This window comes from Cognatishimia sp. 1_MG-2023, from assembly GCF_030548175.1.
Lineage (GTDB): Bacteria > Pseudomonadota > Alphaproteobacteria > Rhodobacterales > Rhodobacteraceae > Cognatishimia.
The window spans coordinates 1-57671 of sequence record NZ_JAUORX010000013.1 but is presented as its reverse complement, the minus strand read 5'-3'; the positions used below and the strand labels follow the sequence as shown (position 1 = coordinate 57671).

At 54.7% G+C, this 57671-nt stretch carries 52 protein-coding genes and 1 tRNA gene; 25 read left to right on the top strand and 28 right to left on the bottom strand.

Annotation, left to right across the window (positions count from 1 at the left end; genetic code table 11):
- Window positions 1-98: 98 nt before the first annotated feature.
- Window positions 99-326 (bottom strand): hypothetical protein, encoded by a 228-nt coding sequence (locus tag Q4544_RS15420; RefSeq protein ID WP_303507759.1) that lies wholly within the window; start codon window positions 324-326, stop codon window positions 99-101.
- Between the two features lie 106 nt (window positions 327-432).
- A complete protein-coding gene (locus Q4544_RS15415) occupies window positions 433-876 on the bottom strand; it encodes an NUDIX hydrolase (protein WP_303507757.1) in 444 nt (147 codons plus the stop codon).
- 13 nt (window positions 877-889) lie between these two features.
- Here Q4544_RS15415 and Q4544_RS15410 point away from each other — a divergent pair, with 13 nt between their 5' ends.
- The 3 genes from Q4544_RS15410 (at window position 890) to Q4544_RS15400 (ending at window position 3215) form a co-directional block, all read left to right on the top strand.
- On the top strand, window positions 890-2143 hold the full coding sequence (locus tag Q4544_RS15410) for a DNA polymerase IV (protein ID WP_303507785.1): 1254 nt from the start codon (window positions 890-892) through the stop codon (window positions 2141-2143).
- A gap of 91 nt (window positions 2144-2234) precedes the next feature.
- Window positions 2235-2735 (top strand): Rrf2 family transcriptional regulator, encoded by a 501-nt coding sequence (locus Q4544_RS15405; protein WP_303507755.1) that lies wholly within the window; start codon window positions 2235-2237, stop codon window positions 2733-2735.
- Between the two features lie 21 nt (window positions 2736-2756).
- Complete coding sequence (locus Q4544_RS15400) at window positions 2757-3215, top strand: carboxymuconolactone decarboxylase family protein (protein WP_303507753.1); 459 nt, start codon at window positions 2757-2759, stop codon at window positions 3213-3215.
- A 22-nt stretch (window positions 3216-3237) separates the two neighbouring features.
- Here Q4544_RS15400 and Q4544_RS15395 read toward each other — a convergent pair whose 3' ends face one another.
- A complete protein-coding gene (locus Q4544_RS15395; protein WP_303507751.1) occupies window positions 3238-4098 on the bottom strand; it encodes an N-formylglutamate amidohydrolase in 861 nt (286 codons plus the stop codon).
- A gap of 150 nt (window positions 4099-4248) precedes the next feature.
- Between Q4544_RS15395 and Q4544_RS15390 the strand changes: the two genes are divergently transcribed.
- A tRNA-Val gene (locus tag Q4544_RS15390) sits at window positions 4249-4323 on the top strand.
- Window positions 4324-4393: 70 nt separating this feature from the next.
- The gene (gene ykgO, locus Q4544_RS15385) at window positions 4394-4519 is read left to right on the top strand and encodes a type B 50S ribosomal protein L36 (RefSeq protein WP_303507749.1); all 126 of its coding nucleotides are present in this window, start codon (window positions 4394-4396) and stop codon (window positions 4517-4519) included.
- Between the two features lie 79 nt (window positions 4520-4598).
- On the opposite strand, the gene Q4544_RS15380 is transcribed toward ykgO, so the two are convergent.
- From Q4544_RS15380 to Q4544_RS15340, 9 genes are all read right to left on the bottom strand, one after another.
- Window positions 4599-5576: a Hint domain-containing protein gene (locus Q4544_RS15380; RefSeq protein ID WP_303507748.1), complete on the bottom strand. Its 978-nt coding sequence runs from the start codon at window positions 5574-5576 to the stop codon at window positions 4599-4601.
- 117 nt (window positions 5577-5693) lie between these two features.
- Complete coding sequence (locus tag Q4544_RS15375; protein WP_303507746.1) at window positions 5694-7334, bottom strand: peptidoglycan-binding domain-containing protein; 1641 nt, start codon at window positions 7332-7334, stop codon at window positions 5694-5696.
- A 159-nt stretch (window positions 7335-7493) separates the two neighbouring features.
- The gene (locus Q4544_RS15370; protein WP_303507745.1) at window positions 7494-8714 is read right to left on the bottom strand and encodes a phenylacetate--CoA ligase family protein; all 1221 of its coding nucleotides are present in this window, start codon (window positions 8712-8714) and stop codon (window positions 7494-7496) included.
- A gap of 105 nt (window positions 8715-8819) precedes the next feature.
- Entirely contained in the window at window positions 8820-9644 is an 825-nt protein-coding gene (locus Q4544_RS15365; protein WP_303507743.1) for an ABC transporter ATP-binding protein, read from the bottom strand.
- A 60-nt stretch (window positions 9645-9704) separates the two neighbouring features.
- Window positions 9705-10988 (bottom strand): ABC transporter substrate-binding protein, encoded by a 1284-nt coding sequence (locus tag Q4544_RS15360; RefSeq protein ID WP_303507742.1) that lies wholly within the window; start codon window positions 10986-10988, stop codon window positions 9705-9707.
- A gap of 82 nt (window positions 10989-11070) precedes the next feature.
- Window positions 11071-12147, bottom strand: coding sequence for a branched-chain amino acid ABC transporter permease (locus tag Q4544_RS15355; RefSeq protein WP_303507741.1), 1077 nt, complete (start codon window positions 12145-12147; stop codon window positions 11071-11073).
- Between the two features lie 40 nt (window positions 12148-12187).
- Window positions 12188-13174 carry a branched-chain amino acid ABC transporter permease gene (locus Q4544_RS15350; RefSeq protein ID WP_303507740.1) on the bottom strand — a complete coding sequence of 329 codons (987 nt, stop codon included), beginning with the start codon at window positions 13172-13174 and terminating at the stop codon, window positions 12188-12190.
- Between the two features lie 32 nt (window positions 13175-13206).
- Window positions 13207-14028 (bottom strand): ABC transporter ATP-binding protein, encoded by an 822-nt coding sequence (locus Q4544_RS15345; protein ID WP_303507739.1) that lies wholly within the window; start codon window positions 14026-14028, stop codon window positions 13207-13209.
- Window positions 14025-15998 carry an AMP-binding protein gene (locus tag Q4544_RS15340; RefSeq protein ID WP_303507738.1) on the bottom strand — a complete coding sequence of 658 codons (1974 nt, stop codon included), beginning with the start codon at window positions 15996-15998 and terminating at the stop codon, window positions 14025-14027. Before Q4544_RS15340 ends, Q4544_RS15345 begins: the two co-directional genes overlap by 4 nt.
- A gap of 196 nt (window positions 15999-16194) precedes the next feature.
- On the opposite strand from Q4544_RS15340, the gene Q4544_RS15335 reads away from it, so the two are divergent.
- Window positions 16195-18111, top strand: a complete 1917-nt coding sequence (locus Q4544_RS15335) for a PAS-domain containing protein (protein ID WP_303507736.1) — start codon at window positions 16195-16197, stop codon at window positions 18109-18111.
- Window positions 18108-18812, top strand: coding sequence for a response regulator transcription factor (locus Q4544_RS15330; protein WP_303507734.1), 705 nt, complete (start codon window positions 18108-18110; stop codon window positions 18810-18812). Before Q4544_RS15335 ends, Q4544_RS15330 begins: the two co-directional genes overlap by 4 nt.
- A gap of 226 nt (window positions 18813-19038) precedes the next feature.
- Here Q4544_RS15330 and Q4544_RS15325 read toward each other — a convergent pair whose 3' ends face one another.
- A complete protein-coding gene (locus Q4544_RS15325) occupies window positions 19039-19911 on the bottom strand; it encodes a LysR family transcriptional regulator (protein ID WP_303507732.1) in 873 nt (290 codons plus the stop codon).
- Window positions 19912-20164: 253 nt separating this feature from the next.
- Here Q4544_RS15325 and Q4544_RS15320 point away from each other — a divergent pair, with 253 nt between their 5' ends.
- Window positions 20165-20383 (top strand): WGR domain-containing protein, encoded by a 219-nt coding sequence (locus Q4544_RS15320; protein ID WP_407063056.1) that lies wholly within the window; start codon window positions 20165-20167, stop codon window positions 20381-20383.
- Between the two features lie 4 nt (window positions 20384-20387).
- Here Q4544_RS15320 and fdhF read toward each other — a convergent pair whose 3' ends face one another.
- The gene (gene fdhF / locus Q4544_RS15315) at window positions 20388-23162 is read right to left on the bottom strand and encodes a formate dehydrogenase subunit alpha (protein ID WP_303507730.1); all 2775 of its coding nucleotides are present in this window, start codon (window positions 23160-23162) and stop codon (window positions 20388-20390) included.
- Between the two features lie 202 nt (window positions 23163-23364).
- On the opposite strand from fdhF, the gene Q4544_RS15310 reads away from it, so the two are divergent.
- The gene (locus Q4544_RS15310) at window positions 23365-24024 is read left to right on the top strand and encodes a histidine phosphatase family protein (RefSeq protein WP_303507729.1); all 660 of its coding nucleotides are present in this window, start codon (window positions 23365-23367) and stop codon (window positions 24022-24024) included.
- A gap of 110 nt (window positions 24025-24134) precedes the next feature.
- Here the strand turns inward: Q4544_RS15310 and Q4544_RS15305 are convergent, their stop codons facing one another.
- Window positions 24135-24317, bottom strand: coding sequence for a zinc-finger domain-containing protein (locus Q4544_RS15305; protein ID WP_303507727.1), 183 nt, complete (start codon window positions 24315-24317; stop codon window positions 24135-24137).
- Between the two features lie 84 nt (window positions 24318-24401).
- On the opposite strand from Q4544_RS15305, the gene Q4544_RS15300 reads away from it, so the two are divergent.
- Window positions 24402-25334 (top strand): ABC transporter ATP-binding protein, encoded by a 933-nt coding sequence (locus tag Q4544_RS15300; RefSeq protein WP_303507725.1) that lies wholly within the window; start codon window positions 24402-24404, stop codon window positions 25332-25334.
- Here Q4544_RS15300 and Q4544_RS15295 read toward each other — a convergent pair.
- On the bottom strand, window positions 25331-26908 hold the full coding sequence (locus tag Q4544_RS15295) for a DUF5928 domain-containing protein (RefSeq protein ID WP_303507723.1): 1578 nt from the start codon (window positions 26906-26908) through the stop codon (window positions 25331-25333). The two genes, Q4544_RS15300 and Q4544_RS15295, sit on opposite strands and share 4 nt — an antisense overlap.
- Before the next feature lie 149 nt (window positions 26909-27057).
- Here Q4544_RS15295 and Q4544_RS15290 point away from each other — a divergent pair, with 149 nt between their 5' ends.
- Window positions 27058-27876 carry a sulfotransferase family protein gene (locus tag Q4544_RS15290; RefSeq protein WP_303507722.1) on the top strand — a complete coding sequence of 273 codons (819 nt, stop codon included), beginning with the start codon at window positions 27058-27060 and terminating at the stop codon, window positions 27874-27876.
- A gap of 257 nt (window positions 27877-28133) precedes the next feature.
- On the opposite strand, the gene Q4544_RS15285 is transcribed toward Q4544_RS15290, so the two are convergent.
- Entirely contained in the window at window positions 28134-29120 is a 987-nt protein-coding gene (locus tag Q4544_RS15285; RefSeq protein ID WP_303507720.1) for an adenosine kinase, read from the bottom strand.
- Window positions 29117-29761 carry an endonuclease III gene (gene nth / locus Q4544_RS15280; RefSeq protein WP_303507783.1) on the bottom strand — a complete coding sequence of 215 codons (645 nt, stop codon included), beginning with the start codon at window positions 29759-29761 and terminating at the stop codon, window positions 29117-29119. Before nth ends, Q4544_RS15285 begins: the two co-directional genes overlap by 4 nt.
- A gap of 142 nt (window positions 29762-29903) precedes the next feature.
- Here nth and Q4544_RS15275 point away from each other — a divergent pair, with 142 nt between their 5' ends.
- The 3 genes from Q4544_RS15275 (at window position 29904) to Q4544_RS15265 (ending at window position 32250) form a co-directional block, all read left to right on the top strand.
- Complete coding sequence (locus Q4544_RS15275; RefSeq protein ID WP_303507718.1) at window positions 29904-30755, top strand: bifunctional helix-turn-helix domain-containing protein/methylated-DNA--[protein]-cysteine S-methyltransferase; 852 nt, start codon at window positions 29904-29906, stop codon at window positions 30753-30755.
- A 127-nt stretch (window positions 30756-30882) separates the two neighbouring features.
- Entirely contained in the window at window positions 30883-31539 is a 657-nt protein-coding gene (locus Q4544_RS15270) for an OmpA family protein (protein WP_303507716.1), read from the top strand.
- A 168-nt stretch (window positions 31540-31707) separates the two neighbouring features.
- Entirely contained in the window at window positions 31708-32250 is a 543-nt protein-coding gene (locus Q4544_RS15265; RefSeq protein WP_303507714.1) for an NADPH-dependent FMN reductase, read from the top strand.
- Between the two features lie 3 nt (window positions 32251-32253).
- On the opposite strand, the gene Q4544_RS15260 is transcribed toward Q4544_RS15265, so the two are convergent.
- Window positions 32254-33288, bottom strand: coding sequence for an FAD-binding oxidoreductase (locus Q4544_RS15260; protein ID WP_303507712.1), 1035 nt, complete (start codon window positions 33286-33288; stop codon window positions 32254-32256).
- A gap of 71 nt (window positions 33289-33359) precedes the next feature.
- On the opposite strand from Q4544_RS15260, the gene mnmD reads away from it, so the two are divergent.
- Genes mnmD through Q4544_RS15245 form a run of 3 tightly spaced genes read left to right on the top strand, consistent with a single transcriptional unit; the run spans window position 33360 to window position 35653 of the window.
- Complete coding sequence (mnmD, locus tag Q4544_RS15255; RefSeq protein WP_303507710.1) at window positions 33360-34037, top strand: tRNA (5-methylaminomethyl-2-thiouridine)(34)-methyltransferase MnmD; 678 nt, start codon at window positions 33360-33362, stop codon at window positions 34035-34037.
- Window positions 34034-34900 (top strand): DMT family transporter, encoded by an 867-nt coding sequence (locus Q4544_RS15250; RefSeq protein ID WP_303507708.1) that lies wholly within the window; start codon window positions 34034-34036, stop codon window positions 34898-34900. The genes mnmD and Q4544_RS15250 overlap by 4 nt, the downstream gene beginning before the upstream one ends.
- Before the next feature lie 12 nt (window positions 34901-34912).
- Window positions 34913-35653: a sulfite exporter TauE/SafE family protein gene (locus Q4544_RS15245; RefSeq protein WP_303507706.1), complete on the top strand. Its 741-nt coding sequence runs from the start codon at window positions 34913-34915 to the stop codon at window positions 35651-35653.
- Here Q4544_RS15245 and Q4544_RS15240 read toward each other — a convergent pair.
- Window positions 35650-37587, bottom strand: coding sequence for a lytic transglycosylase domain-containing protein (locus Q4544_RS15240; RefSeq protein ID WP_303507704.1), 1938 nt, complete (start codon window positions 37585-37587; stop codon window positions 35650-35652). The two genes, Q4544_RS15245 and Q4544_RS15240, sit on opposite strands and share 4 nt — an antisense overlap.
- A gap of 155 nt (window positions 37588-37742) precedes the next feature.
- Between Q4544_RS15240 and dapA the strand changes: the two genes are divergently transcribed.
- Window positions 37743-38618: a 4-hydroxy-tetrahydrodipicolinate synthase gene (dapA, locus tag Q4544_RS15235; RefSeq protein ID WP_303507703.1), complete on the top strand. Its 876-nt coding sequence runs from the start codon at window positions 37743-37745 to the stop codon at window positions 38616-38618.
- A gap of 163 nt (window positions 38619-38781) precedes the next feature.
- Here dapA and ubiB read toward each other — a convergent pair whose 3' ends face one another.
- On the bottom strand, window positions 38782-40314 hold the full coding sequence (gene ubiB / locus Q4544_RS15230; RefSeq protein WP_303507702.1) for a 2-polyprenylphenol 6-hydroxylase: 1533 nt from the start codon (window positions 40312-40314) through the stop codon (window positions 38782-38784).
- Between the two features lies 1 nt (window position 40315).
- Entirely contained in the window at window positions 40316-41068 is a 753-nt protein-coding gene (gene ubiE, locus Q4544_RS15225; protein ID WP_303507701.1) for a bifunctional demethylmenaquinone methyltransferase/2-methoxy-6-polyprenyl-1,4-benzoquinol methylase UbiE, read from the bottom strand.
- 141 nt (window positions 41069-41209) lie between these two features.
- On the opposite strand from ubiE, the gene mutM reads away from it, so the two are divergent.
- The 7 genes from mutM to gyrB all read left to right on the top strand — a co-directional run bounded on the left by mutM (window position 41210) and on the right by gyrB (window position 50459).
- Window positions 41210-42061 (top strand): bifunctional DNA-formamidopyrimidine glycosylase/DNA-(apurinic or apyrimidinic site) lyase, encoded by an 852-nt coding sequence (mutM, locus tag Q4544_RS15220; protein WP_303507700.1) that lies wholly within the window; start codon window positions 41210-41212, stop codon window positions 42059-42061.
- A 63-nt stretch (window positions 42062-42124) separates the two neighbouring features.
- Window positions 42125-42901 carry an enoyl-CoA hydratase gene (locus Q4544_RS15215; RefSeq protein ID WP_303507699.1) on the top strand — a complete coding sequence of 259 codons (777 nt, stop codon included), beginning with the start codon at window positions 42125-42127 and terminating at the stop codon, window positions 42899-42901.
- 314 nt (window positions 42902-43215) lie between these two features.
- Complete coding sequence (gene rpsT, locus Q4544_RS15210; protein ID WP_303507698.1) at window positions 43216-43479, top strand: 30S ribosomal protein S20; 264 nt, start codon at window positions 43216-43218, stop codon at window positions 43477-43479.
- Window positions 43480-43969: 490 nt separating this feature from the next.
- Window positions 43970-45346 carry a chromosomal replication initiator protein DnaA gene (dnaA, locus tag Q4544_RS15205; RefSeq protein ID WP_303507697.1) on the top strand — a complete coding sequence of 459 codons (1377 nt, stop codon included), beginning with the start codon at window positions 43970-43972 and terminating at the stop codon, window positions 45344-45346.
- 170 nt (window positions 45347-45516) lie between these two features.
- Complete coding sequence (dnaN, locus tag Q4544_RS15200; RefSeq protein ID WP_303507695.1) at window positions 45517-46635, top strand: DNA polymerase III subunit beta; 1119 nt, start codon at window positions 45517-45519, stop codon at window positions 46633-46635.
- Window positions 46636-46693: 58 nt separating this feature from the next.
- A complete protein-coding gene (recF, locus tag Q4544_RS15195) occupies window positions 46694-47791 on the top strand; it encodes a DNA replication/repair protein RecF (protein ID WP_303507693.1) in 1098 nt (365 codons plus the stop codon).
- Between the two features lie 250 nt (window positions 47792-48041).
- Window positions 48042-50459: a DNA topoisomerase (ATP-hydrolyzing) subunit B gene (gyrB, locus tag Q4544_RS15190; protein ID WP_303507691.1), complete on the top strand. Its 2418-nt coding sequence runs from the start codon at window positions 48042-48044 to the stop codon at window positions 50457-50459.
- 66 nt (window positions 50460-50525) lie between these two features.
- Here the strand turns inward: gyrB and Q4544_RS15185 are convergent, their stop codons facing one another.
- The 6 genes from Q4544_RS15185 to Q4544_RS15160 form a co-directional block, all read right to left on the bottom strand.
- Window positions 50526-51989 (bottom strand): NAD-dependent succinate-semialdehyde dehydrogenase, encoded by a 1464-nt coding sequence (locus tag Q4544_RS15185; RefSeq protein ID WP_303507689.1) that lies wholly within the window; start codon window positions 51987-51989, stop codon window positions 50526-50528.
- A gap of 115 nt (window positions 51990-52104) precedes the next feature.
- On the bottom strand, window positions 52105-52431 hold the full coding sequence (locus tag Q4544_RS15180; protein ID WP_303507687.1) for a DUF3775 domain-containing protein: 327 nt from the start codon (window positions 52429-52431) through the stop codon (window positions 52105-52107).
- Window positions 52432-52521: 90 nt separating this feature from the next.
- Entirely contained in the window at window positions 52522-53823 is a 1302-nt protein-coding gene (locus Q4544_RS15175) for a DNA recombination protein RmuC (RefSeq protein ID WP_407063055.1), read from the bottom strand.
- On the bottom strand, window positions 53820-55697 hold the full coding sequence (gene mutL, locus Q4544_RS15170; protein ID WP_303507683.1) for a DNA mismatch repair endonuclease MutL: 1878 nt from the start codon (window positions 55695-55697) through the stop codon (window positions 53820-53822). Before mutL ends, Q4544_RS15175 begins: the two co-directional genes overlap by 4 nt.
- 114 nt (window positions 55698-55811) lie before the next feature.
- Entirely contained in the window at window positions 55812-57368 is a 1557-nt protein-coding gene (locus Q4544_RS15165) for an alanine/glycine:cation symporter family protein (RefSeq protein WP_407063054.1), read from the bottom strand.
- A 23-nt stretch (window positions 57369-57391) separates the two neighbouring features.
- Window positions 57392-57671, bottom strand: a 280-nt coding sequence (locus Q4544_RS15160) for a universal stress protein (protein WP_303507680.1), incomplete at its 5' end; no start/stop codon positions are given.

Below are 57671 nucleotides of genomic sequence, written 5' to 3'. Positions count from 1 at the left end.
GCTCCCTGTGATCTCGTATTTCGAAAGAGTTTCCCAATTACGTCAGCAGCAATATTTACGAAAAAGGGCACCGATTGCGGTGCCCTTTTTTGTGGCTCTTAGGCCAGTTGTTCTTTGATCTTTTCGATCACGTCCTCGACGGACAGGCCGAAGCCTTCGAGCATGGACAAGTCGATGCCCTTTTCCGCTAGCAGGGATGTGACGGCCTCTGCATCGAGGTTCACAAGCGAAGACAGGTCAACACCGCTGTCGCTGATTTTAGAGACGATTTCATCGACCCCGCCCATGGCACCCACGGCTTTTCCAAGCATGTCACCTAAACCCATACCGATACTCCTTATTCGTAAAATCGTAGGTTGTTTCGCGGGCAAACTGACATCAAATGCAGCGGAATAAAAGTGCGCATTCTGGGTTCTTAACAGGCATTCGCGCCTATAGACCCGCCACCCAATCCGCCAAGCGCTTTTGGAAATGCGGGACGGCTTTGGGATGGTGTAGGTATTCATCGACGGTAATTAATTTGATCTGCTGTCCCTCTTCGCCAAGCTGTAATTCGGTGGCGCGGTGGGAAGGGACCTTGGCAACAAAAAACCAGTTATCGACATCGTCCGTTTTGTAGGGCCGTGCCCACAAAATATCAGTTTTGGCCAGTGTTAGAGACACTTCTTCAAAACATTCGCGTGCGGCACATGCCCATGGGCTTTCGGCATTTTCGCGGCCACCACCGGGAAAATCCCAGTGATCGGGCAATGGAATGGACGGGATATCATCGCGCAAAATCGCCACAATTTTACTGCCGACAAAAACTGTCACTTTGGCCCCCTGAAAGCGGATGTTGTCGCCGGATTGGAATGCTATGCTGTCGATATCTGCCACTATGGAAATTCCAATGTCTGCCCTGTGCCGCGATTGCCTAACTGAACTACAAGACGAACGCCGTTGCCCAAAATGTGGTGGCATGCGGATCGTGCGGCATGATGAATTGTTTGATCTATCCATAGCACATATGGATTGTGATGCCTTTTACGCAAGCGTGGAAAAACGTGACAATCCGGAATTGGCCGATAAGCCGGTGGTGATCGGCGGAGGGCGGCGCGGGGTTGTTTCAACGGCCTGCTATATCGCGCGCATTCGTGGGGTGCGCTCGGCGATGCCGATGTTTCAGGCGCTCAAGCTGTGCCCAGATGCTGTGGTCGTGAAACCGCGGATGAGTGTTTATGTCGAAACCAGCAAACGCATTCGCGCGCTTATGGATGAGCTGACGCCAGCGGTTGAACCCCTATCGCTGGACGAGGCATTTATGGATCTGACCGGCACCGCAAAATTGCATGGCGCGCCGCCTGCGGTGATGCTCGCGCGGCTGGTGAAACGCATGAAGGAAGAGATCGGCGTAACGGGATCGATTGGATTAAGCCACAATAAGTTCTTGGCCAAGGTCGCCAGTGATTTAGATAAACCGCAAGGGTTTGCCGTGATTGGTGCGGCTGAAACGGACGACTTTTTGCGCGACAAGTCGGTGCGGATGATTTGGGGTGTTGGGCCGGCAGCGCAAGAATCGCTGGATCGCGCGGGCATTCATACCTTTGCGGACCTACTGCGTTGGGACCAACGTGAACTAAGCGATCGCTTTGGGTCGATGGGGTATCGGTTGTGGCATCTGGCGCGGGGGCAGGACAAGCGCAAGGTTTCTGCCCGAAACCCGGTAAAAAGCATCAGCAAAGAGACCACGTTTTTCGAAGACACCAGCAGCTTGGATTTACTGGACGGGCATTTGTGGCGGCTGAGTGAACAGGTTGCAGACCGGGCGAAAGCAACGGGCAAGGCGGGGCGTGTGGTGACGCTGAAGCTGAAACGCGCGAACTTTTCGTTGATCTCGCGGCGATTGAGTTTGCGGGATGCAACGCAGATGGCGGATTCGATCTATTCCACTGCGCGAGGCCTGTTCGATCAGGTAGGTGATCAAGGCCCCTATCGCCTGATTGGTGTTGGGCTGTCTGACATTGTTGACGAATCCCATGCGGACCTTAGCGCCGACTTGCTAGACCCAGATGCCGCCAAACGCCGTAAAGCAGAACGCGCCACGGACAAGATTCGCGCGCGCTTTGGCTCAGATGCGATTCTCAAAGGGCGCTCTATGCGCTGAATTGGAAGCCCAATTCGCCAGGCAATCGATTATCAGTATTGCAGATAATCTTTATCCTAGATAAATTATATCCACGAATCAGGAGGAATAAATGAAACTTGGTGACGGGGTGGAAACGGCCATTCATTGTGTTGCGGTGTTAGCAGGGCTGACCGATGGCGCGGTCATGCCCACGGCAGCATTGGCGGAGCATTATGATGTCTCGCCCAGTTACTTGGCAAAACATCTTAAGGCGCTTGTTGCGGGCAATGTACTGATTTCCGTACCAGGCCCGACCGGAGGCTATCAATTGGCCAAAGGTCCCGCTGAGATTTCGTTGCTGGACGTCGTCTTAGCAATCGAAGGACGCGACCCGGCCTTTCGCTGCAAAGACATTCGGCGGAACGGGCCTTGTGTCCCCGATGATTCAGCATTTCCCAAGCCTTGTGGGATCAAGAAGGCGATGTTGAAGGCCGAGCAAACCTATCGCGCCGAACTGGCTGCCGTTTCGATCCAAGATTTGGTGACTGATTTTCAGGAGACCAGCGACACACGTGTGATTGCACGTGGTGAAAACTTTATCGCCGAAAACGAAAGACCCAAAAAACTGTAATTTAGAAAAATGGAGACGACCATGGAACCACGCCTAAACTACTGGGCCGCGGCCCCTACACTTATGCAAAATTTCCTGACGCTGAACACAGTGATCGAGGAAACTGGACTAGAGCACAGCCTGCTTCATCTGATCAAATTGCGAGCATCCCAGATCAATGGCTGCGCCTTTTGCATCGATATGCACACACGCGAAGCGCGCAAAGATGGCGAGACTGAACAACGCCTGTATTTGGTCGCCGCATGGCATGACAGCTTTCTGTTTACAGAGCGCGAACGCGCAGCTTTGAAATGGACCGAGTCGTTGACAGTCTTGGGCCAGCAATCGCCTGATGATGCGCTATATAATCTTGTTCGTGCCCAATTCAGCGATCAAGAAATGGTTCAACTGACAGCTGCGATCACCATGATCAACTCTTGGAACCGCTTGTCCATTGCCTTCCGCGCCCTTCATGCAGAGCCGGAATATAAAGCCGCGTGATTTAATCAGTGGTGCGCCGAGTTTACTCGGCCGCCACACGTTGTTCTGGTTGGCCAATGGCAACGATGTCTGAGATCACGCCCTGCAAAGCTGCGCGAAATGCTTCGAAGCGTGGATTGGGCTGAATGCGGCGTTCGTCCATGTAGAGAGATCGATCAATTTCAATCTGAACCGTGTGCTGCCCGCGGGCCGGGCGGCCATAGTGTTGGGTCACATAGGCCCCAGCAAAAGGCGTATTCCGGGACACCACAAAACCCGCTTTGACAAAGGCGTCTTCGATGCCGTCAACGATTTCCGATCTGGCCGATGCGCCAAACCGGTCGCCCAGTACGATTTCAGGGCGTTTGCCGTTATGAACCCGCACGTTTTCGATGGCTTCGTGGGGCATGGAGTGGCAATCAATGAGAATCGCCTCGCCGAAATCCTGTCGCGCCTCGTCTAATAGCGTTTGAAGGGTGTTGTGATAGGGGTGCCAATAGTTTTTTAGCCGTGCCTCGACCTCTTGCCGGGACAATTTTCCACGGTAAATGGCTTGCCCATTTGCAACGACTCGCGGGATTACCCCTAGGCCCGAGACAACGCGCGGATTGTTCCCAACCCATCTGATTCCCGCGATTAACGCAGGATCAAGCTCGTCCGCACTGCGGTTGTAATCCACAAAGGCACGCGGTGCCCCGCTGCGCAGCAATGGGGCGCCAAGCGTGGGGGCGATGTCAAACAACCGATCCACAAAGGCATCTTCGCTACTGCGAATTTTGCGGGCATTTAGAATCGACCGGCGTAAGAACCAATCTGGATAGTCATTTCCGCTGTGTGGAGAGGCGAAAACCACTGAAGAGCTGCGTGTCTTTGGACGATCTAATATGTAGGCGCGTGTGGGCATCGACTCTCCTGTTCTAATTAAATGATAGACCGGAAAAGATATTTGGTGAAAGCCCTTGATCCCTTCTGCGACTCCTTTTATAGACCGCCCACCAGCGTGGAATTCCGTGCTCTTTTTTCTAAAGGGTAAGATGTTTCGCAAAGGTTTCATGGGCGATTAGCTCAGCGGTAGAGCACTTCGTTGACATCGAAGGGGTCACAAGTTCGATCCTTGTATCGCCCACCATGAATTCACTGGTCCATTCTGGACCGCCCGTTAACTGGCGCACGCCGCGCCGCGACTAAGGAGAAGACCCATGAAGGTCAAGAACTCACTCCGCTCGCTCAAAGCGCGTCACCGCGATTGCCGTGTTGTGCGCCGTAAGGGCCGTGTCTACGTGATCAACAAGACGCAGCCTCGTTTTAAGGCACGTCAGGGTTAATTTCCCGACGCCTTTGGCAAGCATTAAAAAAAACCGCTCCTTTTTAGGAGCGGTTTTTTTGTGCCGTCTGTTCTGTGAATTAGGTGCGGTGCAGGATTTTCTGGTCGTTTTTAACCAAACGGCCAATCAGCGCCTTTTGCTTTTGATCCTTTGGGATCGGAAGAGCTGGGCTGCCGACACAGTCGTGTTCTGCAAGTTCTGGGAACATGGTTAGCAATTCCTCGCGCGCCTCTGCTGAGACGGCGCGCATCGCTTCTGGGCCGGTAAAGAGGCTTTCGGTTGCAGCGCCTTCTGCAAAGATGATTTCGTGTTGGTCAAAGACCAAATGGAAATAGGTGACCAGTGGGAAATCCGTGTCTAGGTAGATGCCGGGCAGCTTGGTCAGCTTGATGGCGGGTACCAAGACTTCGGAATCGCCGAACATGCGTTCCACTACGGGAGCGTTCAGCAACATGCGGTGCTGCCGGGATACGATAAGGTCGCAGGTCGGTAGGCCATTGCCCAAGGCCCCGGCCACGATCCGGACTGGTGCTAGATTTGGGTTATTCGCCAGATCGCGGGCGGTGAACGAGGTTTTTAGAACCATGCGCAGTTTCAGCTTGCGGTCGTCTGGGCCAAGAACTGTCATGCCTGCGTGTAGTTTTTCGACCGGGACCTCGCCCATCGATGTTTTGATTTTTGTACCAGCAACCAGACAAGGCGGGCCCAGATCTGTGCCCACATCCAGCACGCCTGTTGAAGTGACGTAGGTGGTCGAATCCAGCGGAGCATCTTCAAGGACAGAGCCATCAGTCGGCGTGAAGAGCCGTGACCCATCGGACATGTAAAACGTGATGCCCGTGATGGTCGATGTGGTGCCGTCGCCATTGTCCACCGTGACCGTATCGCCGGGATAGGCGCGGTCGATGCCGATGCCATTGATCGTATCACCAGGGCCAATGTCATTGTCATCATCTTGGTCAATCAGCTCGTATTTTTCGACAACCAAAGTGGTTCCGACAGGAGGCGGGGAGAATGGGTCAATTGCCCAAAATTGATCAAGATATGTCGTTGGCATGTCTGCTCCGATGCCTGTTTGCGCGGGCAAGATGTCCGCAGGTTCAGAGAGTTTTAGCTTAAAAATAGGGCGAAATCGCGGCGTCGGTATTTCGCCCTATTGTTAATGGGTTAGCACCTACCGACCGAGCAAGAGCTGTACCATTGTGGCCTGATCGACATAGCCGGTTACGGTCAGATTTCGCGCTTTTTGGAATCGGCGCAGTGCTCGGCGGGTGTCGCGGGTAAAGTCGCCATCGACTTTGCCAGGCTTGAGGCCAAGGTTTGAAAGGCGGCTTTCAATCAAGAGACGGGCTGCACCGTTGCCTGCTACCGCGTTTTCGGTACCAAGGTATTTGCGGCGCGCGTCCTCTTCTGTTTCCTCATTGTTGAGTTCCGCGATGCGGCTTTGGGCGGCTTCAGCAAAGACGCCGTTGGGGAAGTCTGCAAGGAATTGTTGGTAGCTGCCAATCGTGTTGGCGTCGCTGGCAATGTCCCACGCGTTGCGTTCGCGGGCATCCATTTCGGCGCGGCGTTCGGCTTCGATTTCGTCAAGGCGTTCGCGGGCCAAGCTGGCAAAGACACCGTCAGGGAATTCTTTGAGGTAGCTGCGGTAGCCGGGCTCGGTATTGCGCGCGCCGGTTTCTTGCCAGAAGGCGCGGTCGCGGGCGTCTTCGATGGCGCGGCGACGGCGGGCTTCTTCTTCGAGCTCGGCGGCGCGGCGCAGGGCGAATTCTTGCATCAAGGCAAGCTGGTCGCGATCTAGGTAGCCGTGCGGTTCAAGGTTTTGATCGGCTTGCCATGCAGACACAGCGCGGCGGGTGGCGGGGCCAAAGACGCCGTCGATGCCACGCGGATTATAGCCCAGCAGCGATAGGTCACGTTGGATTGAGCGGCGCTTGTCGCGGTTGAGCGCAAGCGCGGCTTCTGCTTCTTTCAGGCGGGTTTCGCGGTTTTGCACACGGGCGGTGATTTGGCTGCGGGCGTCAGCGGTAAAGAGGCCGTTGGGGTAGCGGTTTATGTAGGCTTGCAGCGCCTCGGGTGTGCCGATGTCGCGAACCGCGCTCCAATACGCGATTTCGCCGATGTCTTGAGACGGTGGTTCTATTGGTGTTGATGTGGTGGGTGATGCAGAGAAGGCCACTGCGCGCGAGATAAAGCCCGAGAGGGTTGCGTTGCCGCTGTCTTGGGCGACTTCGGCGGTTGTGGCGCCTTGAGTGAGCAGTTTCGTCAGCGCGGATTGTACAGCGCGGCTGTCGCCGCGTAGATGCGTGACGCCTTGTGGGGCGGGATTGTTGGCAGCGGTTGGAGCGAGATCGCTGAGGTTTGACAGGGCGCGCGGATTGTCGATCAGCACCAACAAAGAACGGCCTGCGGTTGAGGTTAATGCACTGTCAAAGAGGGCGAGCGGCAAGGCTTTGCTGCCAATATCAAAGCGGTCTGGTGTGCGGGCCTCTTGCGCGAGGAGCCAGTTGGTTTGACCGTCGGCAACGATGTGACCGCGGACGATGATCACGACGCGTTCCGCATCTGCTTGTGCCGCGGATTGTGTGGAAAACGCGGCAGCGCGCAGTTCGCCGAGTGTGGCGTTTGCTAGGCGTGTGACCTCGAACCCATCGGATTCTAGCTGATCCGCCATGGCAGATATGCGGCTATCGCGCGGAAGATCCGTGAGACTGCGATAGTCCCCTTGATCAATCACCAAAGCCACATCGCGCGCCAATACTGGCGTAGCGAAACCCATTGAAAGTAATACAAATGCCGTTGTGAAAAACCGCATAACCCCCTCCTATCAAATGTCTCATCCCCATGCGCAGTGTGCGCCAGAATCACTATTTGGCAAAGACATGAGCAAAATCAGGGGAAAAAATGCGAAAGCGCGCCGTGTAGGAGGCGCGCTTTCTATCAGCCATGTGTAAGAGCGGGGAGAAGGCTGATATTAATCGTATTTGCGTTGGTCTTCGATCACGACGCCATCGTTTGGCAGCGTGCCGGGGGCGACCAGTTCAACCTTGCCTTTAAGTTTTAAGGTACCAATAACGCTGTCGAGATAGGCGGTTTCGTTGTCAGCCTCGGTTTCAAGTTGCACGGTCATAACGTCCATTTCACCCTCTCGGCTGGCGATGACGCGAGCTTTGCTAATCTCGTCATGGCGGGCGACAAGGGCAGCGACCTGTTCTGGACGCACAAACATGCCCTTGATCTTGGCAGTCTGATCAGCGCGGCCCATCCAGCCCTTGATGCGCATATTGGTGCGGCCACAGGGGCTTTCGCCCGGAAGGACAGCGGACAAGTCGCCTGTTGCGAAACGGATCAGTGGGTAATCGGGGTTGAATGTGGTGACCACAACCTCGCCCACCTGCCCCGGTGCCACGGGTATGCCGGTTCCGGGAGTTACGATTTCAACGATAACGTGTTCGTCGATGATCATGCCTTCCATTGCGGGGGATTCGTAGGCGATGTTGCCCAAATCAGCGGTAGCGTAGGATTGCAGGCAGGTGATGCCGCGATCTGCGTATTCTTGGCGCAGGCTTGGGAAGAGCGCGCCGCCACCGACGGCTGCTTTGGTGATCTGCAATTTGGTACCAATGGCTTCGGCTTTGTCGAGGATGACTTTTAGGTAATCTGGCGTACCAACGTAGGCTGTGGTGCCAATGGCAGCGGCGGCTTGGACCTGCAATTCAGTTTGGCCTGTGCCTGCTGGGATCACGGTGGCACCAACTGCACGCGCGCCGCTTTCAAAGATCATGCCAGCGGGTGTGAGGTGATACCCAAAGCAGTTTTGCACGATGTCGTCTTCGCCGATGCCACATGCTTTTAGGAAGCGACCCATGCGCCACCAATCATGACCGTCGCCGCCGGGTTCGTAGATGGGACCGGGGGATTGGAACATATGGGCAAAGCTATTGGCCGGTTTTGCGTTATAGCCGCCAAGTGGGCCGAGGTTTGCCTGTGCCATTGTAAGATCAGATTTGCGTAATACCGGGATGCGCGCCAGATCCGCGATCTGGGTGATTGCAGCTGGGTCAATTCCTGCGAGCGAGGTTGCGTAGCCCGGTAAGGCCTTTGCGCGGGCAATTTGCGCAGGCAATGCCTTGGCCAAATCAGCCGCACGCGCGTCGGCAGATCGTGTTTCCAGCTCATCAAAATGCAGGCTCATACGTCCCATTCCTTATTATCTTTTGGGCACCTGCCCCATTTTTCGTTTGGGGCCCTGCCCCGCGGAGGAACGGAGCAGTCAGTCTTTTGGTAGAATGCCAGAGGCTTAGCTGAGCCAACGTTTGCGGCGGCGGTAGGACCGCACGTCGCGGAAGGATTTGCGACCTTCTTCGGACATGCCCAGATAGAATTCTTTGACGTCTGGGTTTTCGCGCAATTCTGCGGCTGGGCCGTCCATAACAACGCGACCCGATTCCAAGATGTATCCGTAATGCGCATAGCGCAGGGCCACGTTGGTGTTTTGCTCTGCCAAGAGGAACGAGACGCCCTCTTTTTCATTCACTTCTTTGACGATCTCAAAGATCTGTTCGACCAATTGTGGGGCGAGACCCATGGATGGTTCATCAAGCAGGATGGTTTCTGGGCGGCTCATCAAGGCGCGGCCCATGGCGACCATCTGTTGTTCGCCGCCAGAGGTGTAGCCCGCTTGGGATTTGCGACGCTCTTTGAGGCGGGGGAAATAGCTGTAGACCATTTCAAGGTCGTCGGCGACATTCGCGCTGCCGTCGCTGCGGGTATAGGCACCGGTCAGAAGGTTTTCTTCGACGGTGAGGTGTTCAAAACAGTGACGGCCTTCCATCACCTGAATCACACCGCGTTTCACAAGGGCGGCTGGATCAAGGTCTTGGACCCGATCACCGCGATAGCTGATCGTGCCTTTGGTGACTTCGCCGCGCTCGGAATGCAGCAGATTAGAGACAGCCTTGAGGGTTGTTGTTTTACCGGCACCGTTGCCGCCCAATAGCGCGGTGATGCCGCCTTTGGGAACGCTAAGGCTGACACCTTTCAGCACGAGGATCACGTGGTTGTAGATGACCTCAATGTTATTGACCTCTAGCAGGGTCTCGTCAGATGGGGCTGCGTCGAACATGTGAGTATTCCTAAAGTCGATGGGGTGCCCGGCCGGCGAACCAGCCGGGCAAAGAAAGGCTTAGTTGCAGCCCATTTCGATTTTGTTTTCTGCTGCGTAGGCCGCTGAGTCTGCGTCGATCAGAGGTGTGATCACCGAGGCATCAGAGGTTGCGAAGTCAGAAATCAAAGACCAGCTTTGTGCGGAGGCGTCCCACTGTGCGATAGCTGACATGCCGTCACCACCGTGGTTTGCACAGGACACAGAGAACTCTGGGCCAAAGTTCGGCAGGCCTGCTGCGGTCATGATGTCGGCTGTGATGGATAGATTTTCCATCGCATCGCGCATCATGCTTGCGTCAATCGCAGAAGTGCCGTTGGCGTCTTGTGCCTGCTTGGCAGCTTCTGCTGCAAGGAAGGCTGCGTAAACGCCACGGTTATACAGAACCGAACCCACTTGATCGCCAGCGCCGGCTGCTTTGCCTGCATCAACAACGTATTTCTGGATGTCATCAAAGACTGGGAAGTCAGAGCCAACGTTGTGGAACTGAACGGATTTGTAGCCGTTTGCGCCGTCGCCAGCTGGCTTCACATCGTTCTCAGAACCAGACCACCAGATACCCATGAAGTTGTTCATGTCATAACGGATGTTCGCTGCTTCTTGGATCGCAACTTGGTTCATCACGCCCCAACCCCAGAACAGGATATAGTCAGGCTTTTCACGACGGATCTGCAGCCACTGAGATTTCTGCTCTTGGCCTGGATAGTCGATTGGGATCGCGTTGAAATCAAAGCCGTGCTTTTCAGCCAGAGCTTCCAGTGTTGGGATTGGCTCACGACCATAGGCACCGTTAAAGTGCAGCAAGGTGATTTTCTTGCCTTCCAGAGATCCACCGGACTGCTCGAGGAAGTGGTTCACGCCAGCAGACGCGCCATCCCAGTAGTTGGCTGGGTAGTTGAACACGTGGCTAAAGACTTTACCGTTTTTCGCGGATGTCCGACCATAGCCCATTGTGTGCATTGGGATGTCATCAGCAGTCACTTTTGGGATTAGCTGATAGGTGATGCCAGTGGACAGCGGTTGATAGATCAACGCGCCTGCGTCTTTTGTGGCCTCGTAGCATTCCACACCTTTTTCGGTGTTATAGGCTGTTTCACACTCAGGAACCTGAGCGATTTCGCCGCCGATGCCGCCATCACGTTCGTTGAGCAGTGTGAAGTAATCTGCATAACCGTCAGCAAATGGAATTCCGCCTGCCGCGAATGGGCCGGTGCGGTAGCTGAGTGATGGGAACACAAGGTCCGCCATTACTGGGCCTGCGGCCATAGTGGCGCCAAGCGCCAGAGTTGCCAATTTCAATTTCATCGGGGTTCTCCTCCCTTAAGTTGATCCGATATCAGGGCTTATTGGTGCCCCTTGTTTGATTATTGGTGACGATGGCCCCGCCTTAATGCGGGAAGGGCCACAGTCGCAGTTTTTCCTTTGCGACCCGCCAGAGCTGTGCCAGCCCATGCGGTTCGAGGATCAGGAATGTGATGATCAGGCCGCCAACAATGATGAACTCAAAGTGTGCGGCGAGGTCAGTTGGCCAGCCCAGCGTTCCCACCAAAACGTTCTTTAGAAGAACTGGAAGAAGTACGAGGAAGGCCGCACCAGCGAAGCTACCGAAGATGGAGCCAAGACCGCCGATGATGATCATGAAGAGCACTAGGAAGCTTTTGGTGATACCAAAGCTGTCGCCCGCTTCGGCTGCGCCGAGATAGACGGCGAACAGTAGCGCGCCTGCGATGCCGACAAAGAAGCCAGAGACACCAAAGGCCGAGATCTTTGCTTTTAATGGGTTCACACCGATGATTTCCGCAGCAATGTCCATGTCACGGATCGCCATCCACTTACGACCGACTGAGCCGCGTGTCAGGTTGCGTGCCACCAGTGCGCAGAATGTCAGGAACACGAGGCAGAACATGTATTTCGCCCATGCATCTGTGTTTGGACCAGTGACGGCGATGTCTAGAACTGTGCGCTCTGGCGAGTTGATCTGACCGGACGCAGAGTAGTTGTAGAACCAAGGTACGCGGTTAAACAGCCAAACTAGGAAGAACTGTGCCGCTAAGGTTGCAACCGCAAGGTAGAACCCTTTGATGCGCAGGGATGGTAGGCCAAACAGGATGCAGACAAAGGCGGTGACGCCGCCTGCCAGCAACACATGGATAATGATGCTGACCTCTGGGAAGACGGTCATGAGCTTGTAGCAAGCGTAAGCGCCCACCGCCATGAAACCGCCGGTTCCAAGAGAGACCTGACCGCAATAGCCAGTCAGGATGTTCAAGCCAATTGCCGCGATCGAATAGATCAGGAACGGCAGGAAGATCGCATTAACCCAGTAGTCGTTTACAATGAATGGCACGACCGCAAAGGCCAGGAACATCACTGCATAGTAGCGATACCGGTCAAACTTGATCGGAAAGGTTTGGTTGTCTTCTTTGTAGGACGTTTTGAAATCGCCCGCTTCACGATAGAACATATCTCAAAACTCCTGTCGGCTGAGTTGGGGCAAAGTAAGGTCACACACGTTCAATGATCTTCTCCCCAAATAGGCCTTGCGGACGGAACACGAGGAAGATCAGCGCGAGGACGTAGGCGAACCAGTTTTCGGTTGCACCGCCGACCATTGGGCCGATTGCGAATTCAAAGAGCTTCTCGCCAACACCGATGATCAAGCCACCGACAATCGCACCTGGGATCGAGGTGAAACCACCGAGCATCAGAACTGGAAGAGCTTTAAGAGCGATCAGGGAAAGCGAGAACTGTACGCCTGATTTTGTACCCCACATGATACCTGCAACTAGGGCAACGAAACCCGCGACAGACCAAACCATGACCCAAACAAAGTTCAGAGAGATACCAACGGACAGCGCCGCCTGGTGATCATCAGCCACCGCACGCATCGCACGGCCTTGCTTTGTATATTGAGCGAAGATCACGAGTGCAGTCACCAGCAAAGCAGCAATTACAGTCGCGACGATATCAAGGTTATCGATAAAGAAGCCGTAGCCAAACCAACCAAATGTCGTTTCGTCGATCAGCGTGTTGATACCCTGAGGTAAACCAACGTCGAGTTTCTTAATTTCAGAACCCCACATGATGTCGCCCACACCTTCGAGGAAATAGGCAAGACCAATGGTGGCCATGAATAGGATGATAGGTTCTTGACCAACCAGATGACGGAACACGCATTTTTGCACGATGACAGCCAGTAGGATCATTACGCCCATCGTTAGCAAAATCGCGGCGAAAGCGGGCACATGCCAACCAAAGCCATGAATTTCAGTGCCAAAGATCGCGTTGATCAGGTGGCCAAAGGGCACTTGGCCTTCCATGATGCCAACCAGTGTCAGCGCGGAAAAGAGCGCCATCACACCTTGGGCATAGTTAAAGATACCAGACGCCTTGTAGATCAAGACAAAGCCCAGTGCGACAAGAGCGTAAAGAACGCCCGCCATGAGGCCGTTTAGGAAGACCTCCATACCAAAGATCAGCTGTTCAGGCATGTGTCTGGCCTCCGGTGAAAGTGAAAATTTGCTTAGTCATGGGCCACCCCCAGATATGCGTCGATTACGGCTTGGTTGTTGCGCACGTCATCTGGTGTGCCGTCGCCAATCTTTTTGCCGTAATCCATCACGACCACACGGTCGCTTAGGTCCATCACAACGCCCATGTCATGTTCGATCAGGGCGATGGTGGTTCCGAATTCGTCGTTTACGTCGAGGATAAAGCGGCTCATGTCCTCTTTTTCTTCGACGTTCATGCCCGCCATTGGCTCGTCCAACAGCAAGATTGATGGTTCTGCAGCCAGCGCACGCGCCAGTTCGACCCGCTTTTTCAAACCATATGGCAGACGACCAACTGGCGTTTTACGAATGCTTTGAATTTCCAAGAAGTCGATAATCTTTTCAACGGCTTCGCGGTTCTCAACCTCTTCGCGATTGGCTCGGCCAGCCCAAAGAGCTTGCGAGAACAATCCAGCCTTCATTTGGTGCAGACGACCGGTCATGATGTTGTCGAGAACAGACATGCCTTCAAACAAGGCGATGTTTTGGAAAGTCCGCGCGATGCCCTGACGTGCCACTTGGTAAGGGCGCATAGGTTTGCGTTTTTTGCCGTGGTAGAAAACGTCGCCTTCTTGCGGGTTATAGAACCCTGAGATGACGTTCAGCATAGAGGACTTACCGGCACCGTTTGGGCCGATGATGGCGCGGATTTCGCCCTGACGGATGTCAAAGCTGATATCCTGGATCGCCACCACGCCGCCAAAGCGTAGAGTGATGTTTTTCATTTCCATCACCACGCCGCCGATTGTGCGGCCATCTGCGGTGACATAGCTATCGTGATTCATATCGTTCATTCTGCTGCCACCTTTTGCGCAGCCACTTGAACGGTTTTCGCATCCCGCAGTTCCAGCGTTGCGCTGATGCTGCCTTTGCGGCCGTCCTCATAAGTGACTTCGGTTGTGGTCGAAACTTCGGAATCGCCTGCGTAGAGCGCATCGACAAGATCTTTGAACTTGTCGGCGACGACGACACGCCGAACCTTTTTGGTGCGGGTCATTTCGCCATCATCCGCATCTAGTTCTTTGTGTAGAACCAAGAAGCGATCGATCTGACACCCAGAGAGCATCGGATCCTCGGCAACGGAACGGTTCACAGTTTCAACGTGGTTTTGGATGGTTTCAAGTACGCGTGGATGACCAGCCAGTTCTTGGTAAGACGCATAAGCGATGTTGTTGCGTTCTGCCCAGTTGCCCACCGCCGTGAGGTCGATGTTGATGAAGGCCACACAACGATCTTTACCGTTGCCGAATAGAACGGCCTCTAGGATGTCAGGGTAGAATTTCAGTTTATTCTCAACAAACTTCGGTGCGAACATCCGACCATCGGCCAGTTTGCCAACGTCTTTGATCCGGTCAATGATCCGTAGATGACCTGATTTCTCTTCGAAGAACCCAGCATCGCCCGTCGCAACCCAGTTTTCACTGTCTTTAGTTGAGGCCGTAGAATCAGGGTTGTTAAGGTATTCAACAAAGACGCCGGGTGAGCGATAGAAAATCTCGCCGCTGTCTTCGATTCTGATTTCGACTTCTGGTGCTGGAACGCCAACTGTATCTGCACGCACTTCGCCATTTGGCTGAAGAGTGATGAACACGGTGGCTTCGGTTTGACCATAAAGCTGTTTCAGGTTGATGCCGAGGCTGCGGTAAAAATCGAATAGCTCGGGGCCAATCGCTTCGCCCGCAGTATAGCCAACGCGCACGCGGCCAAGGCCAAGGGTGTCTTTGAGTGGACCGTAGACCAGCACATTGCCCAGCGCGTATTTCAAACGATCCATTCCGCCGACAGGCTTGCCGTCAAGAATATCACCGCCCACCTTTTTGGCATGCGCCATAAAGGTTTTGAACAACCATTGTTTGAATTTACCCGCGTCTTCCATGCGGATCATCACGTTGGTTAACTGTGATTCAAACACTGGTGGTGGTGCGAAGTAATACGTTGGACCAATCTCACGCAAGTCGGTGAGCATTGTCTCTTCGCTTTCGGGGCAGTTCACGCAGAAACCGGACCACATGGCCTGGCCCACAGAGAAGATAAAGTCACCCACCCATGCCATGGGCAGATAGGCTAGGATGTCTTCGTCTTGGCGCAGGCCATCAAATTCGACGGAATTCTTGGAAGTCTGGATGACGTTCCGGTTGCTTAGAACAACGCCCTTGGGCTTGCCTGTTGTGCCAGATGTGTAAAGCATAACGCAGGTGCTATCGTAAGACAGACGTGCGACGCGTTTTTCTATCTCGCCTTGCAACGTGTTGCGCGCGGCGCGGCCTTGATCCTGCAACTTGCTGTATTGGTTCAACGCCGTGTGGTCGTATTTACGCATGCCACGCGGATCGAGGTAAATCATGTGCTCGAACTTGCTAAGTTCTTCTTGCACATCAATCACTTTATCGACTTGTTCCTGATCCTCGGCGACGACAAAACGTGCGCCGCAATGGGCTAGAACATAGGCCATTTCTTCGGCTGCACTGTCTTTATAGACAGGCACCGGAACAGCGCCGACCATCTGTGCCGCAACCATTGCCCAATAGAAATAGGGACGGTTCCGGCCGATGATTGCGATAAAATCGCCCTCGTTGACACCAAGTGTGAGGAAGCCCAATGCAAGAGCTTCAATTTCTTCGTGCGCCTCTGTCCATGTCCAGCTTTGCCAAATCCCAAACTCTTTCTCACGAAAGGCGGGTTTGTCGGCAAACTTGGACACGTTGCGCGCAAGTAGAGCGGGGATGGACACGAGCCCATCGGTCGCCTGTGACGACTGTACCAAATTCTATTCCTCCCTCATGCCCACAACTACGGGCAGAACTCCCCAATACGATTCTCCTCCGTATTAGGCGTATGAACAGAATAGCGCGTCAACTTTTTCCTGAACATTTCCTAAACCTTACGAATTGTAACAAGCGTCAATTGACCCTTTCCCAATCCGGCAAAGCGGTGCTAGCCATAGTGTAAGGAGACATTACATGCCCATCCGCTCTGGTAGTACACAAGCGATGACGATGGCCGGTTTGAACCTTATTCAACAGGCTCTTTCGATCTATGACAGCGATCTAAAGCTGGTCGTTGCAAACGCGCGTTTCCGAGAGATGTTCGATATTCCGGAAAATCTGATGACTCCCGGTGCCTCATTCGAAGACACCATTCGTCTGATTGCCACGCGCGGTGAGTATGGCGATGTGGATGATCTGGAAGCCTTGGTTCGTGAGCGAGTTGAGTTAGCGAAAGTGTTTGAGCCGCACTATCTGGAGCGCAAACGTCACGATGGGCGCTGGATTAGTGTAGAAGGGAATCCCCTGCCCGGCGGCGGTTGGGTGGCTGTTTACACCGACATTACGCGGGCCAAGCAACAAGAAGAGTTGCTGCGCGGCAAATCTGAAGAGCTGTCAGATCAGCTATTGCGCTATGCAGAGGAGTTGTCCACGGCCAACCGCGAATTGGGCAGCACAGTCGTCGCGCTAGAAGAAGCCAAGCGGCAGGTCACGGAAAGTGAACGCCGAATGCGCCTGACGGCTGAAATGATGCCAGCCCATATCGCGCATCTTGGACCTGACAGACATTACACCTATTCCAACCGGCGCCTTTCAGCGGTGATGCCGGAGCGGCCCAGTAATATTGTAGGCCTTCCGATCAAAGAGACGCTGGGGGCTGCGACCTATGCCAAGATGCTTCGTTATTTGGACAAAGCTTTTGAAGGCCAACCACAGGTCTATGAATTCAACGATCCAATGAGTTCACGCCGTATCCGTGTGGCTTTGACCCCTGATAGCGAGACCGGCGACAAACGTGGTGTTTACATCCTATCCATGGATGTCACCGAAGAAACGCAAACACGCGCCGCTTTGCAACAGACACGCCGCCGCGAATTAGCCGCGCAAATGACCAGCGGCTTGGCGCATGACTTTTCCAATTTGCTTACCATCATTCTGGGCATGCAAACCAAGCTTGGTAAAATGGAGATGACTAAAGACGCGTTGCAATTGGTCGACGCCACGTTAGGTGCAGCCAGGCGTGGTGGGACGTTGTTGAACCGTATTGCCGATATGACGGCCCAGCGCGCGCCGCAGCTTCGGCCCATGCAAGTTGGCAAATTGCTTACGGATCTGCAAACGCTCGCAGGCCCGTCTATGCCGAATCGACAAAGACTGATCTTTAGAAACGATACGCCTGACCGCCCATTGATGTTTGATCCGGGCATGTTGCAGGACAGTCTGCTTAATCTTTTGCTGAATGCCAGAGACGCCTGCCAGGGTGAAGGGGTGATCACAATCCATGCTTCTGTGTTCAAAGACACTTGGTTACAGTTTGAAGTAACAGACACCGGCACCGGCTTTTCAGAAGAGGCTTTGACGCGAGCGCTTGACCCATTCTTTACAACCAAGGGGTCAGAGGGTTCAGGGCTGGGTTTGCCTATGGTCTATGACACGACCAAACTGATGGGCGGACAGGTGGCGATTGCAAACACTGCGAGTGGGGCGAAAGTAACACTGCGTCTGCCATTGCGGTGGATGCCCAACGACCAAGCGCCCGGCCTTGCACTATTGGTCGAGGACAATGTCGAACTGCGTCGCATGATCCGAGACATGCTGACCGAACTGGGGCATCTGGTGATTGAAGCCGCAAGCGTGGATGAAGCTCTGGCCTTGCTGGACCAAGTTCCCGGTATTTCGTTGATCCTGTCTGATATCCAGCTTGAAGGTGCCGCCACCGGCGTGGATCTTGTGCAACGCTTGCCTAGTGGCGGTATTCCGACCTATCTGATGACTAGCTTTATGCAGGCCCATCCACTTTACATTGAAGGTGCCGCACTGGCACCTGTGATCCGCAAACCCTTTACCGGCGAAACCTTGGCACGTTTCCTGAAACCAGAGGTTACGTCATGACCGATCCGCTTGTCACAATTCTGGATGATGCACCAGAAATTCGTCAGATTCTGGCGGATGCCTTAGAAGACGCGGGTTTTCGCACGATGAGCTTTGGCCGCGCCACAGAATTCGAAGCCTTTCTGCGAAAGACGACACCTGCCGTTTGCTTGGTTGACCTTAGCCTGCCGGACAAAGATGGCCTGACATTGGTGCATCGATTGGCTTTGGAACAAGGCGCAGTCGTGATCATTATCTCTGGCCGAGCGCAGGTGCAGGACCGCGTTATGGGGCTAGAGCTTGGGGCCGATGACTACATCATCAAGCCCTTTGACCCCGCCGAAGTTGTTGCCCGTGTTCGGGCGCACCTGCGCAAAGAACGATCTGCTGCACAGGCGCAGTCTAACATCGCCACGTTCAACGGTTGGACCGCAAATTTTGACAGTTATGTCCTGGAGAATGATGAAAACCCAGCAACACCCTTTTCACATGCTGAGGGCGAAGTTTTGCGGCTGTTCCTAGACAGCCCAAAGCGATTGATCAGCCGCGCCCAAATGCAGGAAAGCCTTGGTGGTGTGGCAGGGGAAAGTTTTGATCGGGCGATGGATGTTCGCATATCACGCCTGCGAACAAAGCTGCGCGAAGATCCAAAGAACCCGCGACTGATCAAAACGATCTATGGGGCTGGATACATCTTTCTTGGGGATGTGACCTGGGTATAATTGGCAGTTTTTCGCTCAATATCGAGGGACCGACCGCCATATACACACTACATCTAGATTTACTCACCCTATTGGGGTAGTGTGAACCTATCGGAGAATTCAGACTAATTTCCTCTTCCAAGATCGGAAATCTCGGCTCGTCTGCCTCAGTAACGTTCCGGGGAAGGTCACTCCCACTCCCTCGCTGTACTTCATTGTCAGCGGGGGCTTTGTTTTTCAGAACCGATCAAACGACAAACATTTCACGGTGTTTGGTGAAATGCGGCACAAGAATTTCGCGGAAAGCCGCAACACGTGCAGAGGGCCAGACATCGCGATGGGCGACGACCCAAATATCGGGGAAAGCTTGCGGCGGCAGAGTATCGATGCGGAACAAGTCGTCATAGTCATGTGCAAGAAAAACCGGCATCCGAACAACCCCCAAACCCTTCTGAGCGGCTGAGATCATTGTCATGGTTTCATCGGTCATCAACCTCAACCTATTGTTGGGCGTATTGGCTGTCGTCTCTTTTTGGATGTTTTGCAGCTTATCATGCAGAATCCAGTCGATCTGCTTTGCGGGGTCGTGAGCGATTTGTTCTGCCCAACGACGGACGCCATAGACAGCGCTCTGTTGTGCGACCAGTCGGCGGCCCATCAAGCTATCTCCGGGGTGGTTGCTAACACGGATCGCCAAATCTGCCTCGCGGCGATTAAGATCCAACAGCTCTGTGTTGGCCCGAACATGCAATTCGACGTCGGGGTATTTTTCGCAAAACTCATTAAACACAGACGCCAAAAGCGTCGAACACAACAGCTGTGGCGCAGTGATGGTTAACGCGCCCGATAGCTTTTGATCCGCACCAAGCAGGCCGCGCATCAGGTCATGCTCTTCCACCTCCATAGCCGAGGCTTTGCGGGCAACCGTATGTCCGGCCTCGGTGGCTTTATAGCCATCCGCCAACCGTTCAAACAATTGCAATCCAAGGTCATCCTCGGCTCGTTTCACGCGCCGCGCGACTGTTGTGTAGCTAACGCCTAACGCATCCGCTGCCGTTGCGAGAGACCCGCCACGTACCAGATGCATCACTGTTTTCAAATCGTCCCAATGCGCAGACATTCTTTCGCCTCCGAGCATTTTTTCACGGCCAAATGTGACCGACATGTAATTGTGAGCGTATCTAAGCATGAAAACCAAAGCATCAAGGTGCCGTGGTGTCATTTTGAAATCTAGCACGTTCCTACTGCCAAAACCTGACATGAATTAACTGCGCGTTTACCCTTGAACCGGTGACTCTGACACGGTAGTTGATTCGTCCCCAAAGGAGCGTTAACCTCAACTCATGGCTGTATGTTTGTTATATCGCCAACGCATGGCACGCAGGCCGCGGTACTACCGTGTAGAGCTGGCGTATGACCTTTTCGACAATGTCTCGGTTTTTTGCGAATGGGGTATCGCTGGCGGCAAAGGCAGCTTTGCGCAAGTGACGTTTTCCAATCTTCGCGAGGCCTCGCAAGAAGCAGATCGTCGTCGCCGTCGTGCCCAGCGCAAAGGCTATGCGCGATTGGATCGCGCATTAGCTTTGGTTTAACCGCTTACTCTGCAGCCACGACAGTATCCGCTTTTTCTACACGAACTGCCGCGAATTTGAATTCGGGGATTTTGCCGTAAGGATCAATCGCCGGATTGGTCAGCACATTGGCCGCGGCTTCGACATAGGCAAAGGGCACAAACACCATATCTTCGGCAACGGCGCGATCTGCACGTGCCATGATGTCGATGCTGCCGCGACGGGTCGTCAGGCGCAGCATGCCACCCGGTTCAACACCGAGCTTACGCAGGGTTTTGGGATGCAAAGAACAGTTTGCTTCAGGCTCTACCGTATCCAACACCAAAGACCTGCGAGTCATCGATCCCGTGTGCCAATGTTCGAGCTGGCGACCAGTCGTCATGATCATCGGGTATTCGTCATCTGGTGCTTCATCCGGTGCGATGACAGACGCGGGCGTAAAGCGCGCGCGGCCATCAGGCATGGGGAAACCATCGCCGAATACAATCGCTTGCCCCGGATCAGTTGGGGACAACGAAGGGTAGGTCACGGTTTCAGTTTCCAAACGTTCCCAAGTGATGTTGTTCAAGCTTGCCATGTTAAGCTTCATCTCGGCAAACACTTCGGAGACGTCGGAATAGTCCCATGGCAGGCCAATCCGCTTTCCAAGCTCTGCAGTGATGCGCCAGTCTTCGCGTGCCTCACCCGGAGGCGCCACGGCGGGGCGCACGCGCTGTACTTGCCGGTTGGTGTTGCTGACCGTGCCGTTTTTTTCATAAAGGGCAGAGGCTGGCAGAATGATGTCTGCATAATTGGCGGTTTCGGTTAGGAAGATATCCTGAACAATCAACAGCTCTAGCTTGGCAAATGCCTCGCGTGCGTGATCGACGTCTGGGTCAGACATGGCGGGGTTTTCGCCCTGAATATACATACCCTTGATGTTGCCCGCATATACTTGATCCACGATTTCTGTGACGGTCAGGCCTTTTTCATTACTGAAGTCACCCCCACCCCAAACATCCGTGAATGACTTGCGGACATCATCGGACGTGACTGTCTGGTAGTCTGGCAAGAACATTGGAACCAAGCCCGCATCAGATGCGCCTTGTACGTTGTTCTGCCCCCGCAGTGGGTGCAGACCCGCGCCGGGTTTGCCGACATTACCGGTCATCAAGGCAAGCGAAATCAGGCAACGCGAATTGTCAGTGCCGTGGATGTGTTGCGATACGCCCATACCCCAAAAGATCAGGCCAGCCTTGGCATTGGCAAAGGTACGGGCCACACGGCGGATTTGGTCGGGTTCGATGCCACAAATCTCTGCCATGGCGTCTGGTGAGAACTGGCGCAGGTGATCTTTTTCCGCCTGCCAATTGTCTGTCCAGCGATGGATGTATTGGCTGTCGTAGAGTTCTTCTTCGACGATCACATGCATGATCGCGTTCAGCATCGCTACGTCGGCGCCCGGCCGGAACTGAAGCATTTCGTCCGCAAAGCGGCGCAGACCCACACCGCGCGGGTCCATCACGATCAGCTTGCCACCGCGCTTGGTGAATTGCTTAAAATAGGTCGCCGCAACGGGGTGGTTTTCGATTGGATTTGCCCCAATCACAATCGCCACATCCGCGTTTTCGATTTCGTTGAAAGTTGCGGTTACGGCACCGGAGCCGACGTTTTCAATCAGGGCGGTCACAGAAGAGGCGTGACACAAGCGTGTACAGTGATCGACGTTGTTGTGTTTGAAGCCTTGGCGAATGAACTTTTGGAAGAGGTAGGCTTCTTCGTTGGTGCATTTGGCAGAACCAAAACCGGCCACATTGCGCGGATCATCCTCGCGCAGTTTGATCAGCCCTTTGGCGGCCAGATCCAACGCCTCTTCCCAAGTCGCTTCGCGGAAATGTGTCTCTAAGTTGCCCGGATCGACGTTCAAACCCTTGGCTGGCGCGTCGCCACGACGGATCAGTGGTTTGGTCAAACGATGGGGATGATGAATGTAATCGTAGCCGAACCGGCCTTTGACGCACAGGCGACCCTCGTTCGCGGGACCATTGATGCCTTCGACGTATTTTACTTTGCCATCTTTGACCTTGAGCGAGACTTTGCAGCCGACACCACAGAAGGGGCAAACGCTTTCGGTTTCGCTGTCAAAGTCGGCGCTGTCACCCACTTGATTTTCGTCAACCACGGTGGCGGGCATCAGAGCGCCGGTCGGGCAGGCTTGCACACATTCACCGCAGGCCACGCAAGAGGACGTGCCCATTGGGTCAGAAATATCAAAGGTTGGATAGGCTTCGTGACCACGGCCGGCCATGCCGATGACGTCGTTCACTTGCACTTCGCGGCAGGCCTGAACACAGAGGCTGCAGGAAATACAGGCATCCAAATTCACGCTCATCGCGACGTGGGAATCATCCAACAGTGGGATGCGCCCCTCTTCGAGTTTAGGAAATCGGCTTTCGCTGACGCCATTCAAATCAGCCATATCCCAGAGGTGGCTTGATTTATCGTGGCTTTCGTCGCGCGACGGTTGGTCGGCCAAGAGCATTTCAACCACCATCTTACGTGCGCGTTCTGCACGGCTAGAGTTGGTTGTTACGACCATGCCTTCGGCCGGTTCGCGAATGCAGGACGCCGCAAGGGTACGCTCGCCTTCGATCTCTACCATACACGCGCGGCAGTTGCCGTCTGGGCGGTAGCCCGGTGCGGGCTTGTGGCACAAATGTGGAATGATCAGCCCACGACCGTTGGCCACTTCCCAAATTGTTTGGCCTTCTTCTGCTGTGACAGACTGGCCATCCAATGTGAATGTGATGCTGGCGGACATGGTGATCTCCTCTAATTACGTTCAATTTAACCAAAAACCGCTTCACCAACACCTCTTTCGCGACGCACCACACAAGATTCACGCCAATCTAGCAAGCGATCATGCAAAGCATCCAAGCCGACACATAAACTGCCGCAAGCCAAAAACCCTCTTTCGCGATTGGGCGAAGCGACCTACCTAGGTGCGGAAAAGGAAAATCACTATGCCCCAAATGACGTTGATCCGACACGGACAGGCCAACACAACTGCGCGAGACGAGCTGGACTATGACAAGCTGTCAGACTTGGGGCATCAACAGGCGCGTTGGTTGGGCGATTATCTGGCGCAATCGGGTGATCACTATCAGCGCGTGTTTTGCGGCACGATGCGGCGGCATATTGAAACCGCCGAAGGGATTGGCGCGATGCGGTATGGGGAAATTGTTCAGGACAGTCGTTTGAATGAGTTCCCGTATTTTTCGTTGGAAAAGGCCATGCAAGCGCAGTTCAACACGGCGCATCCCACCAGCCGTGAAGAATTTGCCGCCCATTTACCGAAGGTCTTGGCAGCATGGTCCAATAATGAGCTTGAGAATGTCGACGAAACCTTTGCCGCGTTTTCTGGGCGTGTTGGCGCGGTGATCGAAGACATTGCTGCCGGGGATGGGCGCGCGCTGGTGATCACCTCGGGTGGGTTGATCAGCACGGTGTTGCGTCAAACGCTAAATCTGGAAGTCGATGGTTGGTCGCGGATGTGCATGGCGATCATGAACAGTTCGGTGCACCGTTGGCAGAGTTTATTGGACCGTCCTATCCTGACGCAATTCAATGCGGTCCCGCATTTGGAAACACCGGATCGCCATTACGCGCAAACGCATCTGTGATGCGTGCGGGGGCGCTGCCCCCATCGCGTGAAACACAGTTTCACGCCCCCCGAGGTATTTGGATCAAGAAAAAGCAGAGGGGCGGTGCCGTGACTGCAGCGGCCTAAGGGTTAGGCTGCTTTTTCGGCGTGATCTTTGTGCACGAACTTGCAGTCGCAATAACCGCATTCAACAACACCGGTGTCATGCGGAAGGCTCAGCCAGACGCGCGGATGGCCCAATGCCCCCTCGCCCCCGTCACAAGCCACGCGGTAGCTGTCCACGATCTTGGTTTCAGGCGCTTCAATCGTCATTTGGCGGGTCCTTCAGGTTGTCGTTTCGCTCTGTATTGGCTATGGCGAATATGATTGATCAACGCGCTGGGGGCAAGTGTCGCAATGACTCAGAATGCCATTGAAATTCAAGGTCTGACCAAGACCTATACGGGCCAAGGTGGTGCGCCAGATAAACAAGCCCTTAAAGGTGTCGATTTGAATATTCGGGCTGGATCTATTTTTGGCCTTTTGGGGCCAAATGGTGCCGGAAAATCCACTATAATCAACATTATGGCAGGGCTTGTTCGCAAGTCGTCTGGCTCTGTTCGCATTTGGGGGTTTGATCAAGATGACAGCCCGCGCCAATCCCGCGCTGCGATTGGTGTGATGCCGCAAGAGCTGAATGTTGATCCGTTCTTTTCACCGCGCAATGCTTTGGAAGTACAGGCCGGCCTATATGGCGTGCCGAAGCGGCAGCGGCAAAGTGATGAAATTTTGCGCCTTGTGGGCTTAGAAGACAAAGCCAATGCCTATGCGCGTACGCTATCGGGCGGCATGCGACGGCGGTTGTTGTTGGCCAAGGCGCTGGTCCATAGCCCGCAGGTTTTGGTGTTGGATGAGCCAACAGCCGGGGTTGATATCGAGCTGCGGCAAATGCTGTGGGACAATGTGCGCATGCTAAACCGCGAGCGCGGCACGACCATTATTCTGACCACGCATTATCTGGAAGAAGCAGAAGAGATGTGTGACGAGATCGCCATTATCAACCATGGCGAAAAGATCGCGCAGGACAGTACGGCGAACCTACTCGGTGGGCTGGACGCCAAAACGATGGTCATTGTGCCCGAAGAGATGCCTCGCACGTTGCCTGAACTTCCTGACATCAAGACAGAGCTAAGAGACAACGGTACATTGGCACTCGCGTATCATACCAGTGTCACCAGTGCAGAATCAGTGCTGGGTCTGGTCCGTGATTCAGGCATTCGCATCAAAGACATCAAGACCGAACAAGCCGATCTTGAAGATGTGTTTTTGAACCTAACCCGCAGCGCTTAGTCAGCGAACAAATGCGGCGTTGTTGCGATGTCGCGGGCTTTGTCATCGCTGACAGATAGGAATTCTGCAATCGGCGATATGAAATCGCCGAATTCGTCAGCTTCACGAATACGCCCGTAATTCTCAAAGTTGGCGTCCCGGATCAGATCACTCTCATCCTCGATGTCGCGATGGATCGTGGGCAGAATACGCTTGAACGTCTCTTCTGGCGTTTGCTCCCCCGCCAGACCAATCCGGGCCGCGTGCCCTTTTAGGTATTCTTCGGAATAATCACATTGGATTTCCAAGGCGCGCGTGATGGAGCGGTCATTGTAAAAATCGTGCAGCAGATCAATGGACCCGGGATCCATGCAAATGATCATGCGATTTGTCTGGAAATAATCAAACAACATACGGATCAAAGCCCGACGATGACGCGTGCGCTTTTCAATGGTGGCTTGGATGCCGCCCAGATCGGGCAATTCGGTCGTCTCTTCGTGGAAGAGATAGTCGATCGCAGGAATATTTGTCTCTTGCTTGATCTTACCCAAGAAACGCTTGGCCACATGCCACTTCTTGCACACAAGGATCATCAACTCGCGCTCGCGACCCAGGGTCGCCTCGGTTTCCCAGAAGCGATTGGCAAAGCGGCGGCCTACTCGGCCCCGCCCTGTGACAAATTTGAACAGGCTTGGCCCCTCGCCCGAAATTTTGAATTCGACATTGGACGTTGCATATAGCTTTCCCAGCCGCTCTTTCAGTTCAACCGCCTCTGGGCTGATCTTGCGCGCGAATAGGTAATCCTGATTCAGCAGCATGTCGTAGTGGTCATTGTAGAACACCAACGGCATGCCATAATCCGTAAACATCAAGAAGGTCAGCGTACGCGTATTGATCTCATCCGCGGGAATCAGATGGCGTACAAGGGTCTGAAAGAATGTCTCGTCCGGGATCCAAGTGGTGCGAAAGAAGCGCATAACATCTTTGCGGTCACGCACCATGTCCATCACAGCTTCTACAGTGGGGCGACGCAAGCACCACCACTGGCTGCCAATTTGAACCTGAATATCGCTTGGGATTTTACGCTTTAGGCCAAGGCGCTTTTGCAAATTATAGGACGCGTAGAACTTTGTTTTGTCTTCGCGTTCATTAAAGAAGTGGCGGTAAATCAGGCGTTCGGCCTTCATCCCGGTCTTGATCCAGTCACTTTCAAAGAAATCAAAACTCTCAATAAAGTCGTAATCATGCTCGTCTAAGTAGTCATGAACGTATTCCGAGGTCTTGATGGCCGTGCAATCGCCGGACAGCATGTAAAAATGCGTGGCCTTTGGAAAGTCACGAAGCGCAGCCTCCATCGCGTAAAGCGTGGCTTGCACCAAAGTCCATTCCCCCCAACCGCATTTGATACGTTTGGTGGCAAAGGTGACGTTGGGATTGCCCCCTAAAGCATCTTGAATTCGTTTGAAAAATTCTGGATTCGCGCTGGCATCAAAGTGAATCGCCATGCAATCGCCGGTTGCCGTCAACTGTTCTGCTTGCTGAATGACCGCTTCGGGGTCTTTATGGCATAGAAGTATAAATGCGATCTTTGCCATATTTGAAACTGTAACCCCATGTTAACCCGATTGTTTACCTATTAAAGGCTAACACACATTGAATAAACCGGGGAAATTTGGTTTTTTAAAGTCTATATAAAAGTGTGGCCTGAAGAACTTAGGTCAACAATAAGCCGGAGGCATGAAGTATGGGATTCCCGGGCACGTGGATGACAGAAAGTCAGAGCGTCGTTTATCGCGTCGTTCCAAAGTGTGCATGTTCGACCATTGGCCAGATTATGTACTACTCTGATCATGGCGAATATTTTGACGGTGACATTCACGACGCAACCACCGGTCTGCACAAATGGGCGCATGACGACAGTAAAGAATCCATCAGCTCAGTGGTGCATGGGCACGACAGCTTTGCCTTTACCTGTGTTCGCAATCCTTACACGCGCATCCTAAGTTCTTTCTTTGACAAAATCTGCGGCATCCAACGCAATGGCAAACGCTATCGCGGGAATATGGTGCCCATGTTGATCCAAAAATACGGCATAGAAGTCGGTGGCGAAGATGGCAAACAAGAGTTTGACCAAATCCAAAGCTTCCGCCGGTTTCTACTTTTCGCCCGCGACACCATCCGCTGGCGTCGCCCAATGGATCCTGACATTCACTGGTCTGCCAGCTCTGGTCATGTGTCCACGTTCATTGTGAACGGTGGCCGCTACGACAAGATTTTCTGGACAGAGCAATTCAACGAAGGCATGCAAAGTGTCTTGGATCAGATTGAGGTTCCAAACCCCGTCGACCTGGCGGCGGTACCCCGTTTCAACGAATCCGAAGGCCACGGCCCCAAACGCGCGCATCCAGTCGAAGACTACTTTGACGATCTGTCGATGCATCTGGTTTACGAGATGTACAAACGCGACTTTGACTTGTTCAAATATGATTTCGAAAATCCGGGAAACAAACTCCCGATTGGTGAAATCGACCTAGACGAAATCCACGCGAAACTTGGGGACTAAAGGCAGGGGGCTCTGCCCCCTTTTGGCTTTGCCAATTCACCCCCGAGGTATTTTCGGTCAAGAAAAAACGGATTTTTAACGCTCTTCGAATTGAATAGATGAGCGGTACAGGCTGAGGAGCCGATGACCGCTCAAGGAAAAGCCGCCTCATCCAAGATGTAGCATCAGCGCAGAGCTGAACGGCGTTGAGGATGGGGCGCATCATTAGGTTTTTTCTTGATCCAAATACCTAAAATACGCCCCCAACAACATGCGCCTTACAGCAACCCTTCTTTTACAAACAGCGCCTTTAGCTCTGTTTCAGGGCGCGCGCCGTAGTGGCTGATGACTTCTGCCGCCGCGACACAGCCCATGCGCCCGCAGGTTTTCAGATCTTGACCCGTGGCATAGCCATAAAGGAAGCCCGCTGCGAATTGATCACCTGCCCCCGTTGCATCCACTGGAACGATTTCCGTTACAGGCACAGTTACCTTTTCACCGCCACGAACAAGAACGACTTCTTTGCCGGACCGGGTGCATACAATCAAACCGGACTCAGATGCTGCCTGCGTCAGGGCCTCGTCCAGATCATCGGTCTCATATAGCGATTTCCATTCGTGTTCGTTGCCGATCACGTAATCGAGTTCTTTGACCAGGCGACGGAAATCGGTGCGATGGCGATCTACGCAGAACGGGTCAGACAATGAAATGCCGGCCTTACCGCCACCGGCGTGGCAGAGGGCATTCGCGCGTTCAAAGGCCTCTTTGCCTCTTGGCTTGTCGTAGAGGTAGCCCTCAAGGAACAAAATCATCGCCTGCCCGGCTACATCATCGGCAACGTCTTCTGGGCCCAGTTCTGAGGAAATACCCAAATAAGTATTCATTGAACGTTCCCCATCTGGGGACACAAAGATCATGGACCTAGACGTTGGGAGCTCACCACCCTCTACTGGGTCATTTGGAAAGTCAGTCCCGCCCGCAATCATTTCACGTGCATAAAATTGGCCCAAGGCATCGCCATTCACGCGGCCGATGAAAGCCGTTGTCAGGCCCAGATTACCCAAACCAGCCAACGTATTTGCCACTGAACCGCCCGGCGCCTGAACGCGATTTGTCATCGCGCCATACAGCGTTTCACCGCGTTCTTTTTCGATCAGCTGCATGATCCCTTTTTGGATGCCCATCAGGTCCAAAAAGCTATCATCCGACTGGCTGATCACGTCAACGATTGCATTGCCGATACCGACAACTTGATACTTGCTCATAGGTTCTTGTCCTCAAACATACAGAGATCGCGGATCAAACAGGTGCCACACAAAGGCTTGCGCGCCTTGCAATGATACCGCCCATGCAAAATCATCCAGTGATGTGCATGTTGCTGAAAATCCACGGGAATATGGTCTTCGATGGCGCGTTCAACGGCCACCACGTCTTTGCCGGGGCACACGCCCGAACGATTACCAAAACGATAAATATGTGTATCAACTGCCTGCGCCGGATACTGCCACCACATGTTCAAAACCACATTCGCGGTTTTACGGCCAACGCCGGGCAGGCTTTCCAATGCGGCTCGCGAATTTGGAACCACGCCGTCATAGTCATCCACCAAAATACGCGACATCTTCATCACGTTCTTGGCCTTGTTGCGATAAAGGCCAATGGTCTTGATATGCTCAATCACTGTCTCTTCGCCCAGGTCCAGCATCTTTTGCGGGGTATCAGCAATTTTGAACAGCTCTTTGGTGGCTTTGTTTACGCCCACATCGGTGGCCTGCGCAGATAGCGCGACAGCCACGACCAGCGTATAGGCGTTCACGTGATCGAGCTCGCCCTTAGGCGCGGCGTCTGCCGCCTCAAATCGTGTGAAAATCTCACGGATCGTGTGGTAATCAAGCTGTTTCGCCATAGCATCCTCGGGCAACACTGCGTTTTCCATGCCATAAGCTGCGCGCGACCCAAGATCAATTGCAGCAGGGCAAAAGCGCATATTTCGGGTCGATTGTGATCAAGTGTCCCTCTAGGATGGGCCGACGTTCAAGGAGCGGCTCATGACTGACATGGAACAAAGCTATCACTACGGCGTCATGCGGCGCGCGATCGAGCTGATTGATCAGAATGGCGCGACCCTTTCGTTGGAAGAACTGTCTACCGCCATGGGCATGAGCCCCGCACATTTTCAGCGCATATTCTCCAAATGGGCTGGGGTCTCGCCTAAGAAGTTCCAACAGTATTTGACCTTGGGCCATGCAAAAGCACTGCTGCGCAATCGTTTCACCACATTAGAAACCTCGCAATCGGTAGGCCTGTCCGGGTCCGGCCGATTGCATGACCTATTCCTAAGTTGGGAAGCCATGAGCCCCGGCGAATACGCACGCGGCGCGGACGGATTGACGATCTACTGGTGCTGGTATGACAGCCCATTTGGCAAAGCCCTGATCATGGCAACAGGCAAAGGCATCTGTGGTCTCGCCTTCACTGCCGAAACTGGGGACGATGGCGCGATGGCGGATATGCAATCGCGCTGGCCCGAAGCCACGTTTATTCAAGACGCTGCGCGATTGAACACATGGGCCGTCAACGTCTTCTCAACCAAGCCCAATGCAGAAACCCCGCTTTATCTGATCGGCAGCCCATTGCAGATCAAAGTCTGGGAGGCCTTGCTGTCCATCCCTTCGGGCCAAGTCACCACATATTCAGAAATCGCGCTGGCCATTGGCAATCCAAAAGCGGTGCGCGCTGTCGGCACAGCGGTTGGGCGCAATCCAATCAGCTGGGTGATCCCCTGCCATCGTGCCCTACGCAAATCAGGCGGCTTGGGCGGCTATCACTGGGGCCTGCCCGTCAAACGCGCCATGTTGGCCTATGAAGGTGCCCGTTCAGAAGACGCGATAAGCGGCTGATCCCCGCCAGTAGACCCTAAAATGGGCAATACACCGCCGATTTCCCCCTTGTGACCAAGCTGTGTAGGGCGCAAGATTGCGCCAGACCCTAAATGTCCGCCGAACGGACTTGTTAAAAGAGGCACATATGATCCGAGCAAAATTGGCCATCGGCCTGACCCTTGGTGCAACGCTGGCTCTCAGCGCATGTACTGACCCGAATTACGCAGGTATCGACCGCACAAAAACCAAAAACGGTGCAGCAATTGGCGCGGCTGTTGGTGGTATCTTTGGCGCGATCACCAGCGACAACAAAGGCAAAGGCGCTGTCAAAGGTGCGGCCATCGGTGCTGGCATCGGCGCGCTTGTCGGCAACGAGCTGGACAAACAAGAGGCAGACCTGCGTCGTGACCTAAACAACGACAATGTTCAAATCACCAACACAGGTGACCGCCTGATCGTGACCCTGCCACAGGACATCCTGTTTGCCACAGACAGTAGCGCAGTGCGCAGCGATCTACGCCGTGACCTTGGTGCAATTGCGGGCAACCTACAGGCCTATCCGAACTCGACCATCCAGATTTTGGGTCACACGGATAACGTCGGCGATGCGTCCTACAACCAAGGCCTCAGCCAACGCCGCGCGGAATCTGTCGCGGACGTTCTGCTAGAAGCAGGCATTCCCTTTAGCCGTATCCAAACAATTGGCCGCGGCGAAGACCAGCCGCTTGCCTCTAACCTCACTCCAGAGGGCCGCGCGCAAAACCGCCGCGTTGAAATCGTGATCCTGCCAAACGCAGCCTGATCCACATCTAAAGCCCAGCGGACGACATTACACCGCTGGGCTTTTTCTTGATCCAAATACCTAAAACCCAACCTCGCGCGAAATCGCACAGGCCCTGTTTGCCCACTGCGTTGCAACTATCGGTGATGTCTTTACCTTATCGATAAGACCACAGCGCAAGGACACATCATGACCAAACTTCTGGGTATTTCCGGCTCTCTTCGAACTGACGCAACCAACACCAAACTGATCCGCGAAGCAGCGCGGCTTTTTGGCGACGCGACTTACGTTGAAGCTGATCTAAACATCCCCCTCTACAATGGCGATGACGAAGACCGCGACGGCCTGCCAGCCGCTGTTCAAACACTGGTGCAACAAATTACCGAAGCTGACGCCGTGCTGATCTCCACCCCGGAATACAATTCCGGTATCACGGGGGTTTTGAAAAATGCTCTTGATTGGGTAAGCCGCTCAAAGCCCACTCCGTGGACAAACAAACCCGTCGCCGTCATGAGCGCCGCAGCCGGCCGCGCCGGAGGCATCCGCGCACAAACCATGCTGCGCAACTGCATGACTCCATTCAACGTGCGCTTGGTCGCGGCATCAGAAGTGGCAATTGCCAGCTCTGGAAAAGAGTTCGACGAGAATGGACAGCTGATCAATGAACGGTATCAGGTATCTGCCAGCCGTTTGATGGATGCGCTCAAAGCCGAGATTGAACATTCAAACTAAGGGTTAAAGAGACGCGCTTGGTTTGAACCCTTCGGGAATTGTATCGCGACCGTCTAAGATCAGGTCTGCCATGACCATTCCAACCTTGGGCGCCATGCCAAAGCCGATCTTAAATCCACCATTCGCGATATAGGCATCGGGCTGCATGGGATGCACGCCCAGCATCGGCGCGCGGCTTTTGGCACGGGGGCGCACGCCAGCCCATTTTTCCAAAACAGGCGCATCTGCGAGAACGGGCATTGCGGTAATTGCACGATCCAGAACGGCATCAATCTGCGCGTCGTTCGTATTGGGTGAGTCAAATTCGCGTTCGCTGGTTGACCCAATCGCCACGGTCCCGTCCGCATGCGGGATGATGTGCACGGTATCTGCAAAAAGCTGCGGGAGGTCACTGCGATCCAGTTTTAGCAGCACAGCTTGGCCTTTGACACCATTGCCGACCATGCGGCCCATTTGATCAGACAGGTCAACCAACCCGCGCCAACCGGTGGCCCAAACCACCTTGCCCAACGCATCCCCATCCGTCGCAATAACTGCGCCCTTGGCTCGCAGTGCCGCTGCCAGTGCCAAACAGGCCTGACGTGGATGAATACGCCCACTTAGTGAGTCTTTGATCAGAAATCCGGTTGGCGACTGCGGGGCCCATTCGCCGGCATCCGCCGCAGGAATAATGTCCCAAACGGCTTTGCCCTGCCACAGCGACCTAGCGCCATCTGCCCGTGCCTTGGCCAACGCCATCGCGCGTTCATCGGCAATAGGCTGCAAGCGCCCCAATCTGCCATATCCCGAAGATAGCCCAGCCACTGCCCCGACCTCTGACCAGAAAGCCTCGGCCATAATCAGGCTTTCAAACTGAAACGCCTTTTTGTCGTTCCACTTCTCTGGCGTGTGCGGCGCCAAGGCCCCCACGATGCCACCCGACGACCCAGCCGCCACGCCATTCGGATCAATCACTTGCACCTTAGCGCCGCGTTGCACGCAGGCCCATGCCACGGATAACCCAAACGCCCCTGCGCCCATCACTGTGACATCGACCATTGCCAAACCTCTTGATTTTGCCCAATGCTAATCGCCGGACATTTAGATACGCATCTGTAAGGCATTCGCACATGAGCGACCAGTCAGCAAAGCTAGAATGGCGAGACGAGAAGATCCCCGTTTCGACCCGTTTCGACGACCCATACTTCAGCCTCGACAATGGGTTGAATGAAACGCGCCACGTATTCCTGTCGGGCAACAACCTGCCTGCGCGCTTTGCCCCCGGGTTTCATATTGCGGAACTTGGCTTTGGCACCGGCCTAAACCTATTGGCCGCATGGCGCGCGTGGGAGGCATCGGGCCAAGACACCCCCTTACGTTTCACCAGTTTCGAAGCCTTTCCAATGGAGGCCGAAGAAATGGCGCGTGCCCTGACGGCCTTTCCAGAAGTGGCGGAATATGCCGTTCGGTTGGTTGACGCTTGGGCGCAAGATAAGACTCTAACAACGCTAAAAGGCATCGACGCGACCGTTGTTTTGGGGGATGCGCGCAGAACATTGGCGCAACAGAATTGGCTGGCGGATGCGTGGTTCCTTGATGGGTTTTCACCTGCCAAGAATCCTGAACTTTGGGACGAAGACCTGATGCAACAGGTTGGCGCCCACACCAAAACAGGCGGCACCGCTGCCACATATACCGCCGCAGGCTTTGTACGCCGCAATCTGGAAAACGCTGGATTTGACGTAACCCGCATCCAAGGATTTGGGCGCAAGCGGCATATGACAACTGCCCTGAAAGCCGCCAAATGAACCAAACCAACAACCGCCTCGGCGTTCTATTGATGAGCCTCACGGCCTTCATGTTTGCCATGCAGGACGGCGTGTCGCGGTATCTGGTGGTAGAATACAACGTCTATATGATCGTCATGATCCGCTACTGGTTCTTTGCGGCCTTTGTCGTAATGATATCCCAACGCAATGGCGGTTTTCGCAAGGCGGCCAAAACGCAACTGCCTTGGCTACAATGGACTCGCGGCGCATTGCTCGCGTTAGAAATCTGCGTGACCGTTGGGTCGCTTGCGTTGCTTGGCCTCACAGAAACCCATGCCATCTTTGTCTGCTATCCACTGCTGGTGGTTGCCCTCTCTGGACCTTTACTTGGCGAACAAGTTGGCTGGAGGCGTTGGCTCGCCGTCGGGGTTGGCTTTGTTGGCGTTCTGATCATCCTGCAACCGGGCAGCGGCGTATTTAGCCCATTGGCCATTATCCCACTGATCGGCGCGATGATGTTTGCGGGCTATGGCCTGCTGACGCGCTATGCCTCGCGCTATGACAGTACCGAAACCAGTTTTTTCTACACCGGCGTAGCGGGTTGCGTCACAATGACGGCCATTGGGCTGTTCTTTTGGGAACCGATCCACGGCTCAGATTTGATCTGGCTCTTGATCCTTTGTTTGATGAGCGTCGCAGGGCATTGGCTATTGATCAAAACCTATGAAACTGCCGAAGCCAGCGCGGTTCAGCCCTTTGCCTATTTGCAACTCCCCTTTGCCGCTGCCGTCGGCATGACAATCTTTGCCGAGACCTTGCGACTGAACGTAGCCATCGGTGCCAGCATCATTGTCGGCGCAGGGCTTTTCACGTTATGGCGAGAACGACAAACCCAAACCTAAAGGCCCGAACGTATGAGCTTTGACATCCTGATGGCCCTAAGTGCCGGCGCTTTGCTTGCTGGTTTTGTCAGCGGTTTCGCAGGCTTTGGCACTGCCCTCTTCGCATCGGGCATCTGGTTTGCATTTCTACCAACAGAGATCGTGCCTCCTTTGGTTACGATTACCGCCGTTGTGGGGCAATTGACCGGCCTTGCCCGCCTGTCAAAACAGCTCGAGTTTCGCAAAGCGGTTCCGATGATTGGCGGTGGTATCCTTGGTGTGCCACTCGGCACACTTATCCTGCTGTTCATCGCCCCGGATGCGATCAAAGGCTTCATCGGCCTCTTCCTCGTGACCTACGCCCTTTGGCAACTCATGGGAAAACGCCTGCGCTTAACGATTCCTGTGCAGCCCGTCTCGCGTGATCGAATTGTTGGCTTTGGGGGCGGCATTCTTGGGGGTCTTGCGGGCCTATCCGGCCCAGCCCCAATCGTCTGGCTACAGCTTCAAAACCTGCCATCCACTGAGCAACGCGCGCGGTATCAGCCCTTCAATCTAGTGATCCTTTGCTGTTCAGCGCTTTCAATGGCAGCCTTTGGCGTGGTCACGACCGAAGTGCTATTCTACGCAGCTTTCGCAGCCCCCGTCTGCGTATTGGGCGCGTTCATCGGCGTCAAAGCCTACGCCAAAGCGTCAGAGCAAGCCTTTCGCAAATGGATCGTTTGGTTGCTACTGGCCTCAGGCCTATTCATCCTCGCGCAGGTCTTGCTTTAATTCGTTAGCAACGACCGTCCGACCAATTCCTTGCTAAACGGCACCGGCAAAGCGGTCTTGCCCAAACGCGCACGATAAACAGGCAAGCTTTCGGCCACCCGCATCACATAGTTCCGCGTTTCATTGAATGGGATGTGTTCAATCCAATCGACAATATCCATGCCGCCGCGCCGCCGAGGATCGCCATTCTGCGCCATCCATTTCACCGGACGGCTTGGCCCAGCGTTATACCCAGCGGCAACCATAATCACATTGCCATCAAACTGTTCCGACAGCCCCGCCAGATACGCCGTGCCCAAGGTCACGTTGTAATCCGGGTCACTCAACAGCTTGGACTTGCTGTAAGAAACCCCCAAATCGCCCGCCACTTCTTTGGCAGTGCCCGGTAAAATCTGCATCAAGCCCATCGCATTCGCACCAGACACAACGCTTGGATCAAATTCACTCTCGCGCCGTGCAATCGACAACGCCATTTCGGCAGGCACCCGCAAATTGCGACGCTTCGCAAAGGGATGCACCGCATAATAGGGCGCATGAATTTCATGCCCATATTGCGCAAACCGCTTACCCAGCATGACAGCAATATGCGGCTCGTTTATCTCAATCGCCATCTGCCCCATCTGCGCCATGGTCGCTTTGTCCTGCGATTCAGCCAGATGCGTCCAGAACCGCTCTGCCAAAGAAAGTTCGCCACTATTCAGCAACAACACAGCCGCTTTATGTACAGAGCTGTTCGTATAAGGCGCCCCGCGCCACGATGGCGCCGAACCACCGCTCAAAGCAGCTTGAACCGGCACACCCGCTTTCTCGGCAGCCAACAAACCATAGAACGTCGTCTGATACTGACCACCGCCAGCATAAGCCTTTTGCGCCGCAGCTTTGTCACCCATGGCCTCATAAGCCCGGCCAATCCAATAGCCGGCACGACCAAAGGAAATCGGCGTTTCCACGGCTTGTTCAAACCGTACAAAGTGCTGCAAAGCGACGCCCGGCCTATTCATAAACCGCAACGACAAATAGCCCGCCAACCACTCAAGATCAGCATAGCTGCTGCCCTCCGTCAGCCCATGGTTCGTCGCCACCGCATAGGCCTGCGTATGCCGCCCCGCCCGCATTTCACTGCGCACCAAGGCGCGCCGCCAACCGGCCCAAGACGCTGCATCACCCAACTTCTTTGCTTTGCTCTGCGCCAAGATCAACTCAATCGCCGAAGCATTCCGCCCCTTCCGCGCCCGCCAAGCGAACCGCTCAAACGCCAATCCCGGATCTTTAGCCAATCGCGCAGGCACCGCTTCAATATAACCGTCAACGCCGTCCAAGTTCCGCCGCAACGCCAACCGCGCGGCTGCCAGCTTTTGCTGACCTTCACTCACCAATGGGTACATCCGCAGCACATTCTCGCGCCAGCCTTGCCACAACAGGTGATCCAGACGCGCCTCATGATGCTTCTTCAATAGTGGCCCATGCACATCCAGATAATCCGTCTGCACCTGTTCGCTCATCGCAAAACTGCGCCACGCCCGCACAATCTCGGCATCCGCCGCCGTTTTCTGGCCAGCCCTCCGCAAGGCCCGCGCATAAGCAAAGGCGCCCTTCGCCGTTTGCGGTTGGGTATCCGCAAAATAGGCACGCACATGATCTCCTGAGGCCGTCTTTAACGCAGGCTCCATCTGTTTGCGCAAATACGGCAAACCGGGCCAATCACCCCGTCGCGCCAAAAATGATGCCGCTTCTCGTGCTGTACCTTCACCGGCGCGCAAGCGATGCCACTCAACGACATCCTGCGCGACATCATTCTGCCGCCGTACCAAACGCTGCGCCTCAGCCCAGTCCTTGGCGCGAATAGCGTCCATAGCCGACCCTAATACGCCCTGTGCCGCAGCAACATCCGCGAGGAATACTGCCAATAGTGTTGCCCATAAAAGCCGTAACATGCTTGCATTTTCCTAACTGACACAGGATACGACCCAACATTAAGCGCGCGCGGGCAAAGGTCCAATGACAATCTTGGCAAACTGGCGACATCCCGCTAGTGTCCGCGCGATCTACCGGGCGTTTCGCCCAGCTACGCAAGAAAAAGGAGCGTGTCATGTTCAAAGGGTCTTTTCCCGCACTCGTCACGCCGTTTACGAACGGCGAGCTGGATTTGGAAACGCTCAAGAAGCTGGTCGAATGGCATATCGGCGAAGGCTCTAGCGGTTTTGTTCCGGTCGGAACCACAGGCGAATCCCCAACACTGACTCATGAAGAGCATGAGACAGTGATTCAGGCCGTCGTCAGCGCTACCGCAGGCCGCGTGCCTGTAATTGCCGGCGCAGGCAGCAACAACACAGTCGAAGCCATGCGCTTGATGCAATTTGCTGAAAAAGCTGGTGCAGATGCGGGCCTTGTTGTGACGCCTTATTACAACAAGCCAACCCAACGTGGTTTGATCGCGCATTTCACCGCGTTGCACGATTGCTGCAACCTGCCGATCATCATCTATAACATTCCGGGTCGGTCCATCGTCGACATGACGCCGGAAACCATGGGTGAACTGGCAAAACTGCCTCGCATCATCGGCGTCAAAGACGCAACCGGTGACATCAACCGTGTCAGCCAACAGCGCATCACATGCGGCAATGATTTCATCCAACTCTCTGGCGAAGACGGCACCGCATTGGCCTTCAACGCCCACGGTGGCCAAGGCTGCATCTCTGTCACGGCCAACGTAGCCCCGCGCCTCTGCGCAGAGCTTCAGGCCGCAACATTGGCGGGCGACTTTGCCAAAGCATTGGAACTCCAAGACCGCCTGTTCCCACTCCACGAAGCGATCTTCGTGGAACCGGGTCTTGTTGGTGCGAAATACGCGATGTCCAAATTGGGCCTCTGCTCCGAAGAGGTCCGCTCTCCGCTGACCGGTCTTTTGGACAGCACCAAAGAACAACTCGACGCTGCGATGCGTCACGCAGGCCTGCTGAACTAAGCACGCCATACAGAGTACAAAACGAAAGCCTCGGTCACCGCCGGGGCTTTTTTCTTGACCAAAATACCTCCGCCGGAGGCATCCACCTGCGCCACAAAAGCAAACGCCCACCAAACGGCGGGCGCATAACAGTTCAAGAAAATACCAGGGCTGACCCGCCGCTTTAGCCAAGCCAAAACAGGGCAAAAACCCCGGCAGCCCCCAGCGCAACGCCACCAACACCACCGGTCAAAACCCACGGCCAAACGCGACGCACAACGGGTTCTTCTGGTGTCACCTGCCTAATCAACGCGCCCTCAACCAACCCGGGCAAACGTGGACCAAATCGCGCCATCACGCGCGCAGTCTTCCACAAATCCCGTGCAAGCGCTTTGGGGCCAATCGAATCTTTGATGTAGCCACCCACAACAGGCTTCGCGACATCCCAAATGTTCAAACTGTCATCCAAAGACCGCGCCACGCCCTCAACCACAACCATGGTCCGTTGCAACAGAATCAGTTCGGTCCGGGTTTCCATGCCAAAGCGTTCGGTCACTTCAAATAGGTAGTTCAGCAACCGACCCATCGAAATCTTGGTCGCATCCATGCCAAAGATCGGCTCGCCCACAGCCCGCAAGGCGCGCGCGAATTCATCAACGTCCTTGTCCGCAGGCACATAACCCGCCTCAAAATGCACTTCGGCGACGCGCTGATAATCACGCTGGATAAAGCCATATAGAATCTCGGCATAAACCCGGCGCGTGTACTCATCGATATGTCCCATGATCCCGAAATCATAAGCGATGATATCGCCGTTCCCTGCGACCTTCAGGTTCCCCTGATGCATATCTGCATGGAAAAACCCGTCGCGCAGCGCATGGCTCAGGAACAGTTGCAGCACACGGCTACCCAAACCATGGCGATCATGCCCCGCCGCATCCAGCGCCTCATTGTCACCCAATGACACGCCTTCAGCCCAACCCATCGTCATCACACGGCGACCGGAATAATCCCACTTAATGACAGGCACCTGAAAGCCCGCGTCATCCTTGGTGTTATCGGCAAATTCGCTGGCAGAGCTGCTTTCAAGGCGCAAATCCAACTCACCAGTCACAACACCATCGAAATGCTCAATCACATCTCGCGGTTTCAGACGGCGCGAAAACGGTAAGAAGAACTCAACAAAGCCAGCGGCAAAGTAAAACGCATCCACGTCCTTGCGAAAGGCCCGCTCGATCCCCGGGCGCAGCACCTTAACGGCAACCACTTCACCAGTCTCAGCCAAACGCGCCTTATGAACCTGTGCAATGGAAGCTGCCGCTACTGGTTCTGAAAACTCTGAATACACCTCGTCCGCAGAACGGCCCAACTCGGCCTCAACAGCTCGCTTTGCTTCGGCAATCGAAAACGGCGGCAAGCGATCCTGCAACACCCGCATCTGGTTCGCCATTTCTGAACCAACCACATCGGGGCGCGTCGAAAGCACCTGACCAAACTTAATATACGCAGGCCCCAAGGCCGTCAGCGCACGCACAACCGGTGGCTCACTTGGATTGCCCTTGATGCCAATCCAACGAAACGGCCAGACAATGCCCCGCGCCAGAATGCGCAGCGGGCGTGGTGCCTCGAACGCCTCAAGCACGACGCTCATCGCGCCCGTGCGTTCCAAAGTGGCGCCTGTCCGGATCAGACGCCAGATATTGTGTGGTCCGCGCATCTTAGATTTTCCATCCTGAATGCAGGGCCGCAATGCCCAAGGTCAGATTGCGATACTTCGCATTCTCAAAGCCAGCGGTCTTAACCATGTCCAAGAACGTCTCTTGATCCGGGAACTTGCGGATCGATTCCACCAGATACTGATAACTGTCACGATCATCGGCGATCAGCTTACCCATCTCTGGGATTACATTGAAAGAATAGCGATCATAGGCCCATTGCATCGCCGGATTCGGCAATTGGCTAAATTCCAAAACCATCAAACGACCACCGGGTTTCAAAACCCGATATGCTTCGTTCAACGCTTCTTGGGGACGCGTCACATTCCGAATGCCAAAGCTGATTGTGTAGACGTCAAAGGTATTGTCCTCAAACGGCAGCGCCATCGCATCGCCCACAACCCAATCCAAGCTATCCGCCAGATTGTCAGCCTCGGCCCGCTTGCGGCCCGCCACCAACATCGGCTCTGTCAGATCGCAGACGGTGGCATGACCTTCGCCCGCACGGCCCAAAAACCGAAAAGAGATGTCGCCGGTCCCACCAGCCACATCCAGCAACCGTTGCCCTGGGCGTGGCGCAAGCCAGTCCATCATCGCATCTTTCCAAATACGGTGAATGCCCATGCTCATGACGTCGTTCATCACGTCATACTTACTCGCAACAGAGCCAAACACCCCCTGCACACGCCCCGCCTTTTCAGACTCAGGCACGGTTTCAAACCCGAAATGGGTGGTGTTTTGATCTTGCTCTGTCATGTCACTGCCACTCTTAATGTCGTGCATTACATATAGCGCGTTGCCACCCCATACAATGCGCTGAATTGACAGGATTTCACGGGTGCTACCGCATCCGCGCAAAACCCGATATGCAGGCAAGACGCCGATCAAGGAGCCACCATGCCAGAACTGCCCGAAGTCGAAACCGTCCGCCGTGGCCTGATGCCCGCAATGGAAGGCGCAGTCATCGCCCAAGCGCACGTCAATCGCCCGGATCTGCGCTGGCCGTTTCCCGAAAACATGGCAGACCGCCTGACCGGTGCAACCGTCAAACAACTGCGCCGTCGCTCCAAATACATCCTCGCGGATCTTTCGACCGAAGAAACCCTGCTGATTCATCTAGGCATGTCGGGGCGTATGTTGGTGTCCGGCGATCCCTTGGGCCAATTCGCTCATGATCACCCAGCCCCTGAGAAACACGATCACGTGGTCTTTGACATGGCCAATGGCGCACGTGTCACCTTTAACGACCCACGCCGTTTTGGCGCGATGGACCTGCTCGACACCGCTACAGCCGCTGATCACCCATTGCTCGCCTCTATCGGACCAGAGCCTTTGGGCAACGATTTCCACGAAGATTATCTGGTCGAGCGCCTGAAAAACCGCAAGACTCCCGTCAAATCCGCGCTCTTAGATCAAAAAATTGTCGCCGGATTGGGCAATATCTACGTGTGCGAGGCGCTTTATCGCGCAAATCTCTCGCCGGAACGTAAGGTCAATAAAATCTCTGAACCCCAGATTCGCACCCTTGTGCCCATCATCCGAGAGGTGCTTTCAGACGCCATCGCAGCAGGGGGTTCATCCCTCAAGGATTTCCGCCAAGCCGATGGAGAACTTGGATATTTTCAGCATTCCTTCGATGTCTACGGGCGTGAAAATGATCCCTGCCGTACCCCTGATTGCACCGGCACAATTGCCCGAATCACGCAGTCGGGCCGCTCATCTTTCTATTGTCCGCAATGCCAAAGATAACTTGATCCGCACCCCCCAAGTGGTAAGGAATCGATCTGACCAGAAACAACAGAAAGCAAATCCATGGCTTTTGAGACGATCATCGTCGAAGTTGAAGATCACGTAGCGCTGATCAAGCTAAACCGCCCAGACGCCCTGAATGCGCTGAATTCTCAGTTGCTCGGCGAATTGGCGCAGGCGCTCGAAGAAGCTGACAAGAACGACAAGGTACGCTGTATCGTTCTGACCGGCTCTGAAAAGGCATTTGCCGCAGGTGCAGACATCAAAGAAATGGCTGAAAAGACATTCGTTGATATGTACCTTTCCAATTTCTTCGCCCGCGAGGGCGATGCTGTCTCTAGCACACGCAAACCAATCATCGGCGCCGTGTCCGGCTACGCGCTGGGCGGCGGTTGTGAATTGGCCATGATGTGCGATTTCCTGATTGCGTCTGAAACAGCCAAGTTCGGCCAGCCGGAAATCAATCTTGGTGTAATCGCCGGTATTGGCGGCACACAGCGCCTGACACGGTTTGTTGGGAAATCCAAATCCATGGACATGCACCTAACCGGTCGCTTCATGGACGCCCAAGAAGCAGAGCGCGCGGGCCTCGTGTCACGCGTTGTTCCAGCGAAAAAGCTGATGGACGAAGCCCTAGGTGCTGCACAAAAGATCGCAGAGAAATCTGTGATCGCCAGCATGGCCGCGAAGGACGCCGTTAACCGCGCTTACGAGACAACCCTTGCCGAAGGTATCTTGTACGAACGCCGCCTCTTCCATTCGCTCTTTGCGACCGAAGACCAAAAAGAAGGCATGGCTGCTTTCCAAGAAAAACGCGAAGCACAATTCCGCGATAAATGAGACTTTCCTAAAGCTCTTCACAAAGGCCGTCCTCTGGGCGGCCTTTGTCATTCGACCAGACCGAATCTCTGAAAATGGCGTTAACCGATTCGATATATTTTTTTCCGGCGACTCACCTGATGCTGTGACATCGCGGCCACTACTCGCCTATCGAATTAGCTATTCCATTCGCCAGAGAATCTCTGTATAGGCCCCTGCAATACATGCGCGTGCTGCCCGCTTAGGCAAGAATCGACCCAAGAGATTGGGCGGACCCGTTTAGGGGCTATGCACGCAACCGCATCGCAACGAACACATATAAAGGTCTGAGATTCATGGCAAACTCACCACAAGCTAAAAAACGCGCCCGCCAGAACGAGCGTCGCGCACTGGTTAACCAAGCACGTCGTTCCCGTATCCGTACTTTCTTGCGCAAGCTCGAAGAAGCAATCGAATCCGGCGACAAGGCAGCAGCGACAGACGCATTCAAAGCGGCTCAACCTGAAGTAATGCGCGGCGTGACCAAGGGTATCTTCCACAAGAACACTGCATCCCGCAAAATTTCTCGTCTGGCAGCCCGCGTTAAAGCACTCGGCTAAGTCTTTATCAGACAGTTAAAATTAAAGGCGTCTCCTATACAGGAGGCGCCTTTTTTATTTGCTCAACGAGTCACCCAAAAGAGATTCTTTTTCGGCTTTTCCCGAGTCAAGTTCGAAGAGTTGTTGCCCGCCCGCAGGCGATATTGCTACTTTGATTTATGCGATTCACATCGTCACTACGGGGGGCCGGCGCCAATCAGTTTCAACTGCATTGAAGCTTGCTAGCTTGGACCAATTAGACAACTGCCAATTGAACTTGGCTCGCGTCAAAATTGGGTCCATCTGGGCGCCACGGCTTATTGCTCGCACTCATGTGCGTTTTTGACAAACTACCTAAGAAAGTGGGGACTTTCTTGGGACAGGATAGGTTTGTCTAAAGCGAACATGATGTTTGTGTTCAATAGGTTCTTCCGTTGCGAAGATGCGAATCTTGGAAAAGGTAAAGTGGGGCTTTGGCCCTAGTAACGGCAAGACGCGGAATCGGGGACGAATGATACAGGAGCAGTGGGGGTCGCTTCAGCAAGACCTTTTAAACACGGTCGGGCAGAACAACTATAAGGCTTGGATTGAGCCACTTCGCATAGCGGAACTTACAGATGGCGTGGCAACATTTACGGTGCCAACCAACTTCATCGGCAATTACGTATCGCAAAACTTTGGCGATCTTATCATCCACCAACTTTCTCAGGTTGGCGAAGACGTACAGCGCGTGCATTTCCGCGTTGGCACATCGCCTGCCAATCGTAACGGTGTAACGTCACCAGCCATCGCCCCTGCTGCGAATGGCAAACCTGCGTCCAAAGCACGGTCCGGCAGCACAGCCGAACTGCCAGGCGCACCACTCGACACACGCTTTACCTTTGACACCTTTGTTGTCGGTAAGCCGAACGAACTGGCCAATGCCGCAGCGCGCCGCGTCGCTGAAGGTGGCCCAGTATCGTTCAACCCGCTGTTCCTTTACGGTGGTGTTGGCCTTGGTAAAACGCACCTCATGCACGCCATCGCATGGGAACTTCAGACCCAGCGTCCCGACCTGAACGTACTTTACCTCTCTGCCGAACAATTCATGTACCGCTTTGTCCAAGCTCTGCGTGATCGCAAGATGATGGACTTCAAAGAAATGTTCCGCTCCGTTGACGTCCTGATGGTCGATGACGTGCAGTTCATCGCCGGCAAAGACTCCACCCAAGAAGAATTCTTCCACACGTTCAACGCGCTCGTGGACCAGAACAAACAGATCATCATTTCTGCTGACCGCGCACCGGGTGAAATCAAAGACCTCGAAGACCGCATTCGTTCTCGTCTGCAATGTGGCTTGGTCGTTGACCTCCACCCAACCGACTACGAATTGCGCCTTGGCATCCTGCAGAACAAAGTGGACCTCTACCGCGCCCAATACCCAGATCTGCAAATCGCAGATGGAGTCTTGGAATTCCTAGCACACCGCATTTCCACTAATGTCCGTGTTCTCGAAGGCGCGCTTACCCGCCTCTTCGCCTTTGCCTCCCTTGTGGGTCGCGAAATCACCATGGACCTGACCCAAGACTGTCTGTCTGACGTCTTGCGCGCCTCGGAACGCAAAATCAGCGTCGAAGAAATCCAGCGTCGCGTGGCAGAACATTACAACATCCGCCTGTCTGACATGATCGGCCCAAAGCGCGTCCGCACCTTTGCCCGCCCGCGTCAGGTTGCGATGTTCCTCTGCAAGCAGCTTACCAGCCGTAGCTTACCAGAAATCGGTCGCCGCTTTGGCGGTCGGGATCACACAACGGTCATGCACGGCGTGAAGCGCATCGAAGAGCTGCGGTGTTCTGATGGTCAAATCGCCGAAGACATCGAAATGCTGCGTCGCGCGCTCGAAGCGTAACAGAATTGCAATAAATGACGTCAGGCGGGCCCAAAGCGGCCCGCTTTTTCTATGCCCGCTTGACGCCCTTGAAATTACACTCGAAAAAGCCAAAAAAGGCTTGAGCCGCAGGGGGAAACAGCTACTGTGACCACCCGGCACAACGCCTCGGCACTTCGGAGGATGAAAAGATGAAAATCAGCATCGAACGCGGCACCCTGCTCAAAGCAGTGTCCCAAGCGCAATCCGTCGTCGAACGGCGCAACACCATTCCAATTCTTGCCAACGTCCTGATTGAGGCCGAAGGCAACACCGCGCAGTTCCGCGCGACTGACCTCGACATCGAAGTTGTCGACAAAGCCGCCGCAATGGTGGAACGCGCAGGATCGACTACGGTTTCAGCAAATACCTTGCACGAGATCGTCCGCAAACTACCGGACGGCGCATTGGTCACCCTGACCGACGACAGCGCAACTGGTCGCCTAACCGTCGAAGCGGGTCGCTCCAACTTCTCACTGGCAACCCTGCCAAAAGAAGACTTCCCAGTCATGGCATCGTCCGACTACGCCTGCAATTTTACGGCCAATGCCGCACAGCTGCGTCGCCTGTTCGACAAATCCAAATTCGCCATCTCGACCGAAGAAACCCGTTACTATCTCAACGGTGTTTACATGCATGTGTCTGATGCAGACGGCGGCAAAGTACTGCGCTGCGTCGCCACCGATGGCCACCGCCTTGCACGCATCGATTCTGACCTGCCCGAAGGCGCGTCCGATATGCCGGGTGTTATCGTCCCTCGTAAAACCGTCGGCGAATTGCGCAAGCTTCTGGACGATGATGAAATGGACATCGCGGTCTCTGTCTCAGAAACCAAAGTCCGCTTCGCAACCCCTGACATCACCCTGACCTCCAAGGTCATTGATGGCACTTTCCCGGATTACACCCGCGTCATTCCAACCGGCAACACCCGCCGCCTCGAAGTAGACGCCGCAGAATTCGCCAAAGCGGTTGATCGTGTGGCAACGGTTTCTTCTGAACGCTCCCGCGCCGTCAAACTGGCCCTAGACGAAGATCGCCTGATCCTCTCCGTCAACGCGCCAGACTCCGGCGCCGCCGAAGAAGAGCTGGCCGTTGCTTACGGCGACGAGCGCCTAGAAATCGGCTTTAACGCCAAATACTTGCTGGAAATCGCCAGCCAAGTTGATCGCGAAAACGCCGTCTTCATGTTCAACTCCGCAGGCGATCCAACGCTGATGCGAGAAGGCAATGACACCACGGCTGTTTACGTCGTGATGCCAATGCGCGTGTGATCGGCCAAACCGATATATCCTGTTTCCATAAGGCCTCCGCAGCATTGCCGGGGGCCTTATGACTCTTGCGCTCACACACCTAACCCTCAGCCATTTCCGCAGCCACAAGCGCAGCGAAATCACTTGTGACCCGCGCCCTATCGCGATTCACGGACCCAATGGCGCAGGCAAAACCAATATCCTCGAAGCGGTCTCGCTCTTCTCGCCCGGACGCGGCATCCGCCGCGCCAGCGCCCAAGACATGACCCGACGCCCCGAAGCCTTGGGTTGGAAACTGACCGGCCTGCTGCAAACCCAAACCAACCAACACGAAGTCGAAACCTGGTCCGACAAAGGCGCCGCGCGTCTCGTCAAACTCAACAGCAAAGCGGCTCCACAAACCAAACTCGGCGAACTCTGCCGCGTCATCTGGTTGATCCCGGCAATGGATCGCCTCTGGATCGAAGGCGCCGAAGGCCGCCGCCGCTTCTTGGACCGCACCGCACTATCGTTTTTCCCGGATCACGCCGAAGCCGCGCTGACCTACGAAAAGACCATGCGCGAACGTAATAAGCTGCTCAAAGAGCAAATTCGCGACGCCCATTGGTACAAAGCGCTCGAGGATCAGATGGCGAACGCTGCCACCCGCATCCACGCCAACCGCCAAGCCACCGTCGCCCACCTGACCGACGCACAGGCAAAAACCCAAACCGCCTTCCCCATCGCCGAACTTGATCTACAACACGCTGACGGCGCCATGCCCGAATCCGCCGGGGACTTCCGCGAGGCCTTCGCCGAATCCCGTCCGCGTGACATCGCAGCGGGCCGCACCCTCGTCGGCCCTCATCGCGCCGATCTCTACGCGGCCTTCACCGCCAAAGGCGTGCCCGCCGCAGATTGCTCCACCGGCGAACAAAAAGCGCTGCTGATTTCCCTGATCCTCGCCAACGCCCGTGCGCTGGCCGAACAAATCGGCACCCCGCCGATCTTGCTCTTAGACGAAGTCGCCGCCCACCTAGACGCCAACCGCCGCGCGGCCCTTTACGACGAAATCACCACCCTCGGCGCCCAAGCATGGATGACAGGAACCGAACCCAACCTCTTCGACGCCTTAGGCCCCCGCGGCCAATACATCGAAGTCACCGAAGACGGCGGCATTTCAGACGTCACCTCTTAACTTTTTCTTGACCCAAAATACCTCCGCTGGAGGCATCCAACAGCTCCACATTCCCCATTCAAAGCTGTTCTGCGCTGAAACGTACGTTTCGGGCCGTGAAACTACCGAATTGTACGAATCCCCGCTGTAATCTTTGGTTAACTTCCGCGCAAACAGGGCAGCAGAATCGCGCCTCAAAAAACACGTCAATTGCGTGACATTCCCCCCGCAAAAAGGTATAAAATCCCGAAAGATAAAAGGACGTCCCCCGATGAGCGACAACGCGCAATCCCCCGAGCAATATGGCGCGGATTCTATCAAGGTTCTCAAAGGCCTAGAGGCCGTGCGCAAACGCCCCGGCATGTACATCGGCGACACCGACGATGGCTCTGGTTTGCACCACATGGTTTACGAAGTCGTCGACAACGGCATCGACGAAGCTTTGGCCAAACACGCAGACTACGTCACCGTCAAAATCCACGCCGACAGCTCCGTCTCTGTCCGCGACAACGGTCGCGGAATCCCCGTTGATATTCACCAAGAAGAAGGCGTCTCCGCAGCCGAGGTTATTATGACCCAACTGCACGCCGGTGGTAAGTTTGACAGCAATTCCTATAAGGTTTCCGGGGGCTTACACGGTGTTGGCGTTTCCGTTGTAAACGCACTTTCCGACTGGCTAGAGCTGCGCGTTTGGCGAAATGGCAAAGAACACTTCGCCCGTTTCGAAGGTGGCTTTACCACTGAACACCTGCGCGTCACCGGTGACGCAGGCGATGAAACAGGGACCGAAGTACGCTTTCTCGCGGCGACAGATACCTTTTCAAACCTTAACTATTCCTTCGAAACACTCGAAAAACGCCTGCGCGAATTGGCCTTCCTGAATTCTGGCGTGCGCATCATCCTAGAAGATGAACGCCCGGCAGAGCCTTTGAAAACAGAGCTTTTTTACGAAGGCGGCGTCAAAGAGTTCGTGAAATACGTTGATCGCCACAAAACATCTCTGATGCCTGAACCAATCTATGTGAACGGCGAAAAAGATGACATCGGCGTCGAAGTGGCAATGTGGTGGAACGACAGTTACCACGAAACCGTTCTGCCCTTTACCAACAACATCCCACAACGCGACGGTGGTGCACACCTTGCAGGCTTCCGTGGTGCACTCACCCGGACGTTAACCAAGTACGCCCAGGAAAGCGGCATCGCGAAACGGGAAAAGATCACCTTTACCGGCGACGACGCCCGCGAGGGCCTAACTTGCGTCCTTTCGGTTAAGGTACCTGATCCGAAATTCTCCAGCCAAACCAAAGACAAACTGGTGTCCTCCGAAGTTCGACCAGCCGTTGAAAGCCTGATGGGTGAAAAGCTGACTGAGTGGTTCGAAGAGAACCCAACTGAAGCCAAGATGATCGTCAGCAAGATCAACGAGGCAGCGATGGCCCGCGAAGCGGCCCGTAAGGCCCGTGAGCTAACCCGCCGTAAAACGGCGATGGATGTGAACTACCTTGCTGGCAAACTCAAAGATTGCTCTGAAAAAGACCCATCCAAAACCGAAGTCTTCCTGGTGGAGGGTGACTCTGCTGGTGGTTCCGCGCAAACAGGTCGTGATCGTGGCACCCAGGCGGTTCTGCCGTTGCGCGGTAAGATCCTTAACGTTGAACGCGCCCGTTTTGACCGGATGCTAGGCTCGCAAGAGATCGGCAACCTCGTTATGGCGCTTGGGACCGGCATTGGTCGCGACGAATTCAACATCGAAAAGCTGCGTTACCATAAGGTCGTCATCATGACCGATGCGGACGTCGATGGTGCGCACATTCGGACGCTGCTATTGACCTTCTTCTTCCGTCAAATGCCTGAATTGATTGAACAAGGTCACCTCTACATTGCCCAGCCGCCACTCTACAAAGTGGCACGCGGTAAATCCGAAGTGTACCTAAAAGACCAAGCTGCGCTTGATGACTACCTGGTTGAACAGGGCGTTGATAGCGCGATGCTGCGCCTTGGCACCGGCGAAGAAATGGCAGGCTCGGATCTTATCCGTGTGGTTAACGAAGCGCGCCAGCTTAAGCGCGTTTTGGATGCCTTCCCAACGCATTACCCACGCCACATTCTGGAACAAGCCGCGATTGCCGGCGCCTTTGTACCCGGCGCGATTGACGCCGATCTTCAGGCCGTTGCCGACAAAGTCGCGGCCCGCCTCGATCTGATCGCGCTGGAATATGAAAAAGGTTGGCAAGGCCGCATCACGCAAGACCACGGCATCAAATTGGCCCGTATCCTGCGTGGCGTCGAAGAGGTTCGTACCTTGGACGGCCCAATGCTCCGCTCTGGCGAAGCACGTAAAACCGGCAGCTTTACCAAGAACCTACAAGAAGTATACGGCACCGCGGCCACATTGGTTCGCAAAGACCGTACACAGCTCATCCAAGGCCCGCTTGATCTGATGCGGGCGATCTTGGCCGAGGGCGAACGCGGCCTGTCGCTACAACGCTATAAGGGTCTGGGCGAAATGAACCCGGATCAGCTATGGGAAACCACATTGGACCCAGATGCCCGCACGCTGTTGCAGGTCAAGGTCGAAGATATGGTTGATGCGGATGATCTGTTTACCAAACTGATGGGTGACGTGGTTGAACCACGTCGTGAATTTATCCAGAAAAACGCGCTAAGTGTGGAAAACTTGGATTTCTAATCCATCCACCAAAACGCAAAAAGGCCCGCCAATTTGGCGGGCCTTTTCGTTTCTGAGTATGGCAACTTATGCAGGCGTAATTCCCGCCATACACAAATACTTTTCTTCCATGAACTCGCTCAAACCCTGATGCGCCCCTTCGCGCCCCAGCCCTGAGGATTTCACGCCGCCAAACGGTGCCTCAACTGCAGAAATAACCCCAGCATTCACGCCAACCATGCCGTAATCCAACGCCTCGCCAACGCGCCAGCTGCGCGCCATGTCGCGGGTGTAGAAATAGGCGGCCAGACCATATTCCGTATCATTGGCGGCTTTGATCACCTCGGCTTCGGTTTCAAATTTGAACAGCGGCGCAACCGGGCCAAAGGTTTCTTCGGTGGCAAAGGCCATATCGCGTGTCACATCACGCATGACAGTCGGCTCAAAGAACTGTCCACCCATCGCATGACGCTGGCCACCCAAAACAACAGACGCCCCTTTGTCGACGGCATCCGCAATATGGCGTTCGACCTTTGACACCGCGCGATCATCAATCAGCGGACCCATCTGTGCATCCGGGTCAAACCCATCGCCAATCCGCAATGTCTTTACCTTTTCGGCGAACTTCTCGGCAAAGGCATCATAGACCCCGGCCTGCACATAAATGCGGTTCGCACAAACACAGGTCTGCCCATTATTGCGGAACTTGGACCACAACGCACCTTCTGCCGCCGCATCCAGATCGGCATCATCAAACACGATGAACGGCGCGTTCCCACCCAACTCTAGGCCCAGCTTTTTCACCGTCGGCGCACATTGCGCATACAACAACGCCCCAACGCCGGTGGACCCGGTAAAGGTCATCTTTTTCACAGTCGGGCTGGATGTCATCACGCCGCCAATCTCTGCCGCATCCCCGGTGATGATCGACAATAACCCCGCAGGCAATCCCGCACGCTCTGCCAGAATCGCCAAGGCAATCGCTGAAAACGGCGTTTGTGGCGCAGGTTTCAACACCATCGCACAGCCCGCGGCCAAGGCCGGACCCGCCTTGCGCGTGATCATGGCGTTCGGAAAATTCCAAGGCGTGATTGCAGCGACCACACCAATCGGCTGCTTAATCACAATGAACCGACGATCACCGCTAGGGGCAGGAATCGTTTCGCCATAAGCGCGGCGCGCCTCTTCGGCGAACCATTCCAAGAAACCGGCACCATAGGCGATCTCGCCCTTAGCTTCGGCCAACGGCTTACCCTGTTCCGCCGTCAGAATCGCTGCAAGATCATCTTGGTTCTCGATCAGCAGATCAAACCAACGCCGCAGAATCGCGCCACGTTCTTTCGCAGGTCGTGCCGCCCAAGCATGGCGCACCGTATCAGCAAGTTGAATTGCCTCTTCTGTTTCCGCAGCGCCAAGGTTCGGCACATAGCCCAACAACGCACCAGTTGAGGGGTTATGAACAGCTGTACCCGTTTCTGCAGATGCCTCGACCCAACGATCACCAACGGGAACCGCCTGACGAAACAGAGAAGTATCTTTTAAATTCAACATGAGGGCCTCGCTTGCACATTAACCTCTTGGCAGTCACCAAGAGTCTTCAGCACACCTTCACCCAATCAGGCAAAAGTTACAATTAGCCAGTCCGCTATAGCGATAGACCCAATTTCTAATGGCCACTCAGTAGATCGTCTTCGTCATCCATCAACGAAACGCCTAGGGCATCCATGCCATTCTCTAAATGATCTGACAGATGCGGGGTGCCCAACAGGTAATCAGCCGATGGAGCGGTTCGCTCTTCACGCGCAGTTCGCAGCGCCTCGTTGATATCATCGGCGTCAAAGCTCTCACGCCCGACCCACATGATGGCGACAAGGCTCACCATTTCTTCTTCGTTGAGGCTTTCAAAAAATCCACGCAACTCGCGCTCGGCGCGACCTAATTCGCGGCCCATCAATACGACCTGCGCGACCTTCCTCGGGGATATGTCCAACATTTGCGGCTCCTTTCACAGCGCCACTCTGCCTGACTATACCACAGCTCCGCTTTGATCCGCCTCAAATTCCATTGAGTGGAAAAATGCCGCCTACTCTCCCGGATGGTTCGCCAATGGGACAACATTCGCCTGATCCGGCGCCAGCTCTTCGAAATCAAAGTTATCCAGCTTATGCGCCCGCTTACCGGCACGAGTCGCGGCCGTTAGGATACCGGTTACATCTTCATTCGCCTGACGCAGATGCACTTCCAACTTCCCGGCACGTTGGCCAACAATTTCCACATCGCGGTGCAGGTTCTTCAATGCTTTGCGAATCTCACCCGCCTGCTCGCGCATCCGAGCGTCCTTCAGGATGGCGCGCATGGTGTTCAGCGTGGCCATGCAGGTTGTGGGCGAAACGATCCAGACCCGCGCATCAAACCCAAAATGCACCAAGTCAGGAAACTTGGAATGCAGCTCTGCGTAAATCGCCTCTGATGGAAGGAACATCAAAGCCCCATCCGCGGTCTCTCCCTCTAGGATATACTTATCCGAGATATCGTTGATATGCTTTTTGACAGAGGTCTTAAACAGTTGAACAGCCGCCTTCAGCTCTGCTTCGGTTTCTGACGCCAGCATCGCCTCATAGGCTTCCAGTGGGAACTTACTGTCGATCACAATCGGTCCCGGAGGGTTTGGCAAATGAATCAAGCAATCCGCCCGCTTGCCATTCGGCAGCGTATGCTGAAGCGAGTAGCTGTCAGAGGGCAGCGCCTTGCCCACGATGTCATTCAATTGAATTTCACCAAAGGCACCGCGCGTTTGCTTGTTTGACAGAATATCTTGCAGGCTTAGAACATCGCCCGACAACTTGGTGATATTGTCCTGTGCTTTATCAATGGTCGCCAACCGCTCTTGCAACGCCGTCAAAGACGTCGCCGTTTGCTTGGCATTACCCATCAGGCTTTGGCCCATCTTTTCCTGCAACTCAGCCAGCGACCGATTGGTTCGCGCCTGCATATCCGACAGGTTTTCTTGCAGCTTCAATTGCTGCGCACCTAGATTATCCGCCATCTGTTGTTGCATCGTCGCAAGGTTCTCACCCGTCCGGCGCTGCACCTTGGCTAGGTTCTCGTGCAGGTTCAACTGCACCTCACCCAACCGCTGTTCCATCAAATTGGTTAGCTGTGTTTGCCCGATCGTCTGGTTCTGCGCCACGTTGTTCAGACTACCGCCCAACTGATCCTGCCCAGACGACAGTTGATCCACCCGCTGCCCCAGCGACGCCATTTGATAGGCCGATTGCGAGGACTGCCGCAGAACCGCGCGCAGCATCAACAAGATCACCGCCACCAAAACGCCAGCGCCAATCAAGACATACATCTGTATCTGCGGGTCCGTAAAATCCATCATGTCCGTCCGAACAGCCGCTCAATGTCAGCCAGTTTGAGTTCTACATACGTTGGGCGCCCATGGTTGCACTGGCCGGAATGCGGGGTCGCTTCCATCTCGCGCAAAAGGGCGTTCATCTCATCGGCGCGCATCCGGCGACCGGATCGGATCGAACCATGACAGGCCACCCGGCTTAGGATCGCTTCGATCTTCGCCTGCACCAACATGCTTTCACCCTGATCATCCAGCTCGTCGAGAATATCCAGGATCATCGCCTTGGCATTCACCTCGCCCAAGATCGCGGGCGTTTCCCGCACCGCAATCGCGCCACCGCCAAAGGCTTCGATCGTCAGGCCGAATTTGGTCAGCTCATCCGAAACAGCCAATAACCGCGCACAATCGCCATTCGACAGCTCCACGATTTCAGGGATCAACAGCGCCTGCGCCGCAACACCATTTTCCGCCATCTGGCGTTTCAAACGCTCATAGACCAACCGTTCATGCGCCGCGTGCTGATCCACAATCACCATGCCCGTCGCGGTTTGGGCAATGATGTAATTCTCATGCACCTGCCCACGGGCGGCCCCCAATGGGTAATCCGCCTCTTCAACCTCCGGCTCCACTACCCGGCCAGACACAGGCGTTTCCATCAACGACGCGCCGGGGGCACCGTCCCAAGCAGCCGGTTGTTCGGCCAGACCCGGCGCTCCCTCTGGCGGCGCTTGAAACGCATAACTCGCCTGACGCGCGCCCAAAGACGGCCGATCCATCTGGTACACACGCCCCGGCATAACCTCAGGCCGCATCGCACCCAAAGTCGCACCCGCTACAGTGGTAGAGGCCCGATGCCCCGCCTCTGCCAAAGCATGGCGCAAGGCCGATACGATCAAACCGCGTGCCATACCCGGATCACGAAACCGCACCTCGGACTTGGCCGGATGTACGTTCACGTCCACCATCTGTGGATCGCAATCAATGAACAGCGCCGCGGCCGGATGCCGATCCCGCGACAGGAAATCAAAATAGGCCCCGCGCAACGCGCCAACCAACAGTTTGTCTTTGACCGGCCGACCATTCACGAACAAATACTGTGCCACGGCAGACCCACGCGAATAGGTCGGCAAGGCCGCGTAGCCAATCAACCGCAATCCATCCCGCTCGGCATCAATCCGCAATGCATTCTCGGCAAACTCTGCGCCCAAAATACGCGCCAATCGCCCATGCAGCGCATCAAACAAATCACCGCTTTCCGCATCCGCCCGAAAGCTCACACGTCCTTCACCGCCACCCGTGACATCGCGCAAGGTGAACCCAACAAACGGCTCTGCCATCGCAAGGCGTTTGACCACATCTATGATCGCTTGGTTCTCGGCCCGATCCGACCGCATGAACTTCAATCGCGCCGGCGTCGCGTAAAACAAATCCCGCAGTTCAACGATTGTCCCGCCGCCCAAGGCCGCAGGCTTCACCGGGGTAATCTGCCCGCCAGAGACCGAAATCGAATGGCCTTCACCACCCTTAACGCGCGACGTAATCGACAACCGCCCGACAGCCCCTAACGAGGGCAACGCCTCGCCCCGAAAACCAAAGGTGTGAATATCCAGCAAGTCAGTGCCGTCAATTTTGGACGTGGCATGCCGTGACAACGCCAGTGGCAATTGCTCTGCAGAAATCCCACAACCGTCGTCCGTCACGCGGATCAACGTCTTGCCGCCATCGGCAATCGCCACCTCAACACGGGTCGCCCCCGCATCAATTGCGTTCTCCACCAACTCCTTCACGGCGCTGGCAGGACGTTCCACAACTTCACCCGCAGCGATCCGGTTGATCGCACCTTCGTCCAATTGGCGAATAATAGGGTGTTTTTGGCTTATTTGGGGGTCAACGGCTTGCATACCGCCAAATCTAGCACAGCTCGCGCCGATTCTGCCACTGCAAACCCAAAAGAACAAAACAAGAAAAAAGGCCGGGCAAAACCCGGCCTTTTCTATCAATCGGTTAGGTGAAAATCACTCAGCAGGTGTGCTGAATTTTTTGATCTCACCAGACTTCAGGCGGCCAAGGTAACCCTCAAGCTCGCGCTTAACGATTGGCATCAAGAAGTATAGGCCGATGATGTTTACAACAGCCATCGCAAAGATCGCTGCATCAGAGAAGTCGATGACTGGGCCCAAGGACGCAGATGCACCGATTACAACGAATACGCAGAACAATACTTTGAAGAACAGTTGAGAACCGTTGCTTTCACCGAACAGGAATGTCCAAGCCTTCAGACCGTAGTAGGACCAAGAGATCATAGTGGAGAACGCGAATAGGATCACGGCCAACGCCAGGATGTACTTGAAGCCACCAAAGGCAGAAGAGAACGCCGCAGATGTCAGAGCAACACCGCCGTTGCCGTCAACAGTCGCAATCGCTGTACCTGCTTCATTCAGCATGTAGTTGCCAGTTGCTGGATCGATGATCAGCTGACCCGTGATGATGATCACCAAAGCAGTCATAGTACAGATCACAACAGTATCGATGAACGGCTCAAGCAAAGACACATAGCCTTCGGTGATTGGCTCTTTGGTACGTACCGCAGAGTGCGCAATCGCCGCAGAACCAACGCCCGCTTCGTTCGAGAACGCCGCACGTTTGAAACCTTGGATCAACGCACCAACCATACCGCCGGCAACGCCGAGGCCTGTGAATGCACCTTCAAAGATCTGACCAAACGCCCAACCGATTTGGTTGAAGTTCAACAGCAAGATCACAACCGCAGTCGCAACATACATAACGCCCATGAATGGAACGACTTTTTCTGTTACTTTCGCGATGGATTTCAGACCACCAACGATCACAGCAAATACAACAGCCGCGAAAACAAGACCGGTGATAACACCTGGGAAGTCGCCAACAACGTTAGTGATTTGCGCGTGTGCTTGGTTCGCTTGGAACATGTTACCGCCGCCAAATGCACCTAGGATACAGAAGATAGCGAACAGAATGGCCAGTGGTTTACCACCTGGGATGCCGCGCTCTGCGAAACCTTTGGTGATGTAGTACATTGGGCCACCGGAAACGGTGCCGTCTGGGTATTCGTTACGATACTTAACACCCAGCGTACATTCGGTGAACTTGGATGCCATGCCCATCAGACCCGCTAGGATCATCCAGAACGTTGCACCCGGACCACCGATGCCAACCGCAACAGCAACACCCGCGATGTTACCCAGACCAACGGTCCCGGACAAAGCAGTGGCAAGCGCTTGGAAGTGGCTAACCTCACCCGCATCATTCGGGTCAGAATAGTCCCCCTTCACCAAAGAGATCGCGTGCTTGAAGCCACGAAGCTGGATGAAAGCGAAGTACAAAGTGAAAATGGTCGCCGCAACAACCAGCCAGCCTACGATCCATGGGAAAGAGGTGCCTGGGAATGGGCTAAAGATAAAGCTAACGAACCAACCAGTAGAGTTGGCAAAGACTTCGTTTACTTTTTCATCAAAGGTTTGCGCGTAGGCTGGCACAGTTGCCAGCGATAGCGCAGTCGCAGCTGCTGCTGCGCGCGTGAACATGGATTTCATGTATCTGTCCCTGTCTGGAATATTTATGGAACGACTGTGGTGGCAACTGGCGCGATCTGCACCAAGGAACCCGCGACGGAACCGAATACTCGGCTACCAATACCACTATGACCGTTACGACCAATTACGACTTGGCTGGCGCCCGCTTCTTTGGCGATTTCACCTAGCTGTTCAGCGATATTCCCGTATTTGATGGCCGACTCTACGGTAACGCCAGAGCCAGATAGTGCATCAACAACAGGTTTCATAAGAGCGGTTTCAGCACGCTCTAATTCTTCACGACGGCGCTTGTGGCGCTCTTCC

Bases quoted from the DNA above. Each gene is read 5' to 3' on its own strand.
- Q4544_RS15250 (WP_303507708.1), top strand. From the start codon at position 34,034: ATGAACCAAACCAACAACCGCCTCGGCGTTCTATTGATGAGCCTCACG.
- ykgO (WP_303507749.1), top strand. From the start codon at position 4,394: ATGAAGGTCAAGAACTCACTCCGCTCGCTCAAAGCGCGTCACCGCGAT.
- Q4544_RS15360 (WP_303507742.1), bottom strand. From the start codon at position 10,988: ATGAAATTGAAATTGGCAACTCTGGCGCTTGGCGCCACTATGGCCGCA.
- Q4544_RS15330 (WP_303507734.1), top strand. From the start codon at position 18,108: ATGACCGATCCGCTTGTCACAATTCTGGATGATGCACCAGAAATTCGT.
- dnaA (WP_303507697.1), top strand. From the start codon at position 43,970: ATGATACAGGAGCAGTGGGGGTCGCTTCAGCAAGACCTTTTAAACACG.
- rpsT (WP_303507698.1), top strand. From the start codon at position 43,216: ATGGCAAACTCACCACAAGCTAAAAAACGCGCCCGCCAGAACGAGCGT.
- Q4544_RS15405 (WP_303507755.1), top strand. From the start codon at position 2,235: ATGAAACTTGGTGACGGGGTGGAAACGGCCATTCATTGTGTTGCGGTG.
- gyrB (WP_303507691.1), top strand. From the start codon at position 48,042: ATGAGCGACAACGCGCAATCCCCCGAGCAATATGGCGCGGATTCTATC.
- Q4544_RS15185 (WP_303507689.1), bottom strand. From the start codon at position 51,989: ATGTTGAATTTAAAAGATACTTCTCTGTTTCGTCAGGCGGTTCCCGTT.
- Q4544_RS15285 (WP_303507720.1), bottom strand. From the start codon at position 29,120: ATGAGCAAGTATCAAGTTGTCGGTATCGGCAATGCAATCGTTGACGTG.
- Q4544_RS15270 (WP_303507716.1), top strand. From the start codon at position 30,883: ATGATCCGAGCAAAATTGGCCATCGGCCTGACCCTTGGTGCAACGCTG.
- Q4544_RS15295 (WP_303507723.1), bottom strand. From the start codon at position 26,908: ATGGCAAAGATCGCATTTATACTTCTATGCCATAAAGACCCCGAAGCG.
- Q4544_RS15180 (WP_303507687.1), bottom strand. From the start codon at position 52,431: ATGTTGGACATATCCCCGAGGAAGGTCGCGCAGGTCGTATTGATGGGC.
- Q4544_RS15245 (WP_303507706.1), top strand. From the start codon at position 34,913: ATGAGCTTTGACATCCTGATGGCCCTAAGTGCCGGCGCTTTGCTTGCT.
- Q4544_RS15290 (WP_303507722.1), top strand. From the start codon at position 27,058: ATGGGATTCCCGGGCACGTGGATGACAGAAAGTCAGAGCGTCGTTTAT.
- Q4544_RS15325 (WP_303507732.1), bottom strand. From the start codon at position 19,911: ATGTCTGCGCATTGGGACGATTTGAAAACAGTGATGCATCTGGTACGT.
- nth (WP_303507783.1), bottom strand. From the start codon at position 29,761: ATGGCGAAACAGCTTGATTACCACACGATCCGTGAGATTTTCACACGA.
- Q4544_RS15375 (WP_303507746.1), bottom strand. From the start codon at position 7,334: ATGCGGTTTTTCACAACGGCATTTGTATTACTTTCAATGGGTTTCGCT.
- Q4544_RS15175 (WP_407063055.1), bottom strand. From the start codon at position 53,823: ATGATGGATTTTACGGACCCGCAGATACAGATGTATGTCTTGATTGGC.
- Q4544_RS15350 (WP_303507740.1), bottom strand. From the start codon at position 13,174: ATGCCTGAACAGCTGATCTTTGGTATGGAGGTCTTCCTAAACGGCCTC.
- Q4544_RS15420 (WP_303507759.1), bottom strand. From the start codon at position 326: ATGGGTTTAGGTGACATGCTTGGAAAAGCCGTGGGTGCCATGGGCGGG.
- Q4544_RS15320 (WP_407063056.1), top strand. From the start codon at position 20,165: ATGGCACGCAGGCCGCGGTACTACCGTGTAGAGCTGGCGTATGACCTT.
- dnaN (WP_303507695.1), top strand. From the start codon at position 45,517: ATGAAAATCAGCATCGAACGCGGCACCCTGCTCAAAGCAGTGTCCCAA.
- fdhF (WP_303507730.1), bottom strand. From the start codon at position 23,162: ATGTCCGCCAGCATCACATTCACATTGGATGGCCAGTCTGTCACAGCA.
- Q4544_RS15335 (WP_303507736.1), top strand. From the start codon at position 16,195: ATGCCCATCCGCTCTGGTAGTACACAAGCGATGACGATGGCCGGTTTG.
- Q4544_RS15240 (WP_303507704.1), bottom strand. From the start codon at position 37,587: ATGTTACGGCTTTTATGGGCAACACTATTGGCAGTATTCCTCGCGGAT.
- mutM (WP_303507700.1), top strand. From the start codon at position 41,210: ATGCCAGAACTGCCCGAAGTCGAAACCGTCCGCCGTGGCCTGATGCCC.
- Q4544_RS15400 (WP_303507753.1), top strand. From the start codon at position 2,757: ATGGAACCACGCCTAAACTACTGGGCCGCGGCCCCTACACTTATGCAA.
- Q4544_RS15265 (WP_303507714.1), top strand. From the start codon at position 31,708: ATGACCAAACTTCTGGGTATTTCCGGCTCTCTTCGAACTGACGCAACC.
- Q4544_RS15370 (WP_303507745.1), bottom strand. From the start codon at position 8,714: ATGAGCCTGCATTTTGATGAGCTGGAAACACGATCTGCCGACGCGCGT.
- Q4544_RS15305 (WP_303507727.1), bottom strand. From the start codon at position 24,317: ATGACGATTGAAGCGCCTGAAACCAAGATCGTGGACAGCTACCGCGTG.
- Q4544_RS15215 (WP_303507699.1), top strand. From the start codon at position 42,125: ATGGCTTTTGAGACGATCATCGTCGAAGTTGAAGATCACGTAGCGCTG.
- Q4544_RS15410 (WP_303507785.1), top strand. From the start codon at position 890: ATGTCTGCCCTGTGCCGCGATTGCCTAACTGAACTACAAGACGAACGC.
- dapA (WP_303507703.1), top strand. From the start codon at position 37,743: ATGTTCAAAGGGTCTTTTCCCGCACTCGTCACGCCGTTTACGAACGGC.
- Q4544_RS15365 (WP_303507743.1), bottom strand. From the start codon at position 9,644: ATGTTCGACGCAGCCCCATCTGACGAGACCCTGCTAGAGGTCAATAAC.
- Q4544_RS15260 (WP_303507712.1), bottom strand. From the start codon at position 33,288: ATGGTCGATGTCACAGTGATGGGCGCAGGGGCGTTTGGGTTATCCGTG.
- Q4544_RS15395 (WP_303507751.1), bottom strand. From the start codon at position 4,098: ATGCCCACACGCGCCTACATATTAGATCGTCCAAAGACACGCAGCTCT.
- ubiB (WP_303507702.1), bottom strand. From the start codon at position 40,314: ATGCGCGGACCACACAATATCTGGCGTCTGATCCGGACAGGCGCCACT.
- Q4544_RS15345 (WP_303507739.1), bottom strand. From the start codon at position 14,028: ATGAACGATATGAATCACGATAGCTATGTCACCGCAGATGGCCGCACA.
- Q4544_RS15165 (WP_407063054.1), bottom strand. From the start codon at position 57,368: ATGAAATCCATGTTCACGCGCGCAGCAGCAGCTGCGACTGCGCTATCG.
- Q4544_RS15310 (WP_303507729.1), top strand. From the start codon at position 23,365: ATGCCCCAAATGACGTTGATCCGACACGGACAGGCCAACACAACTGCG.
- Q4544_RS15275 (WP_303507718.1), top strand. From the start codon at position 29,904: ATGACTGACATGGAACAAAGCTATCACTACGGCGTCATGCGGCGCGCG.
- Q4544_RS15355 (WP_303507741.1), bottom strand. From the start codon at position 12,147: ATGTTCTATCGTGAAGCGGGCGATTTCAAAACGTCCTACAAAGAAGAC.
- ubiE (WP_303507701.1), bottom strand. From the start codon at position 41,068: ATGACAGAGCAAGATCAAAACACCACCCATTTCGGGTTTGAAACCGTG.
- Q4544_RS15300 (WP_303507725.1), top strand. From the start codon at position 24,402: ATGACTCAGAATGCCATTGAAATTCAAGGTCTGACCAAGACCTATACG.
- recF (WP_303507693.1), top strand. From the start codon at position 46,694: ATGACTCTTGCGCTCACACACCTAACCCTCAGCCATTTCCGCAGCCAC.
- mutL (WP_303507683.1), bottom strand. From the start codon at position 55,697: ATGCAAGCCGTTGACCCCCAAATAAGCCAAAAACACCCTATTATTCGC.
- mnmD (WP_303507710.1), top strand. From the start codon at position 33,360: ATGAGCGACCAGTCAGCAAAGCTAGAATGGCGAGACGAGAAGATCCCC.
- Q4544_RS15380 (WP_303507748.1), bottom strand. From the start codon at position 5,576: ATGCCAACGACATATCTTGATCAATTTTGGGCAATTGACCCATTCTCC.